Here is a 45,616-nt window from a genome sequence, read left to right on the forward strand (position 1 = left end):
GGGGGGGGGGGGCGGGGGGGGGGGGCGCCCCCCCCCGGCCCCCCCCCCCCGCCCACGACGAGATCAGGGGCGCCAGGTGGCGGCGACGGCGAGGAAGGCGTCGTTGGCCTCGACCTCGCCGATGCTCACACGCAGGCCGTCGCCCGCGAACGGGCGCACCAGGACGCCGGCGGCGGTGGCTTCGGCGGCGCGGTCCACGGTGTCCTCGCCGAGCGGGAGCCACACGAAGTTGGCGTGCGTCTCGGGCAGGTCCCAGCCCTGCTCGCGCAGGGCGGCGACGACGCGCTCACGCTCGGCGACGAGCGCGTCGACCCGCTCGCGCAGCTCGTGCTGGGCCACGGGCTCGAGGGAGGCCAGCGCCGCGCGCTGGGCGACGTGGTTGACGCCGAACGGGGTGGAGACCGCGCGGATCCCCGCGGCGAGGCGCGGCTCGGCGACGGCGTAGCCCACGCGCAGGCCCGCCAGCCCGTACGCCTTGGACAGCGTGCGCAGCAGGACGACGTTCGGGTGCCGCCGGAGCAGGTCGACACCCTCGGGCGCCTGCGGGTCGCGCACGAACTCGAGGTACGCCTCGTCCACGATCACCAGCACGTCGCGGGGCACGGCGGCGAGGAGCTCCTCGAGCTCGTCCGCGTGCACCACGGGCCCGGTGGGGTTGTTCGGCGTGCAGACCATGACCACGCGCGTGCGCGGCGTGACGGCGGCGGCCATCGCCGGCAGGTCGAGCCGGCCGTCCGCGCGGACCGGCACCGTCACCGCGACGCCGCCCGCGACGGCGACGACGATCGGGTAGGCCTCGAACGAGCGCCACGGGAACACGACCTCGTCGCCGTGCTCGACGACGGCCTGCAGCACGTGCGCCAGCACGGCCACCGAGCCGTTGCCCACGACGACCTGGTCCGCCCGGACGCCGACGTGCGCCGCCAGCGCCTCGACCAGCTCGGTCGCGTACATGTCGGGGTAGCGGTTGGTCTCCTCGGCCGCGCGCGTGATGGCCTCGAGGACGGACGGCAGCGGCGGGTACGGGTTCTCGTTCGACGACAGCTTCCACAGCTGCGCGCCCTCCGCGGGCCGCGCGCCCGGCACGTACGCGGGCAGCGCGGCGACGGCGGCGCGCAGGGGGACGGTCGAGGCGGGAGCGACGTGCGGGTCAGCGGGGGTGGTCACAGCGATCAAGGATGCCACCCGCGTGGGGTGGCCGAGGTAGTCGCTCCCGCCGCGCGGTAGTACCGCCCTCGCCGAGGTAGTACCTCGCGAAGACCCGTACTACCTCGGCAGGTCTCGCACTATCTCGGCGCGATCCGTACTACCTCGCGAGGGTGGGTACTACCTCGGCGGGGTCGCGCACCAGGCCGGCGAAGAACCGGGCGATCGCGTCGGCCGCCGACACCTCGACGGCCTCCTCGACGTCCGGGCTGTAGTTGGTGTTCGTGTTGATGTCGTACGGCACGGTGCGCCCGTCGACCGTCTCGAAGAACTCGACGCCGGCGATCTCGATCCCCTGCTCCGCGAGCAGGCGCTCGAGCCGGGCGACGAGGGGGTGCTCGGCCGTGATCTCCGGCCGCAGGGCGAACAGGGGCGGCGGGGCGACGCCGTCGGCACCCGGCAGCGCGCACGCCTCCGCCGGGCACAGCTCGAACCCCGTCGAGGTGTCCACCCGGACGGCGTAGTGGAACCGGCCGCCGACGAACTCCGCCCGCGTGACGAACGGCTCCGGCGCGACGAGCAGCTCCTGCAGCAGCCACACGCCGTCCACCGGGTCCTCGAGGAGCCCGGCGTCCAGCGCGGCGCCGAAGGACCCGACGTCGTCGAACCGCTGCACCCCGAGCCCCTTGCCGCCGCGGTTGTGCTTGGTGATGAACGGTGCGCCGAACCGTTCGGCCGCCGCCCGCAGGGCCGCGCGGTCCGTGACCGCGGTCGTGCGCGGCACGTCGAGCCCGGCCGCGCGCAGCAGGCTGTACTGGCGCACCTTGCTCACCTCGAGCGCGGCCGCCCGCGTCCCGTTCACGACCCGGCGCCCCGCCGACTCCGCGCGGGACAGCACCGCCTGCGCGGCCTCCGGCGCGTGCGGGACGCCGCGGGTGTGCGCGGACGCGCTGAGCCGGGACCAGTGCACCGCCCGGGGCGGCGCCTCGGCGAGGTCCAGCGTGACGTCGCCCAGGTGCCAGGGCTCCAGGGGCACGCCGGCGCGCTCGAAGGCCCGCTCGAACGGCGGCAGCCAGTCGGGGTTGTCGTGCAGGACGAGGACGGACGGCTCGCTCACCCGGCGAGCCTACGCGCGGGCGCCCGCGGCGAGCAGCCCAGGCCCTGTGCCGAGCAGCCCGGGGACCCTCGCACCGAGCGTCGTGCCCGGCCCTGGCCGCCGTGACGTGCCACGATGACGGGATGAACTTCATCGTCCGCACCCTCGTCACGGCCGTGGCGCTGTGGCTGAGCGACCTGATCTTCACCAACCTCGAGATCCTGCCCCCGTACGACGGCGACAACGTGCTGGAGTACGTCCTGGCGGTGCTCGGCGTGGCGCTGGTGTTCACCCTCATCAGCAGCTTCGTGAAGCCGATCGTCAGCATCATCTCGATCCCGTTGCTCATCCTCACGCTGGGGCTCTTCTACCTGGTCATCAACGCCTTCGTGCTCTGGCTCACCACGTGGATCACGGACCAGGGGTGGTTCGGCGACTGGGGTGTCGACGTCACGGGAGGGTTCTGGTGGTTCGTCTGGATCGCCCTCATCCTCGCCGTCCTGCAGGCGATCATCGGCGCGTTCGCGCCGAAGAAGGGCTGATCGCGCGGCCCTGCGCACCTCAGTGCCATGTCGCCCCCGTCGGGTTCCCCGGCGGGGGCGACGTCGTCCCGGGCACCGTCCCGAGCGTCCCCGGGCCTGGTCCTGGGCCTGGGCCGGGGGCCAGCACCACGGGCGGTGCCGGGTCCACGCGCCGCGCCGTGAAGAACCGCGTGCGTGCCCGCGTGCCCCCGAGCAGCTGGTCGAGGCGCGCCGTCACCCCCGTGACGCGCACGTTCCCGGTCCGTTCGGCGGCGGCCAGCGTGCGCAGGTGGGTCGGCATGGCGTGCGCCAGGGCGATGCTGCCGGCCGCCGCGACGTCGGCCGGGTCGGACGAGTCCTGCAGCCGGCGCCCGACGGTGACGCGGTCCACGGTGGCGGGCCCCTCCCGGAGGGACCGGCCGTCCACGTTCTCGACCAGGCTCTCCTCGTTCTCCACGTGCAGCACCGGCACCCCCGCCGGGAGGTCGAACGTGGCGGTCGGCGCCCCCGCGGTCACCACCCCGCCGACCGGGTGCCGCGCACGGAACCCCGGCGACGCCGCGAGCGCCGCCGCGGAGATCCCGCCGAGGCTGTGCCCCACCAGCAGCACCGGCTCGTCCGGGGCCGCGCCCGCCGCGTCGAGGGCCTGCTCCACGGCCACGGACACGTCCGCCGTCTCGTGGGCCATGAGGCTCAGGTCGGTCGCCGCGTCGAACGGGTTCGCCGCCGACAGGAAGCGCTGGGTGCCGGGGATCAGCACGGTCCACGACGTGCTCCCGTCCGCGTGCACGACCTCCTCCACCGCGAGCGTGCCCGCCGGGACGCCGGCCGCGGGCCGGTCGACGACGCCGCTGCCCTGGGGGTAGAGGTCCGCGGTGCGGGCCAGCGCCTCCGCCACGGTCCCCGCGGGGCGGTCGGCCCATGCCGGACGCGGGCCGGCGAGGTCGTCGTCGCCCAGGGCCACCACCTGCGGCACGGCCGCCGGCAGCAGCGCGGCCACGACGTCGGACAGCGAGGCCGCGCCCCGGGTGACGGGGTCGAGCCCGGCCGGGCCCTCCGCGATCACGCGCCGCAGGTCCTGCCAGGTCGGCGGACGGGTGACGCCGAGGCCCGCCGCGAGACCCGCGACCGCCTCGTCCGACAGCGGGGCCAGCACGGGCCAGAGGTGAGCCAGGCGCCCGTCCGGGCCCGACGTCACGGGGGCCGTCGGCGGCTCGGGAGCGGGCGACGCGGGTGGCGGCGCCGCCGTCGCGCCCGGGGACGGCGTGCGCCCGCCCGTCGACGCACCGCGGACGGCGGCGGCCCCGGAGGTGACGCCGAGCACCGGCAGCGCGCGCCACCCGAGCCACGCCCCCGCCACCCCTGCGAGCAGCGTGACCGCCCCCTCGGCGGCCCGCTGCGCCGTGTTCTCCGCGTCCCGGTACAGGCCGGCGGCGAACCGTAGGCGGCGGGCGCTCCGTTCGGCCTCCTGGGTGCGCGCGGTCAGCCTGGCGCTCGCCTCGTCCAGCAGGGCGGCGGCCGCCTCGCGGCGCGCGGCCGCCACGACGTCGGGCGCGGCGGGAACGGGCACGGAGGGCGCGACGACCGGGTCGGGGGCCCAGACCGCGCCCCGCAGGGTCCCCGACCCGCCGAGGCACCGGTGGGACGCCCGGCGCAGCCGCTCCGCCGCCGCGTCGAGCAGCACGGCCGCCCCCTCGACGGCCTCCGCGTCGACGCGCGAGACGCCGCGCCCTCCGGCGACGGCCAGCGTCTCCTCGGGCGGCAGCCCGCGCGTCACCGGGCCAGCATCCCTGCGGCGTCGTCGAGGAGGCGGAGGTCGGCGTCGAGGCCGGCGAGCAGGGCGGCGACGTCGTCCCGGAACCGGTCGGCCGCCGTCGACTCCCAGGCCACCGCGAGGCTGCGCCGCGCGCTCGCGGCGGCGTCGTCGACGTCCCACCGCGCCGCGAGGGCCTGGTCGCGGGCGGCGCTCGGGAACGGGGACGGCGGGGCGGGTGAGGTCATGCCCGCGACGCTAGGCCGCGAGCCCGCGGCCGCTCCCCGTCCCGACGCGACCTGTGGACGGCCTGCACCTGGGGACAGGCTCCGTGCCGCACCGCTTCGCGGCCGCGTCCGGCGACGCCGACCTCGGCGTTGTGAGCGCGATTTCGGGGGCTTTCCGTGGCCTGAATGTCCCCGAAATCGCGCTCACAACGGCCGGCCGGGCCCGTGGGAGAATGTGGGCCGTGACCTCCCCCGCGCCGCAGACCTCGCCGACAGAGTCCACAGCCGTCCCGACCCGCGTCAGCCTCGCCGGCGTCACCCCGCCGATCGCCCTCGGACCGCTCGACGGCCGCTACCGCGCCGCCGTCGCGCCGCTGGTGGACCACCTCAGCGAGGCGGCGCTCAACCGGGCGCGCATCCACGTCGAGGTCGAGTGGCTGGTCACGCTGTGCAACGGCACGCAGGCCGCCCCGGGCGCGGTCGTCCCCGGCGCCCCCACGCTCACGGACGCCGAGATCGCCTACCTGCGGCAGATCCCCGCGACGTTCGGCGCGGACGAGATCGCCGAGCTGGCCGCGATCGAGCGCGAGACCGTGCACGACGTCAAGGCCGTCGAGTACTTCATCAAGCGCCGCATCGCCGCCGCGCCCGAGGTGCTGGGCACCACGAACCTGCCCGCCGCGAGCGAGCTCGTGCACTTCGCGTGCACGTCCGAGGACATCAACAACCTGTCGTACGCGCTCATGGTGCAGGGCGGGGTGCGCGACGTCTGGCTGCCCGCCGCGACCGCGCTGACCGACCAGCTGGCCGACATGGCCCGCGAGCACGCCGAGGTGCCGATGCTGAGCCGCACCCACGGGCAGCCGGCCACGCCGACCACGATGGGCAAGGAGCTCGCCGTCCTCGCGCACCGCCTGCGCCGCCAGCTGCGCCGGGTCGAGGGCGCCGAGTACCTGGGCAAGCTCAACGGCGCGACCGGCACCTACGGCGCGCACTCCGTCGCCGTCCCCGGTGCCGACTGGCCGGCCGTGTCGAAGGCTTTCGTCGAGCACCTCGGCCTGGTCTGGAACCCGCTGACCACGCAGATCGAGTCGCACGACTGGCAGGCGGAGGTCTATGCCGACGTCGCCCGCTTCAACCGCATCCTGCACAACCTCGCGACCGACGTGTGGACGTACATCTCGCTCGGCTTCTTCACGCAGATCCCGGTGGCGGGCGCGACCGGCTCGTCGACGATGCCGCACAAGGTCAACCCGATCCGGTTCGAGAACGCCGAGGCGAACCTCGAGATCTCGTGCTCGCTGCTCGACACGCTGTCGGCCACCCTGGTGACGTCCCGCCTGCAGCGCGACCTCACCGACTCCACCACGCAGCGCAACATCGGCCCGGCGTTCGGCCACTCGCTGCTCGCCATCGACAACGTGCGCCGCGGCCTCAAGGCGCTCAACGTCAACGTCGCGCTCATGGCCGACGACCTCGACCACAACTGGGAGGTGCTCGGCGAGCCCGTCCAGTCGGCGATGCGCGCCGCCTCCGTCGCGGGCGTCGAGGGCATGGAGAACCCGTACGAGCGCCTCAAGGAGCTCACGCGCGGCCAGCGGGTCGACGCGGCACGGATGCGCGAGTTCGTCGCCGGTCTCGGCCTGCCCGACGACGTCGCGGCGCGCCTCGCGGACCTCACGCCCGCGTCGTACACCGGCATCGCCGCGCGACTGGTCGAGGACTACCTCGCCTGAGGGGCCCGAGCAGGCCCACCCGAAGCGTTTAGGGCGCACCGCTCCGCGCCGTCGCGCTCCTAGCGTGGCTCCGTCCGCACCCACGACGCGACGGAGCCTCGCATGCGTACCGCACCACGCCCTCGACCGAACGCCCGGGTCGCAGCCCTCACCGCGGCAGCCCTCGTGGGCGGCGGCGGCCTCGCCGCCGGCGCCGTCGGCCTCGCCACGTCGGCGGCCGGCGCGACGACGGCCTGCGAGGTGGACTACGTCGTGACGAGCTCGTGGACGGGCGGGTTCCAGGCCGACGTCACGCTGACCAACCTGGGCGACGCCCGCACCGGCTGGGAGGTCGCCTGGCAGCAGGCCGACGGGGCCTCGGTCTCCCAGGTCTGGAACGGGCGGCTCACGCAGGACGGCGCGCAGGTCCGCGTGTCCGACGTCGGTTGGAACGGCACGCTGGCGACGGGCGCGACGGCGTCGTTCGGGCTGATCGGCACCTCCTCGGGGGCGGCCACGGTGCCGGCGGGCTTCAGCCTCGACGGCGTCGACTGCACGGGCGCCGTCCCGACGACGGACCCGTCGGACCCGCCCACGGAGCCGACCGACCCGCCCACCGAGCAGCCCGGCGGGCCCGGTGACGCCGCGTTCTTCGTGGACGAGGGCACGCAGGCGTGGGAGGCCTGGCAGGCGGCGTCCGGCACCGACCGCGCGCTGCTGGAGAAGATCGCGACCACGCCGCAGGCGTTCTGGGTCACGGACGCCGACCCCGCCGAGGCGAGCGCGGGCGTGGCCGACTACACGGGCCGGGCCGCGGCGGCGGGCGCGACGCCGCTGCTGGCGGTGTACGCGATCCCGGGCCGCGACTGCGGCTCGCACTCGGGCGGCGGCACGGACGAGGCCGCGTACCGCGCGTGGGTCGCGCAGGTCGCGGACGCGATGGTCGGCGAGCCGTGGGTCGTGCTGGAGCCGGACGCGCTCCCCCAGCTGGGCGCCTGCGACGGCCAGGGCGACCGTGCCGGCATGCTGGCCGACGCCGCCCGCATCCTCGACGAGGCCGGCGCCCGCGTGTATCTCGACGTCGGCCACTCGGCCTGGCTGCCCGCCGGCGAGGCGGCGTCCCGCCTGCAGCAGGTGGGGCTGGAGCACGTCGCGGGCTTCGCGCTCAACGTGTCGAACTACCGCACCACGGACGAGTCGCGCGCCTACGGCGAAGAGGTCTCCGCCCTGCTCGGCGGCGTCCCGTTCGTGGTGGACACCTCGCGCAACGGCAACGGGTCGAACGGCGAGTGGTGCAACCCGCGCGGCCGCGCGCTGGGCGAGCGCCCGGCCGCCGTCGACGACGGCACCGCCCTCGACGCCCTGCTGTGGGTCAAGCTGCCGGGCGAGAGCGACGGCGCCTGCAACGGCGGCCCGGCCGCCGGCGCGTGGTGGCAGGAGATCGCGCTGGAGCTCGCCCGCAACGCGAGCTGGTAGCCGCGCCGCCCGTCGCCGAACAGGCGGTTGCTCCCGCAATGAGGCCCTAGACGGCGCCCATTCCGGGACCAACCGCCTGTTCGACGTCGCGGCGGAGCCGAGCGCGCACCTCCGCGAGCTCGTCGATCCGGTTCACGACCCAGCGCACGGCGCACGTCGCCCCGAGCGCGAACGCCAGCAGGCCGAGGACGTTGCCGAGATCCACGGTGCTCGGGTCGAGCGAGCCGGACCAGAAGAACTCCGACCGGCCCAGCACGACGGCGGTCACCACCCCTGCCAGCACCGGCACGGCCTGGCGCGTCCGGGCCAGGAGGATCCCCGTGCCGCCGACCAGAGCGAGCAGGACGACGACGGCCTGCATCGACCACGTCGTCGCGCCCACGCTCGACCACCAGGGCGCCCCGAAGCGCGTCGTGTCGGCGACCGTCGCCGCCAGGTAGCCGCCGACGGCGAGCGCCATCGCCGCCGCGGTCGCGGCGCCCCGCCGCCAGCCGCCCGCCGTGACGCGCCCGCGCTCGTCCTCGGCGACCACCAGGGCGTGGGCGGCGATCCCGACCGCCCACCCGGTCTCCAGGTAGGCGGCGTGCACGTGACCGGTGGCGACGAGCGCCACGACCGTCACGGTCGCGGCTACGGCGGCGGTCGCCGCCAGCGCCCGACCCGTCCGTCCTGCTCCCGCGAGGAGCACGACGACCGCCAGGGCCCAGATCGCCCACGGCACCACCATCGGCACCGTCGGCAGCACGGGCGGTGCGCCGTCCTGGACGGCCAGGGACGTGCCGAACCCCAGCGCCCTCGTGGCCGGGACCGCGAGGAGCGCGGGCAGCACGACGGACAGCACCCCCGTGGCGGCGCGGCGGTCGGAGGCCGTGGCGCCGAGCGGCGCGAGCACCCACTCCCGTGCGGCCGCGCGCAGCAGGTCGAGGACGTCCCCGCGCGCGGGCCGGGACTGCCCGGGCGCGGCGGCGTCGAGCAGGTGGCCCAGCATCTCGGGGCCGTGCGCGCGCCGGTACGCGAACGGGAACAGCCGCAGCAGCCGCCGGTAGTCGCGCACCAGCGCGGGGACGACGGCGCCGGCCTCGGTCGGCTCGGCGCTCATGCCAGCACCTCCCCGAACCCGCCGGGGGCGGTCCGGCCCGCACCCGAGGCCCGGGCGCGCCGCGCCGCGAGCCGCTCCAGCGCCCGTCGTGCCTGCGCCTCGGCCCGCCGCGCCTCGGCGTCGAGCCGTGCGCCCCCCTCGGCGGTCAGCCGGTAGTACCGCCGCAGCCGGGAGTCGACCACCTCCTCGTGGTCCACCTCGACCAGCCCGGCGGCGACGAGCCGGTCGATCGCGCCGTAGAGGGTGCCGGCGCGCAACGTGACGCGACCGTCGGAGCTCTCCTCGACGTCCTTGGAGATCCCGTACCCGTGCGCGGGCCCCTGGGCGAGCGCGGACAGGACGAGGAACGCGGGTTCTTGCAGCGGTCTGCTGCTGGGCTTCGATGCCATGCCGAGGACCATACTCTTGTCACGAAGGTATGCAACCCTCGCCACGCAGGTCGCCGAACAGGCGGTTGACACCTTGATGGGCCTCCGAGGACGCCCATTCCGCGACCAACCGCCTGGTCGGCATCGCGCCGGGGTCAGCGCGCCATGGCCTGCTGGCCCAGGACGGCGAGCAGCGCGAGCTTCTCCTCGGCCTCGGAGCGCGGCGGCGCGGTGAGCACCAGCAGCGCCTGGGTCTGGTCCTCGGTGAACAGCACCTGGCAGTCCAGCTCGACCGGCCCGACCTGCGGGTGCAGGAGCGTCTTGTGGTCGGAGAACCGCTGGTGCACCTCGTGCCGGTCCCACAGCTCGGCGAACTCGGGGCTGAGCGCTCGCAGCTCGCGGACCAGCTCGCCGGCGCGCGAGCGCGGCCCGAGCATCCCGTGCGCCACGCGCAACGTGGAGACGAGGGAGCGGCCCTGCCGGTCGCGATCGTCCTCGGGGTACAGCAGCCGCTCGGAGGGGTCGGTGAACCACCGGTAGACGTCGCTGCGCGCCCACCCCGTCAGCGCCGACCGGTCGCCCAGCAGCGCGACGGCGAGGTCGTTGGCCACGAGCGTCTCACCGAGCGCGGAGAGCACGAGGGCGGGAGTGTCGGACAGCCGGTCGAGCACGCGCAGCAGCGCGGGCGACACGTGCGAGGACATCGTCACCCGGTCCGGCGTCCCCCGGCCGGCCACGCGGAACAGGTAGTCGCGCTCGTCGTCGGTGAGCCGGAGCGCCCGCGCCAGCGACCCGAGCATCTGCTCGCTGGGCTGCGGGCCGCGCTGCTGCTCGAGCCGCGTGTAGTAGTCGGCCGACATGGCGGCGAGCGCCGCGACCTCCTCCCGCCGCAACCCCGCGGTGCGACGTCGCGCCCCCACGGGCAGGCCGACGTCGGCGGGCTGCACCGCCTCGCGACGGCGGCGGAGGAACTCGGCGAGCGCAGGGCGGTCCATGTGCTCATCGTCCGCCGCGGGCGTCAGCACGGCCAGGCCGCAGCCAGGGACCGCCGGTCCCCCGACGACCGCTCCTCTCCCGCCCGCACGCCGCGCCGCGCAGGGTGGTGGGCATGGACATCACCCGTTCGACCGTCTTCGTCCCCGGCGCGACCAGCGGCATCGGCCTCGCGCTCGCCCTCCGGCTCCAGGCCCGCGGCAGCACCGTGATCGTGGGCGGCCGCCGCACCGCCCTCCTCGACGACATCGTCACCGCCCACCCCGGGATCGACGCCGTCCGCATCGACACCTCCGACACCGCGAGCATCGAGGCGGCCCGCGACGCGGTCCTGGAGCGCCACCCCGACCTGGACGCCGTCGTCGCGATGGCCGGGATCATGCAGGCCGAGGACTGGACCTCCGACGACTTCCTCGCCACCGCGGAACGCGCCGTCACGACCAACCTGCTCGGCCCGATCCGCCTGGCCGCCGCGTTCCTGCCGCACCTGCGCGCCCACGCCGAGGCGGGCGCGGGCGCGGGCGCCGCGTTCGTCACGGTGTCGTCGGGGCTGGCGCACGTGCCGCTCGCCGTGACGCCCACGTACAACGCGACCAAGGCCGCGATCCACCGGCTCAGCGAGGGCATCCGGCTGCAGCTCGAGCCGGCGGGCGTGCAGGTGATCGAGATCGTGCCGCCCGCGGTCCGGACGACCCTCATGCCGGGGCAGGAGGACAGCCCGATCGCCATGCCGCTGGACGAGTTCGCGGACGAGACGGTGGAGCTCCTCGCGACCCGGCCCGACGCCCACGAGATCCTCGTCGAGGGCGTGAAGCTCCTTCGTTTCGCCGAGACGTCGGGGGCCTACGACGCGACGGTCGCTCGGCTCAACGCCACGGACCCGCACGCGGCCTGATCGCCGGACCTACCGGCGCAGGTACGGCGCGTACACGAAGCCCTGCTTGCCGTTGACGTAGACCTTGACCCAGTTGCCCGACCGGGGCCAGATCTTCTTGACCGCCTTGCCCTTGCTCAGCGAGTCGAGGACCTTGGCGCTCGTGCTGGGCTTGGCGCGCAGCCGCAGGCCGTTCACCTCCGAGTACCGGGTCCCCAGCGACGTCAGGCCGGGCGAGACGTACGACGAGTGCATCCAGCCGGTGGTGCCGTCGCGCGTGACCTTGCGCCACACGCCGGAGCTCGCTCCCGGCTTGGCGGTCATCACGCGGTTGACCCGGACCTCGCGAACCACCCGGTAGTTGGTGCCCGGGCCGGACCTCAGGTTGACCTTGGTGGTCGTGTAGTAGGTGCAGGACTTCGGCACGACCCGCGCGTTGGCCCACGCGGCGCCCGCGGTGAGCGACGCGCCGTGGTTCTTCATCCACGGCAGCGGGTCCGTGGTGCTGCCGGACCCCTTGTACGCGCCCTTCCAGATCTCCAGGTGCAGGTGCGGGGCGGTGGAGGTGCCGGAGCTGCCGACGTCGGCGATGTGCTGGCCGCGCTTCACGTACTTGCCGGCCTTCACGTACTTGTCGCCGTCGATGACGTGGCCGTACACGGCGAAGACCTTGCCCCCGTCCGCGTTGGAGCGCACGACGACGACCTGGCCGAAGCCGGGGGCCGACCCCGCCTTGATCACGGTGCCCGGCGCGACCGACTTGATCTTGGTGCCCTTCTTGGCGCTCATGTCCTGGCCGAGGTGGTAGGTGGAGGCCGACTTGATCGGCATGCACCGCGGCCCGTAGTACGAGGAGAGCCCGTAGCTCTTGTCGGGGAGCGGCCGGACGGCGGCCGTCGCGGCCCCCGCCCCGGCGACCCCGGTCGTGAAGGCCACGGCTGCGGCGACCCCCAGGGTGACTCCGGTCGTGATGATGCGACGCACGGTGCGCATGGTGGTGCCCTCTCCGTGTCAGGGTCCGGGGCTTCGTTGCCCAGCGGCACGGTAAGCACAGGGTGGGGGGTGGCGCGCGCCGGGTGAGATCCACGACACTTGTCTTCACAGGTACTCGAGAGCATGAAACTCCCTTACTCATGTCTGACCCTCGGAGGACTGCGATGACGCACCCTGTCCCGACCGGCCGCGCCGACACCCCGAACCTCGGACGCCGCGGCTTCCTCTCCCTCGCGACGGCGGGGGTGGCCGGCTCGGCACTGTCCGTGACCGTCGGCTCGATGACGCCCGCCGGGGCCTCGGAGACGACCGCTGAGACCGCTGCCACCACCACTGCCGGCACCACCGCCCGCAAGCGCGAGCTGCGCGCGATGTGGATCTCGTCGGTCGTCAACATCGACTGGCCGTCGCGCACCGGCCTCAGCGCGGACGAGCTCAAGGCCGAGTACCTGCACTGGCTCGACGTCGCCGCGCAGATGAACCTCAACGCCGTCTTCGTCCAGGTCCGGCCGACGGCGGACGCGTTCTGGCCCAGCCCGTACGAGCCCTGGTCGCAGTACCTCACCGGCACGCAGGGCGGCGACCCGGGCTTCGACCCGCTCGCGTTCGTCGTGGCGGAGACGCACGCGCGCAACCTCGAGCTGCACACCTGGTACAACCCGTACCGCGTGTCGATGCAGACGGATCCCTCGAAGCTCGTGCCCGAGCACCCCGCCCGGCAGCACCCCGACTGGGTGTGGCCGTACGGCGGCAAGCTCTACTTCGACCCGGGCCTGCCGGAGGCCCGCGAGCACATCTACGCCGCTATCCTGCACAGCGTCGAGCACTACGACATCGACGGTGTGCACTTCGACGACTACTTCTACCCGTACCCCGTGACCGGGCAGACCCTGCCGGACGCCGACACCTACGCCGAGCACGGCGCCGGGTTCGACACGGTGGAGGACTGGCGGCGGCACAACGTCGACGAGTTCGTCCGGACGATCTCCGAGCGGATCAAACAGCTCAAGCCGTGGGTCAAGTTCGGGATCAGCCCGTTCGGCATCTGGCGCAACGCCTCGACCGACCCGCGGGGCTCGGAGACCGGCGGCTCGCAGAGCTACGACCTCCAGTTCGCCGACACCCGCAAGTGGGTGCTCGAGGGCTGGCTCGACTACATCAACCCGCAGATCTACTGGCAGGTCGGGCTCGCCGTCGCGGACTACGCGAAGCTCGTGCCGTGGTGGGCCGAGGTCGCGGCGACGTCCGGCACCCACCTCTACATCGGGGAGGCGCTCTACAAGGTGACGTCGGGGGTGTTCACCGACCCGGCGGAGCTGAGCAACCACCTCACGTTCTGCGCGGAGGTCACCGCGCAGGGTACGCCGGTGCACGGCAACGTGTACTTCTCGGCGGTGCACGTGCCGCAGGACCCGCAGGGCTCGATGTCGCGGGTCCACGCGGACCACTACAGCCACCCCGCGCTGGTCCCGACGATGCCGCACCTGCCGGGCACGCGCGTCCGGCCGCCCGTACTCACGCACGCCCGCCCCGGCGACGACGGCGTCGAGCTGCGCTGGGTGGACGCCGCGCCGCACCGGCGTCGCGCGACGTCGTTCGCGATCTACCGTGCCGCTGGAAAGGGTGCGCGGGTGGACATCGACGACGCCACGCAGCTGCTCGGCACGGTCCGCTCCGACGGCGGCGTGCTGCACGAGTTCACCGACGCGACGGCGGTGGCCGGCGAGCGCTACGCCTACGCCGTCACGGCCCTCGACCGGCTGTGGAACGAGTCCCGTCCCAGCCGCACCCGGTCCGCCTGACGCTCAGCGGTCGCAGTCGAGCGACCGGAGGTCGACGGCGTCGGCCATCGCCTCCTACCCGGCGTCGTTTCGAGTGCAGGTTGTCGCCGACGTCGTAGGCAGGGAGGAGGCTGCGCGGGTTCCCGGGGTCGCGGGTGACGGCGTCGAAGTCGACGCCGGCGTCGCACTCGCCGCTGGTGCGGATCCACTCGTTGACCCCGGCGCGCACCTCTTCCTTCGCCTCGTCGTAGCAGAAGGAGTCCTCGAGCAGGACGCCGGCCTCGACGTCGGGCTCGGCGAGCACGTCGCGGTCGAGCTGTGCCCGTCCGTCATCGAGTCGCCGAGTAGGGCGAGCATGTCCACGCGCTCTCGCGCGTCCACCTGGCCGCGTGGCGGACCACCTTGTCGACCCAGCCGAGGACGAGAGGTGCGGGGAGCCCGACTGGGACGAGCCCAACTGAGACGAGCCCGAGCCGGTCGAGGCTCCGGACATCGACTCGGAATCTCCTGCTCGCGAGGTCGGCGCCGGCGCAGGCCGGCGCGCGAACGGGAGACGACACGTGGTTCGGGGAATTTGCCTTCTAAGGGACTTCGCGTGAGAACGAAACGGCAATCGGCACGGCCGACCCGAGGGAGCGGCACAGCTCTGCGATGAATCCCGCCGCCCAGCCAATCTCCTCGGCGGCCCAGTTCGCAATCGTTCCAACGGCTTGTACCTCGTGGCGCACGGGGCCGTGCCACAGTTCGTCGATCAGTGGCGGCGGCGCGGTCGGAATCGAGTTTCGCGCAGTCAAGGACTCGACCTGCAATACGGATTGATCAAGCGAGCGAATAGCATCGAAAATCTGCGGCGCCGACGCGGAGAGGTCAAAATCGGCGCCGCACTGAATCGTGATCGAGACCCGCACACGTGACTCCTGTGAGGTCGTCGAAAACCAATCCGCGGTATTGAGATGCGGTATTGCCTCGGATGCCGCCACGTGCCCTACCGGCACGATCATCTGCACAGCGTGAAGGTGGTCGAGGAATCCGAGGCGGCCAGTCACGTCGAGGGCGCACCGCACAAAGGGTTGCGTTGGCAACACGCCTTCAGGTCCATGGTTCGACAGCGCCGCGTGGAACCATATGGTTGGTGAGTCGCCTTCGATGGATTCGTCACCATAGCCTGCTTCGAGAACGTGCCACAGGCCGGGGGATCCCACAGCGCGTGAGGAGCCATCAGCGTTGGTTGCTAGCGCACGGTCCTCAAGCCAGCCCATCGACTCGGACCGAAGCAGAAACAGCCCCTCGGGATCGACATCCCCATCCGCTGCGTCCGGATATAGGCGGAGCAAGCCGTAGAGTGCGCAGAACAGCGTCGTGCTGCTCTGTGCACTCTCACCCTCATCGTGCACGACGCCTGGAGACCACATCAGGGCACGCGGCAGTTCGGCTCGCCCTGAATCGTCTTGGTCTCAGGGGTGTCGACTTGACCCTGCACGTCGACGCTCACCCGCGTTCGCCAAGAGGTAGCAGCAGTCGACTTGCAAGCGATGTGGACGATTGCGGTCCTGCCCTTGCCGCCGCCCTGCTTGACGATAGGCGCTACGCAGTCCTTTCGCTCCCAGTACCCTTCGGTGTTGCTTTGATTGTGGTACCACTCGTAGAGGCAGGTCGTGACCCGTGCTTTGCTGGCTGTGCAGGTACCCTTCTTCCAGCTACCCTTGCCGTGCACGGCATACTCGTTCGAGAGTTTCGAGACGTGAGGAATCTGTGCGTATGTCTTCGGGGTGCAACCAACTGCCCTCGCGCTGATCTCGCCGTCCGAGTCGGAAGGTTCCTCGCCAGACGCCGAGGCAGCGGGGTCGAGGAGGTTTCCATCTTCGTCGACATAGACGTCGTCATCCGAAGGCGCGTCGGTTGCGATGCCAGGCTCGGCATCGTCCGGCAGCACGAAGGCAACGGCGTCGTCTTGCCCGGAAACAGCCCGGCTTTCGGCCGTGGCAGAGAGGCTTGCAGTCATCGACCCAACGAGGACAAGCGCGCCCAGCGCGCATGCGGTCTTGCCAATCTTCATGTGTCTCTCTTTTCTTGCTGCTCAGATGGTTGCTCGAGACAAGCGTGCCACAGCAGGCCCACCAGAGTCGTCGCTGGCGCCGGTCAGCCGTCCAGGAAGATACCGTTTCCGGGGCCCACGGGCAGGTCGAGGAAGAAGAACACGCTGAGGATCGCGGCCCACACCAGCCAGAAGCAGACGGTGAACGGCAGCAGCCGCGCCATCACGGTGCCGAGGCCGGCGCTCGGCTCCCACCGCCGCAGGTAGGCGAGCAGCACGATCATGTACGGGTTGAGCGGCGTGATGATCTGCGTCGCGGAGTCGCCGACGCGGAACGCGGCCTGCACGAACGCCGGCTCGTACCCGATGAGGGCGAACATCGGCACGAAGACGGCGGCCATGAGCGTCCACAGCGCCGAGCCCGAGATGATGAACAGGTTGAGCACCGACGCCACGACGAGGAACCCGAGGATCGCGCCGTAGCCGGTGAGCCCGATCGACTCGAGCGCGGTCGCGCCGGACACGGCGATCCACTGCCCGACGCCGGACCAGTTGAACAGCGCGATGAACTGGCCGAGCACGAACGCCAGCACGACGAACCCGATCATGTCCTTCAGCGCCTGCCCGAACATGGTCGGCACGTCCTCGATGCGGCGCACCGTGCCGACCGCGCGGCCGTAGACGATCGCCGGCACCAGGAACATCGTGAAGACGATGAACACGATCGAGCTGAGCAGCGGCGACTCGGGCAGGAACCCGCCGTCGTCGTTGCGCCAGGGCGACGCCGGGACGAGCACGGCGGCCACCATCACCGCCGCGACGCCGAGCGCCACGACGAGGGCGTTCCGCAGCCCGCGGCGCTCGTCCGCCGTCGTGGCCGCCGAGGTGCCCGCGAGCGGGTCGTCGCCGTCGGCGACCTGGTCGAGGGGCACCCCCTGGCGCCGGATGCGCGGCTCGAGCACGCGGTCGATGAGGAAGCCCGCGAGCAGGGCCAGGAGGATCGACGAGACCGCGTTGAAGAACCAGTTCGACAGCGGGTTCACGGGCGAGCCCGGGTCGGGCAGGATCTCCGCGACCGAGCTGGTGATGCCGGCGAAGAGCGCGTCGAGGCTCGTGACGAGGATGTTCGTGGAGTACCCGGCGCCGGCCGCGGCGAACCCGCCGAGCAGGCCCGCGACCGGGTGCCGGCCGGCGGCCCGGAACACCATCGCGGCGAGCGGCGGGATGATGATGAACGCGGTGTCCGACATGATGCTGCCCAGCACGCCGACGAACCCGACCGCGTACGCCAGCGCCCAGCGCGGCGCGGACCCGAACGCGTAGCGCACCGCGGCGCCGAGCAGCCCCGACTTCTCCGCCACGCCGACCGCCATGAGGATGGGCAGCACGGTCACCAGCGGCGGGAAGCCGAGGAAGTTCTCCCCGAGGTTCTCGGTGAGCCAGGTCATCCCCTCGGCCGTGAACAGCCCCTTGACCTCGACGACCTCGTCGCTGCCCGGCATCTGCACCGTGACGCCCGCGAGCGCCATCGCGGTGGACGCCAGCGCGATGACGCCGAACAGGACGAGGAACAGCGTGAACGGCTCGGGCAGCTTGTTGCCGACCCGTTCCACCACCGCCAGGAAGCGGTCGGTGCGGGATCGGGTGTCGAGGGTGCTGGTCACGCGCGTTCTCCCCGGGTCGGCCCGCCGCCGCGGGCGTGTCCGCCCGACCGTAATAGCCCCGGTCACCCGTTGCGAGGGCTTCGTCCGCATCGTGAGATTGGCGGCGTTCGTGCCGTGAGGGGCACGGGTGTCCCTACGATGCCTGACATGACGGCTTCCACTCCCCCCGCACGGCCGAGCGCCGCGTACCTCGACCACCTGGTCGCGGAGACCGAGCAGCGGCGCAGGTCCACCCCCGCACCGGACGTCGCCCCGTCCACCCTGCCCGAGGCGTCCACGGCCGCGGTGGAGCGTGCCGCGCAGGAGCTCGAACCCGAGCTGCGCGAGATCGTCGAGCGCCTGCACGCCGACCCGGAGCCCGCGTTCGAGGAGCACCGCAGCGCGGCGACGCTCGTCGAGGTGCTGGCCCGGCACGGCGTCGAGGCCGAGCTCGGGGTGCACGGGGTCGAGACGGCGTTCCGGGCCGAGCTGGGCTCCGGCGACGGACCGACCGTGGCGATCTGCGCGGAGTACGACGCGCTGCCCGTCATCGGGCACGCCTGCGGGCACAACGTCATCGCCGCGGCGGGCGTCGGGGCGTTCCTCGCGCTCCAGGGGGCCATGACCTCGGACGATGCCCCCGCGGGCCGCGTGGTGCTGCTCGGCACGCCCGCCGAGGAGGGGCACTCCGGCAAGGAGGTGCTCGCGCGGGCGGGGGCGTTCGACGACGTGGACGCGGCGATCATGGTGCACCCGTTCGGGCTCGACGTCGCCGACCAGGTGTGGCTGGGCCGACGCCTGCTCACCTGGACGTTCACCGGCCGGCCGGCCCACGCGTCGGCGCAGCCGTTCATGGGCCGCAACGCGCTCGACGCCGCGACCCTCGCCTACCAGGGCATCGGCCTGCTGCGGCAGCAGCTGCCGCCGGTGGACCGCGTGCACGCGACGATCGTCGAGGGCGGCACCCGGCCCAGCGTCATCACCGAGCGGGCCGTCATGCGCCTGTACGCGCGCTCGAAGTACCCGGACACGCTGCGCGACCTGTCGTCCCGCCTCGACGACGTCGCGCGCGGCGCGGCCCTGATGACGGGCACCCAGGTGGAGATCGAGTGGGACGACGGCGCGCTGCCGAGCCTGCCGGTGCGCACCAACTCCGCGCTGACCGAGCGCTGGGTGGCCGCGCAGCGGCGCCGCGGCCGCGACCCGCTGCCGGCCGGCATCGTGCCCGAGACGATCGCCGCGTCCACGGACTTCGGCAACGTGTCGTTCCGGGTGCCGGGGATGCACCCGCTCGTGCAGGTCTCCACCCCCGAGGTGGCGCTGCACACCGCCGAGTTCGCCGCCGCGGCGGCGGGGCCGGCGGCCGTCTCCGCCGCCGTCGACGGCGCGTTCGGCCTGGCCGTCACCGCCCTGGAGTACCTCGCCGACGACGCGCTGCGCGCCGCGGTGCACGACGAGTTCGAGGCCCAGGGCGGCCCGCTCGACGTGCCGCACTACTTCGACTGACCCGGGCGTCCGACCGGACGAGAACGCGGTCGGGCCCGCCGGGACCGAGGTCCCGACGGGCCCGACCGCGTGCTCCGCGCGGCTCAGCGGCTCCCGACGGTGAACCGCAGGGTGTCGGTGAACTCCCGGCCCCGGTGGTCGGTGGCCGTCACCGTCGCGGCGTGCGTGCCCGCCTCCAGGTCCGCCGGCACGGGCAGGCGCCACAGGTGCGGGTTCGACCGGGTGACGCTGCCGCTGGTGAGCAGGTTGCGCGTCGCGGCCTGCGGGTCGGAGAACTCCCACCCCGACCGCAGGGACTCGCCCTCCATCGGCTGCGTGTGCTCGGCCTCGACCGCGGGGCCGCCGTCGATGGACACCTCGACGTGCGCGGCGGACGAGCCGGCGAAGAAGTTGGCGGTCAGCCAGCTGTCGCCCGCGAGGTCCTCGGCGCTCACCAGGCGCGGGTCGCCCAGCGCCGGGGCGTCGCCCTCCTTGCCGCCGTCGCGCCACGCGAGCGCGTCGCCGGCCCAGTCCCGCCAGTGCGGGGTGTTCACGCCGAGCGCGAGCTGGAGGTCGTCCCGCTCGCCGCGCACGGTGTACCGCTCCGAGAACCGGTTGCCGTCCAGCTCCATGGTGAGGACGCCGGGCCGCGCCCCGTCGCCCATGTACGCGAACGGCAGGCCGTGCTCGTCGAGCCCGCCCGAGTACCAGTCGCCCGAGACCGCGCCGGCCACGAGCTGGGTGTGCTCGAGCTCCGGGACGCCGGCCTCGGCCCACTCCGCGCGGGTGTCGCCCGGGAGCAGGTTCTCCACCATGTGGGTGTGGCCGCCCACGGTGACGGCGTTGCGGCCGCGCAGCACGTCGTACAGCTCGGGGGCGTTGTCCACGATGACCATGCGGTGGTCGACGATCGGCGCGTGCGTGGCGACGACCACGAGCTTGTTCCGCGGCACCTCGGCGAGGTCCGCCTCGAGCCAGGCGAGCTGCTGGTCGTCGATCTTCTCCCAGTACCCGCCGTACGTGCCCTCCGGCGTGGCGCCCTTGTAGACGATGCTGTCGAGGACGACGACGTGCGCCTGCCCGACGTCGTAGGAGAAGTACCCCGGGCCGACCTCCTGGCGGAACGTGTCCAGGGAGCGCGAGTCGTCGGCCGCGTCGAAGTCCATGTCGTGGTTGCCGGGGGCCATGCGGACGGGGCCGTTGGCGGCGGCGTAGATGTCCTTGAGCTCGGGGTAGAGGCTCAGGTCGTCGCCGACGTTGTCGCCGAGCAGCAGGATGCCGCAGCTCGCGTAGTCGTCGCGGGCCATGAGGTCCGCGACCGCCCCGTCCCGGGCGTAGCCGACCTGGGTGAGGTCGTACGTCTGCGTGTCGGCCGCGACCGGGCAGCTCTGCTTCGCCTTGCCCGTCGCCTTCGACTTCCCGAGCGGGAAGTTGACCGCCTGCGGCAGCGGCCCGGTGGGCTCGAGCCCGCCGTACTTCAGGTCGGGAGAGCCCTCGGGCGAGTGGTTGTAGCTGAACTGGGCGATGGCGTTCTCGTCCACCGGCACCTGGTAGCCCGCGGGCTGGGTGACGAAGACGGTCATGTCGTCGAGCACGGGGAGGCTGTAGCGGCCCTTGCCGTCGGTGGTGACGACGTCGCGGCCGTTGGACACCTGCACGCCGGCGACGCCCTTCTCGCGCCGGTCCTGCGTGGAGTCCTCGTCCTTGTCGTGGAACACGGTGCCGGTGAGCACCTCGGGGTCGGCGGCCTCGCCGCGCACAACCTCGACGTGGCCGGTGTACACGCCTGCCTCGGCGCGCTGGGCGGCCGCGGCGGCCCTCACCTCGGACGGGTCGGGCGACGGCGCGGCGGCGGCACCTGGCGCCACGAGGACCAGCCCGACGAGCGAGGCGGTGCCGGCGACGGCACAGGCCTGGCGGATGCTGCGGGGGTTCATGTACTTCCTCCGGGGTCTGAGAGAGCGGATCGAGTACACGCCCTCGTCAGGGCGCTGCGGCATGCCGACGACGACGCTAGGCGGCCGAGGCAACCGTCCGGTGACGCCGAGGCACCGGGCAGCCGAACGCCAGACGGGACCCGGCCAACTCCCAGCGAACGCGGCCCGCCCGTTACCCGTCGGACACCAGCGCCGAACACGCCCGTCATGCGCGCTCCCTACCGTCGGGCGCACCGGGACCGCGCGGACGTCGGACGCCCGCCCGACGACGACCGGCCCACCCACCACGAGGAGCGCACATGCACGACGGACGAGACGCTGCCGAGACCCTCGCCGCCGGCCTCGGCCGGCGCCGCTTCCTGCAGGCCGCGGCCGGCGTGGGTGCGGGGGCCGCGCTGACGGTGGGGGCCGCGGTGCCCGCCGCCGCCACCTCGGGCGGCACGACCGCCGCGGGCAGCGCCGCCGCCGGACGAGGCGGCGCGGGCAGCTACGGCGGCATCCTCCAGCCGGGCCGGGGCCGGATCCGCGGGGACCACTACCTGCGCTCCGACGTCGACGACGTGCTGTGGGGCTACGTCCCGTCCGTGCACGCGACGGCCGTGACGCGCGTGCGCTCGGGCCGCACGATCACGATCGACTCCGTGTCGCACGAGGGGATCCTCGAGGACCAGGGGCGCGACCCCGTCGCGTGGTTCGGCGAGCGGGGCGTCCGCCGCCGCGAGGTGCTGGACGACGCCGTCGCCATCGCCGGCGGCTACGACCGCACCCCGCGCGACTTCGACAAGGACGGCCCGCACGTCATCACCGGCCCCGTGCACGTCGACGGCGCCGAGCCCGGCGACGTGCTGAAGATCGAGACGCTGGACGTCGCCCCGCGCGTCCCGTACGGCGTGATCTCCTCGCGGCACGGCAAGGGCGCCCTGGCCCTGACCGGCGCGGGCGCGCCGGCCGGCATCTCGCTCGACGAGGTGATGCCGCCCGTCGCGACGGACGGCCGCGGCACCGGCATCCCGACCGAGTACGGCAACGTGTCGGTGCTCGCGAAGATCCAGGGGAACAAGGCGGTCATCGGCTCCGGCCGCTCGCGCGTGTCGTTCCCGCTGCGGTACTTCTTCGGCACGATGGGCGTCGCGTTCTCGGAGAACACCGGGCTCACGGCCCCCGAGGCGAACTCGATCCCGCCCACCCTCGGCGGCGGCAACATCGACATCAGCCGCCTGGGCGCGGGCTCCACGTTCTACCTGCCCGTGCGCGCACCGGGCGCGCTGTTCTACGTGGGCGACCCGCACATGGCGATGGGCGACGGCGAGGTGGCGCTCACCGCGATGGAGGGCTCCCTGCGCGGCACGTTCCGGCTCACCGTGTGCAAGCCGGGCTCGGGCGACGCGCCCTCCGTCGCGTACTCCTACCCCTTCGCCGAGACGGCCGACGCCTGGATCCCCATCGGGCTGTCCGACCCGGACGGCGCCGTCGGCGGCAACGGCTCCGACCTCGACGTGGCGATGCGGCGCGCCGTCGTCAACGCGCTCGACTTCCTCGAGCACGACCAGGGCCTGGACCGCGCCATCGCGTACGCGTACCTGTCCGCGGCGGCCGACTTCGCCGTCTCGCAGGTGGTCGACCGCACGGTGGGCGTGCACGGCCTGGTGCGCAAGGCGGACTTCCGAGGCTAGGCACGCCCGGGTCATTGCCGTCCGGCACGGCGCCACCTTCAACGGGCGGCGCCGTGCCGGACGGCCCTGTGACCGGTCGCCGGAGGGCGAGCCACTCGCGACAAGGTGGCATTCCGGCTCGGCAACGTAGTTCTGCGGCTCATCCCCGCTCGCGCAGGGAGCACTAGCGGACGCCGCCGCTGCCGTACTGGCGCCGCGGCTCATCCCCGCTCGCGCGGGGAGCACAAGATCGACACCCACGGCCTGATCGCTACCGCGGGCTCATCCCCGCTCGCGCGGGGAACACGTCTTCACGTCGATGGCGTCGCCGGACCCGTGGGGCTCATCCCCGCTCGCGCGGGGAACACGACGCCGCCACTGAGGCGCAGATGCGCGCCTACGGCTCATCCCCGCTCGCGCGGGGGAACACCAACGCAGCGCTGACGACCGAGAATCAGAACAGGGCTCATCCCCGCTCGCGCGGGGGACACACCCACTGTCCGGCCACCTGATACGCCGGCACCGGCTCATCCCCGCTCGCGCGGGGAACACGACCTGCAGAGCGCACTGGGCCGCGTGGACGGCGGCTCATCCCCGCTCGGGCGGGGAACACCCCGGGTTCATCGGCGAGCGGTACTTGAAGTGCGGCTCATCCCCGCTCGCGCGGGGAACACCCGATCCCACCGACCGTGATGCGCGCGGCTAGGGGCTCATCCCCGCTCGCGCGGGGAACACCTCCATGAGGAGCGTGGCCGCGGCATGGCGGGCGGCTCATCCCCGCTCGCGCGGGGAACACTTGGTGCCGCACGGCAGGCGTAGGAACGTCGGGGGCTCATCCCCGCTCGCGCGGGGAACAACCACTTCGCCGGGTGGTAGGTCAGGTGCCACAGCTCGGGCTGATCCCCGTTCGCGCGGGGAACACCTCGTGCGTGACGGGCGCCGCCGGTTCGGGTCGGGCTCATCCCCGCTCGCGCGGGGAACTGCGTCCAGTTCCGCAGCGCGAGGGGGATGTCGGGCTCATCCCCGCTCGCGCGGGGAACACGCCGTCGGCTTCGAGCCGTGGCGACTGAGGTTGGGCTCATCCCCGCTCGCGCGGGGAACACACGACGTGGCGGGACGATGTCGCGCGCGAGACGGGCTCATCCCCGCTCGCGCGGAGAACACGCGCCAGGCGATCGTGGGGCCGGGCTGGACGCGGGGCTCATCCCCGCTCGCGCGGGGAACACAGGGGACGGCCTACCCCCCGGCGTGCGGGGCGGGCTCATCCCCGCTCGCGCGGGGAACACCGCTGCAGTCCGCGGCGGGGGATCGGGTGCGCGGGCTCATCCCCGCTCGCGCGGGGAACACACCCACTACGACGGCGGCCCGGTGCCCCTCGTGGGCTCATCCCCGCTCGCGCGGGGAACTCTCTCCGGTGCGCGTCCTCGTCTACGACCGGTTCGGCTCATCCCCGCTCGCGCGGGGAACACGTACACCCTCAGCTCGTAGCCGGTCGGGTTGATGGGCTCATCCCCGCTCGCGCAAGGAACACCGCACGGGCCTGGCGAAGTCCGCGGACGAGGCGGGCTCATCCCCGCTCGCGCGGGGAACACGCGGTCGCTTCGGCACTGAGTGCTCCTCTCACGGGCTCATCCCCGCTCGCGCGGGGAACACCTCCGAACAGGTCACGCCAGGTCTGGTCGGTGAAGGGCTCATCCCCGCTCGCGCGGGGAACACATCGACAAGGCGCTCGGGCGCACCCGCGAGCAGGGCTCATCCCCGCTCGCGCGGGGAACACCACGCCACCCGGGACATCCTGGCCGTTGGGAAGGGCTCATCCCCGCTCGCGCGGGGAACACCAGGAGCGCCTCACCGGACCGCGGGTGCGCGTGGGCTCATCCCCGCTCGCGCGGGGAACACGGGCCCACCATGGCAGTCGTCGCGGCGTACAACGGCTCATCCCCGCTCGCGCGGGGAACACGCGGCTGCGATGGCGTCCAGGGCGCCGCGCACGGGCTCATCCCCACTCGCGCGGGGAACACTCCTGCACGGAGACGTCTGCCTCGCGGAGCGTCGGCTCATCCCCGCTCGCGCGGGGAACACCGGGCGAGCTCGTCGGCTACCCACCCGCGGAACGGCTCATCCCCGCTCGCGCGGGGAACACGACGACGCGCAGGCGCGCCTCAAGGTCATGTCGGGCTCATCCCCGCTCGCGCGGGGAACACTTCGCCTCGTCCAGGCTCATCGCGTCCCGGTCGGGCTCATCCCCGCTCGCGCGGGGAACACTCCGGGGCCCTGAACGTAACCGGCACGAAGCAGGGCTCATCCCCGCTCGCGCGGGGAACACCAGGTCGCCGCGACGCTGGCGACGGAGGACCCGGGCTCATCCCCGCTCGCGCGGGGAACACGCCTCCTTCGCGCGCTTGAGCACGAGGCCCTTGGGCTCATCCCCGCTCGCGCGGGGAACACCCTGACCTGCGGAGACATGTAATCGGACGGTCGGGCTCATCCCCGCTCGCGCGGGGAACACAATTACATCGGCAACGGCGCGTCGTTCTCGTGCGGCTCATCCCCGCTCGCGCGGGGAACACATGTGCTGCCTCGAGTCTGAGTGACAGGAGCCGGGCTCATCCCCGCTCGCGCGCGGAACACGTCTCGCAGACCGAGTACTCGGAGACGTACCAGGGCTCATCCCCGCTCGCGCGGGGAACACACTTGCTGACCAGCAAGGTTACCGAGGGCTCAGGCACCCGCGCTTCACTTCGACGCGCTCGGAGGTTCTAGACCCCCTCTTCTGGACCCTGCTGACCATGACGCTTCTCGACTGCGTTCTGAAAGCGACGGCGTCGTGCTGCGTGGCTCCAGTTGCGACGCCGGGAACCACCTGAGCCACGACTGTTTGTCTCAAGCCCCTCGTCCTCCAGGCCGCTCCCCGGACTGACCGGAGAACTCTCGGCCCCAGCCTCGAGGCGACGTGCCCTTGCCGTCTCCTTCGCCCGTCGGATCTCTCTAGACTCCGCAGTCTGTCGACGGATCAGCGTGATCCCCTCGACTTCAACCGTCTCCCATGCATGGTTATGACTGCGGAAGTCGAGTCGCTGCTCGCCCTGCCGCGCCCACACCATCAATGCCCGCCCGCGCCCGACGTCCTCGACGATCCGCAGCCATAGGTACTCACGCACTCGTGCAGGCAGATGCCCCACGTACACCCCGACCGACACCTCGAGGAGCCATCGGGTGAGAACGCCCCTCAGCCGCTCCGGCGTCACCGAGAGCACCACGACCACCATCAGAACGGCGCCGCCCGGTCTCCGTACCCGACACCGCCGGCGACCGACCCGCAGCGGCCGTCCCACAAGCTGACGACGTCGGCCCATTCGTCCTCGCCGGCCTCGTCCCCGACCAGCAACTGGCGCACGTCCTTGACGCACCGCTCCAGGAGCCGCGCACGGTACATCCTGTCCCGCATGTCACGGCGCACGTGTCCACCCACGTCACTCGGGTCGGCAGCCGCCGCGTCGAATGCCGCAGGAATGGCCAGTTCTGCCTTGTACAGGTCCGCGACGTCATACACGAACGACCGCTCGTGCCCGGAGTGCACGAAACCGAGCCCAGGCGAGCACCCGAGAGCGACGATGACGGCATGAGCCACCCGTACAGGCAGCTCGTGGCAGCGGAGAGCGCCTGATTCACGACGTCGGACGAGTCGAAGGCATCCGGTCGGTACTGCCGTCCCGTCCATGTCACGCCGGTCCGCTCGGCCTCGTCTCGGTACGCACGCCGTACCCGGGCACCCTCGCGGCCACGGAGCTGCTGCATGGTCAGCCCGCCGACGTCCTCACCGGGAAACCGCATCTCGTACATCGCACGGGCCACCGCTAGGCGCGCGTGGCGGTTCGTGACCCTCGCCGCCTGCGCCTCGAGAAGCCTGGACGATGTCGAGAGCGACCGCCCGTGCGCGTAGTAGCGCACACCTCGTTCGCCGACCCACACGACGGTCGAACCACTCTCGGCAAGAAGCACCATCGCCTGGTGCGTGACGTTCGTCCCCGGGCCGAGCAGTAGTGCACCCAGGGCCGCCGCGGGGACATGGATGGTGCCCTGCTCATCGGTCGCCGTGATCGCCGAGGCGTCCCGAGAGACGATGCACCGCTCGAGGTAGAGGAACGTCAGCCGATCCTGGGCACGCAACAGCTCCGCGACCTGGGCCGGACGTGCGCCCGGGATCGGCGTAGTCATGCCGATGCTGCCAAGGTCAGAAGGCCGCAGCCGTAACCCTTGGCCGGGCCCACACCATGCGTCATCGCAGCTCGCAGAGCATCGGGGTCCACGACGGTCAGCACACCGTCGAAGGTCGCCTTGGCGATCGTCACTGTGCGCCCACTGCGCGGGAACCGATCGACCCGTCTGTCGTGCACCACGAGGTCACGGGCGTCGTCGCGTCCTCGGACATCGAATCCCCACCCTGCGGTTCGCGTCAGCAGCCAGTCGAGCTGTTGCGCCACGGTGACATGGGCGTACCGCTTCCCCTCCCTCGTGTGCGTCGGGTTGGCCGTGAGGCGGAAAGCCCACTCCTGCCCCGCCGCGAGCCGCTCGAGCAACGGCTCGTAGGACCGCACCGCCCACGTGCTCTGCGTCGTCGGCCATCCCGCTTGTTCCACGACGTGCGCGAAGTCGGGCGCGGGCGCGCTGACGACGTACACCCAGGTGCGCGGCCCGTCCCGGTCGACCCGCCACAGGACACGACCCCGCTCCTCATCGCTCTGCGGAAAGGATGCCAGGACGGCAGCGTGCATCGCCTGCGGCGATCCGAGAAGCTTGCGGGCACCGCGCCGGGCCGGGTTGATCTGGATTCTGGAGAGGTACATCACGCACCCCCCACCAGGGCCATCGGGTCGTGCCACCCCGCCCGAGGTCGCCCGTCTTGGTTGCTGACGGTCGTCGTCACCGTGCACACGGTGCGCACACCCCACTCGCGTCTGCTGGGGTCGAAGCTCACCGGCTCGTCCGATTGGTTCATCGTCCGCAGCGACCCCGCTCTCTCGAGCTCGGTGGGTATCGCGGCCGCGTCCACCCGGACCTCGAGGTGCACGCTGGGACCCTGACGACGCCGGTACCAGGGGGCGGCGTGCCATGGCTCGGCGTGGAGCGCCTCCCACACCCCGTCCTCCCGCACCCCCAGCGCCACCGGACCCGACGGTGGGAAGGCACGACGGCCGAGGTACAGCGGGAACACCGGGTGCCGCACGGCCTCGGCCAGCCCGGCGACGAGGCCGTCGTCGCCCTCGAGCGCAGCGACGAAGACCGCGTCCGCGAGGTAGTACCGGTGCGTCAGTGGGTAAGCCCGTCCACCGTCGGCGGCACGCGCGGTCTGGAAGTCGCGCTCGACGGTCCCCGGCTGGTCGACCCGGACGCCGAACCGCAGGTCGAGCAGGTCCTCCAACGGATCGGTCCGACGCAGGCCGCGGGCTGCGGCCAGCAGACCGACGACGCCGCTCTTGGTGGGGGTGTCATCGGTGCTGCGACGCGTGAAGCGCGACCCACTCCCCCACGCCTGCATCGGCCCAGCGAGGCGCAGGAGCAGCGTGCTCACTGCGCCCCCGCCGCGAGACGTTCCGTGACGAGCGCGCTCACCGCGGAGACGGTGTCGCCGAAGGAGGTGACCTCCCCCAGACCCGCGAGCTCAGATCTGGCGTCCCCCACCCCCACGACCCACGTCTGCACGGGCACCGACCCGTAGGCGTCCTGCAGGTCACCTGCGTAGCGGGACATCCGACGGGCCGACTCTGTGACCCGACCCGCCCCCGCGGCCGCGGCAACCGGCTCCTCGAACGCGCCGACGTAGCTCACCGACTGGTCGTCGCGCACGGAGACGACGACGGCGTCCGGGAGCGTGCGGTTCGCGAACGTGTTCTGCTTGCCGCTCGGCATCGACTTCGCGAACGCATCGAGGAAGATGGCGACGGCGCGTTCCGTCGCGGCGGAGTCCCCGATGTTGCGGGCCAGCAGGTCGACGTCGACGGTCGCGTAGCGGTAGAGCGTCGCAGAGTTGAACTCGACGGTTCCGATCATGCCTGCCCCGGCGTCCTCCTCGGCGTCGGCGGCCTTATGGTCGTCGACGGCGGTGAAGTAGTCGTACTCGGTGTCGACCGCGTGGGTGGACAGGGCGTGCGCCACCTGGCAGGACGCGTCGACGTTGAGGTCCGTGACGTCGGCGACCATGCGACCGAAGAGCGCGAGGTCGATCGAGTTCTTGCCCTTGATCAGTGCCTGGGCCTCCTTCTTGTCCGGCGCCTCACCGGACCGTGCTGCCGTGGCGGCCAGCCGCGCGAGGGCGTCCACCTGCTGCGCGGAGAGGAACACCAGGTAGCCGGCCTCAGCGGGCACGTCCTTCTTGCCCCGCGGCTCCTTCACCTTGATTCCCGCGGCACCCAGGACCGCGAGAGCCGCCGCAGAAGGGTCTGCCACCTCGCCGTCGACTTCGCCGATCCGCCCTGCGAGCAGCTCCACCACCCGCTTGGTGCGTACACCGAAGTCCGCCGGATCGACCCGGTCGCGGAACGCGAAGCGAGTGGCGCGCTTCCACGCCTGTGACGAGACACGCGCGCGGCGGACGCCGCCGTAGGTCGCGCTCTTCGGGCTGCCCGTGTCGTCCCGGTTGAGGTTGCTCGGCGGGACGGTCTGCAGGATGTGTACGTCGACGATGGTGCGGCTCACGAGTGCTCCTCTGTCATGGGGTCGTTCCGGGTCTCGGTGTCCTGGTGATAGAGCTGTCGCGCCCAACGGCGGCGCACGTCGTCCCGCCTGCTCGATGCCTGGATGTCGACGAGGTCATCGGCGAGCTGTCCGTAGTCCAGCCCGATGCCCGCTCCACGCAGCTGCGTGACCAGGCCCCGGAGGTGGTGGGCTGCCTCGGTCACGCCGGTCGCGGTGACGACCGCGTCGAACCGGCGACGCACGGGCGAGGTGCGTTCGCCGTCGGCCCCACCCTGGGCGCGCTCGAGGGCAGCGACCGCGTGCCCGAGCCCTGCCCCGGGGCGGTGCATCCCCTCGGGCCGCGACTGCTGATGGACCGCGTACAGGGTGAGCGCGACGTGCACGGCACGCTCCTGACGGGTGGGCTCGTCCCCACGCGGCTCCCCGGGCACACCGTCGACGGTGAGCCACCACAGGGCCGGGTCGCTGCCCGGTTCCTTGCCGACGCCCTTGCGCAGGTGGGCCAGTGCGGCGACCGTCCGCGACCGTTGCCGTCCTTCCTGCAGAAGCATCACTCGCCGAGCGACGCACCGGCCGGTGTCTCCAAGCCGACGGTTGTTCCTGCGCCCTTCCTCGGCGGCGCCGCCGGGCGCCTCTGTCGTCGTCATGCGACCTCCTCCGCGTCTTTCCCGTCACCCGCGTGGAAGGCGTACGGGAGCGCCTCCCGCACCCGTCGCCCGAACCATCGCTCCGCGACGCCGACGTCACGGAAACGTCCACCCGCCGCCCGACCGACCAGGGCTGCCGGTCCCGCGGCGGCCACGACGTCATCGGCCACCTCACGCACCACGGAACGCACGGCGCGCTGCCAGGCGGCGCGGCGCTCGGACGGGTCGTTGCCCCTGCGCAGCGTGGCGACCCACGTCCGGAACACCCTGTCGAGTCCCGCATACCCTTGCTCGCGAGCGCGGCTCGCGGCCACCTGCGCTGCATCGGGGTCGCCGCCGGACGCCAGCATGACGTCCTGTGCGAACAGCCCCAACGCATAGACGGCAGCATCCGAGGCACCGACCGCGTTCTTGGCGGCGTCCGCCAGGTCTGGGCGGTCGGGGTCGAAGAGCTCGACGGGCAGGTCGAGCTCGTCAGCGAGCAGCTCGTCGTAGACGGACTCGTTGGAGCCGTACTCCATCCCGACGCCACGGACGCGGACCAGCCCGGAGCCGACATGCCGTCGTCCCTCGAGCTCTTCGAGCCACGACAGCACCCCGGGCCGGAGCCGGCGCGCCGGCTCCGCCCGCGGCCTGGCGCCCTTGTCGTGGACGAGCAGCGCGGGCAGCCCTCGCCAGAGCGCCCGGTCGGGCCGATGCTTGAGCGGCATGTACGTGTCCGCTCGGAACTTGCGGGTCTGCGGCTCGGAGTATCGCCACGCCGTCATCGGTTCGACCTGTTGCCGGTTCTGCGGGGTCGCGCGGTCACCCTGCGCATTGATGCATCCCGTGACCCGGTCGCCCTGGCCGACCAACCGGATCCGCCGCGCCGGCCAGGTGTAGAGGTCCACCGGTCCCGTGGGCTGCCGGTCGTGCTCGCCGTCCCAGTCCTCGGGTTCCGGGCCGAGCGGCGCGCGCTCCCACACCGGACGGTCATCGTCGGACGGGGTCAGTCCGGCGGGCGTCGGGGCGACGAGGTTGAGCAGCAGGGTCTCGCGGAGGGTGTCGCCCACCGCGTACAGACCGCCGAGCTGCCCCGCCCACCCCGTGCCGATGCCGTACCCCTTGCCGCCCTTGACCCGCCGGTCACCGACAGCGCCACTGTGGATCCCGGACACGTCGTACGCGTGCGCATGCACCAGCCAGCGGGCCGCCTCCGCGAAGGTCGCCGTCTCGAGGTCGTCGCCCAGCCGGGTCGACAGGAAGGCTTCGGACGCCGAGTCGTGACGACCGTCGCAGACGATCCGACTCAGTCCGAACACCTCGTCCTTCGCCGTCCGCAGGTCCGCCACCTGCATGAACGGGTGCACGGGGTGCTGCAGCCAGAACCGGTCGTGCCAGTCGTCCAGGTAGGAGTCGACGTCGGCGACCGTCGTCTTCCACTCGTCCCGTATCTCCACCCACTCGTCGGCGGTGAGCGGCCCGTTCGTCGCCCGGTGCAGCACCGCGAGGAGCACGCGCAGCAGTGCGAACGACTGCGTGGGCAGCTCGCAGGCGAGCTGCTCCAGCTCGTGCGCCCGCCGGAATACGTCGCGCAGGGAGAGCTCCACGACCGTGCCCGCATCGAGCACCGGGATCCACGGTTCGTCGACGAGCGAGAATCGGGGTTCATCCATCGGTCAGGACTCCTCTGGTGTCAGGTCTGTGGGGTGGCCGGGTTCGTCGTCACTCACGCCGCGGCCTACCCACCCGTAGGCCGAGGTCCTCGTCGTAGACGACCTCGCAGCCGGCGAGGTAGGCCCTCCCGCCGTCGTCGAGCGGGAGCACCAGCTGCCCGGCAAGGTCGGGCGAGTCCTGCCAGGCGTCGACGACGTTCTCCTCGAGCTGGTCCAGGACTTGGTCTCCCAGCTCGCCGGCCGCGAGCCAAGCGGGAAGGCGGACGGCCGTGCCGGCCAAGGCGCGTCGCTTCGCGACGGGCGGGACCTCTCGCATCTCCAGCAGCTCGCCATCGACACCCGCGCCCCGCCTGCCGGGCAGACGCCACTGGCCTCCGGCGTCGCGCTGGACGACGAGCACCTCGAACGCGTCGTCGGCATCGCGAACCTGGGCGCGGCCCTGCGCCTCGGCCTCGCCGATGCTCCCGTCGAGCCATCCGATCAGACCGACCCGATCCTCCGCAGGAGGCCCCAGCAGAAAAGTCCGCGCTCGGATCTCACGAACGAGGCGCTCGCTCTGGGCCTTGTGGTGCGCCTCCTCCATCGCCGACCGCCACTCGTCCGGACCGAGGGGTTGCATGCCGTAGGCGGCATGCACCAGCGGCGCGATGTCCTGCGGCAACCGGATCCCCTGTCCCGACGTCGTCCGAGCGAGGACCTGAGCTGCCGCCCGAAGCAGAAGGTAGGGCCCGTAGACCTGACTGCAGCCTCTCGGGAACGTGGGCGGCTGGGCGCCCCAGTCGTCGACTCCGACGACGACCGCCCGCGGCTCACGTGTTCGCGACGGGCGATGGTCGGCGGGACGGTCGTGCCGGTGCAGTCGCCCGACACGCTGGAGCAGGAGGTCCGTCGGTGCGAGGTCGGTGATCAGCAGGTCGAAGTCCACGTCGAGGCTCTGCTCCATCACCTGAGTCGCGACGACGACGAGACGCTCCGGTCGCGCACCCCGACCCGAGGTTGGAGGCGGGCCCAGGCGCTCGACGAGCCACTGTTCACGAAGCTTGCGGTCCTTCGCGAGGAAGCGTGAGTGCAGCAGCACCACGTCCGGTCCGAACACCTCCCTCAGGTCGCGAAAGGTCTCCTGGGCGCGTGTGACGGTGTTGCGGACCACCAGGGCGCAGCCGCCGTCCCGGAGCGCGTCGTGCAGCACCCGGGCCACGTCGTCGTCCGCAGCCGTCTCGATCACGACACGCCTGGACCGCGACGGACCGATGACGTCCTCGCCGACGGCGACCCCGTCGGTCAGTGCGGTCACGCGGGACGACGCCGTCGGCCTGTCGACGGCGGACCGTGTCAACGGTATGGACGGTGGTACCTCGGCGGTCACCGGTCGCGGTCGCCCTCGACGCCTGTCACGACGTCCAGGGCCCGTCCCCGTCGCGCGTCCGCGCCGATACGCGTCAACGAGTCGGTCACGCAGCTTGGGCGGCAGAGTGGCCGACAGCGCCACCACAGGCACCCGGTAAGCGCCCAACCACTCCAGCGCCCGCTCCAGGTAGACGTTCGTGTAAGCATCGAACGAGTGCACCTCGTCGAGCACCACCACCTTGCGAGCAAGCGCCAGATGACGCAGTGCCACGTGTCTGGACTGCAGAGCCCCGAAGAGCACCTGGTCGATCGTGCCCACCACGAAGTCGGCGAGGACCCCCTTGCGCCTGCCGGTCATCCACGCGTCCACATATACGGCACCGCCACCGCGCTCGTCCCGGCCGAGGTCCCCGGTTCGCGTGCGGCCCCGAGGGACCCTGGAGAAGTCCGGGTTGAGCCACGCCTTGCCATGGGCGAGGTAGACGGAGCGACGCGCACCACCGCCGCTGTCAGGCACGACGGGTCGCTCGACGTCCGGTGCGCCCTGCCCAGGTGCTCGCGCGAGCCACCGCATCACCCGCGCGAACATCGCGTCGCTCGTCGCCTGCGTGGGCAGCGCGACCAAGAGGCCGCCCGCGCCCGACCGCGCCGCGAGGATCTCCGCGGCCGCCAGTGCCGCCTCTGTCTTTCCCTCACCCATCGGCGCCTCGATCACGAGGATGCCCTCGGCGTCCATAGTGCGTGCCGCCTCGACCGCGGCGGCCTGGACGGGCCTCACCGTCGCGCCCTCGGGCAGGTCGAAGCGAGCCTGCAGGATCTCCGCGGCACCGGCCTCGACGCCCGTCGCACCCCACGGACGGGGGAGGTCGACGACGGCCCACGCCTCCTCGAGCCGCTCCCGGTCCTCGCCGGTCGGCTGCGGAAGGAAGTCAGCGCCCTCAACCCCCGCCAAAGGAAACAGATCCTGGTTGGAAGCGAGCCAGTCAGCGACGACGACAAGACCCAGCAGGAGCGCGAGAACACTCCGCGGCAGTCGATGCCACACGGTCGTCACCAAGTAGCGGTCCGCACCGACGTGCTGCGCCATGTGTTCAAGCAGGTCGTCCTGCACCACACGCCAGGGGCCGTCGCCGAGCAACTCCGGGTTCCGTCGCCCCCGGTTGAGCTCGTGCCGCGCAGGAGGGATGCCGTGATGCCCACCGACGACCGACCCCAGGCCGCTCGCAGCTTCGAGCGGCCAGCCGTGCCGCAACTCAAGCCATCGCTCGAGCACGATCTGACCGGCGAGGCCGTGCGGCAGGTCCCTCCGCTCCGGCAGTGTGTGCGGCATCGGCAGCCCTGCACGAACCATCTGGTCCCGGAGGCGGTCGACCTGGACGGCGAAGGCAGGGGTCGCCTTCCCGATGTCGTGCACGCCGGCCACGAGAACCAACAGCGTCCGTCCTGCGTCGTCGCCTCCACACGCGCGCGCGATCTGACGCCGCAGGGAGACGGGGAGCCACCGGTCCCAGAGCCGGCCAGCTACCGCCGCCGCATCCTGTAGATGTCGCCACAGCGGTAGCCAGCCCTCGACCTCGAGCGACCCTTGAGGCCAGCTCTTGGCCCAGACACACCGCGCAACTCTCGTCAGCGGCGGCGTCATCCCACAAGAGTGCCAAAGGCACTCGTGTCAAAGCACCACTTTCCGTCCGACTTCACCCGGCCGCCTGGGGTCCTCCTCCCCCGGCGGGCGCGCGTCAAGACAACATCCCCTCGGGGCGTGCGACCTGTGCGGATCGGCACCCGGCTGGCAAGATCGATCCCATGCACGAGCGCGCGGGGAAGCCGGCCCAGGACATCGACCTCATCGACGTCGACAAGGTGGTGGGGGCGTACTACGACCTCGTGCCCGACGTCGCGGACCCGGCGCAGCAGGTGGTGTTCGGCACGTCCGGGCACCGCGGCTCCAGCCTGGACACGGCATTCAACGAGGCGCACATCGCGGCGGTCACGCAGGCGATCGTCGAGTACCGGGCGTCGCAGGGCACGGACGGCCCGCTGTTCATCGGCCGGGACACGCACGCACTGTCCCTGCCGGCGTGGCAGACGGCGCTGGAGGTGCTGGCCGCGGCGGGCGTGACGGTGATGGTGGACGCGCGCGACTCGTTCACCCCCACGCCCGCCGTGTCCCAGTCGATCCTCATCCACAACGGCGCGACGACGGGCGACGGCGTGCGCACGCAGGGCCCCGGGCTCGCGGACGGGATCGTCGTCACCCCGTCGCACAACCCGCCGCGCGACGGCGGCTTCAAGTACAACCCCCCGCACGGCGGGCCCGCCGGGTCGGAGGCGACCGGCTGGATCGCGGACCGCGCCAACGAGATCCTCCGCACCGGCGGCCTCGCCTCGGTGCGGAGGGTGTCGCTCGAGGACGCGCTCGCCGCCGGCACGACGCACAAGCACGACTTCCTCACCACGTACGTCGACGACCTGCCGAACGTCGTCGACGTCGAGGCGATCCGCTCGGCCGGCGTCCGTATCGGCGCCGACCCGCTGGGCGGGGCGTCCGTGGAGTACTGGGGCGCGATCGGCGAGCGGTACGACCTCGACCTCACCGTGGTGAACCCGCAGGTCGACCCCCGGTGGTCGTTCATGACCCTCGACTGGGACGGCAAGATCCGCATGGACTGCAGCTCCCCGTACGCGATGGCGTCGCTGGTCGAGAAGATGGCGGGAGACGCGCCGTTCGACGTCGCGACCGGCAACGACGCGGACTCCGACCGGCACGGCATCGTCACCCCGGACGCCGGGCTGATGAACCCGAACCACTACCTGGCGGTCGCGATCGAGTACCTGTACGGCGGGGCGCGCCCGGGCTGGCCGGAGGGCACGGCCGTCGGCAAGACCCTCGTGTCGTCGGCGCTGATCGACCGGGTCGTGGCCGGCCTCGGCCGCACCCTGGTCGAGGTGCCGGTGGGCTTCAAGTGGTTCGTGCCCGGGCTGCTGACCGGGGAGGTCGGCTTCGGGGGCGAGGAGTCCGCGGGGGCGTCGTTCCTGCGTCGCGACGGGCGGGTCTGGTCCACCGACAAGGACGGCCTGCTGCTGGCGCTGCTCGCCTCCGAGATCATCGCGACGACCGGGCGGACGCCGTCCGAGCACCACGCCGACCTGGTCGCCCGCCACGGCGAGTCCTGGTACGCCCGCGTGGACGCCCCGGCGTCGCGCGACCAGAAGGCGCGCCTCGCGGCCCTCTCCCCCGACGCGGTCACCTCCACGACCCTCGCCGGCCAGGACATCACCGCGACGCTCACCGAGGCGCCGGGCAACGGCGCGAAGATCGGCGGCCTCAAGGTCACCACCGAGGACGCGTGGTTCGCGGCCCGCCCGTCCGGCACGGAGGACGTGTACAAGATCTACGCCGAGTCGTTCGTCTCGGCCGACCACCTCGCGCAGGTGCAGGACGCCGCCAAGGAGCTGGTCGACGGCGCGCTCGGCGACGCCTGACCGCTCACTCCCCGCGCTGCTCCGCGCCAGCGGCCGCGAAGGCGGCGGCCCTCTCCCGGAGCAGCGCGGCGAGCTCGGGCGAGTCCAGCACCTCGAACGGCCAGCGCAGCCACAGGAGCCCGCCGGCGAGCACCTCGAGCCGGACGTCGGCGATCCGCCAGTGCGTGGCCGCCTCGCCCGAGGGGAGCGTCACCGCGGTGAAGTCCGCGGCGAAGCCACCCATGTAGGCCTGGACCTGGTCGATCGGGGCGTGCACGAGGATTGTGGCCTCGTGGGTGCGCGGCGGCGCGCCGAGCAGGCCTGACAGGAAGGCCGTGGCGTCGCCTCCCGGGACCGGCCGCGGGTCGAACCGCACCCCCGTCGGCTCCGCCCGGGTGATCCGGTCGACGCGCAGGGCCCGCCAGCCACGGTCGACGTCCCGGCAGACGAGGTACCAGCGCGTCCCGCGCGGGACGAGCGCGACCGGCTCGACGCGGGCGAGCAGGTCCTGGCCCGCGTCGGGGCCGCCGGTCGCCATGTGCCGCAGCCGCACGCGCTCGGTGTCGCGGCACGCGAGCGCCAGCACCCCGAGGACGCCCGCGTCGAGCGGGGCGGGGTAGGCGCCGGGGGCGGCGCGGGTGCTCTGGGAGGGCGCGACGGACGAGCGCAGCGCGCGGACCCGGGGCCGCGCCCCGCGCGGCATGACCTGCTCGATCTTCGCGAGGGCGGTCAGGGCCAGCTCCCCACCGCCCGCGGACCCCGAGGCCGCCGAGGAGGCGAGCGCGGCCGCGGTCGCGAGCGCCTCGTCGGGGGTGAGGACGAGGGGCGGCAGGTCGTCGCCGGTGGACAGCCGGTAACCCCCGTCGGTGCCCCGCCGGCCCTCGATCCGGTAGCCGAGGCGCCGCAGCCGGTCGACGTCGCGGCGCAGCGTCCGCCCGTCGGTGCCGAGCCGGTCCGCGAGCTCGCGTCCCGGCCAGGAGCGGCGCGTCTGGAGCAGCTCGAGGAGGCGCAGGGCGCGCTCCGTGGGTGACGTCTCCGGCACGGGGACCACCGCTCTCGAGGGGACTGACGGCTTGTGGACACGATATGTCCTCAAGCGGACGGAGCATGGGTTCGTCAGCCCGCCGGGTCCCCCGGCCCGTCCCCCAGGAGCAGCGATGACCATCCTCGTGACCGGAGCGACCGGCGCCGTCGGCCGCCACCTCGTGCCCACCCTGCTGGAGCGCGGCGCCGCCGTGCGCGCCCTCACCCGCAAGCCGGCGGACGCCGCCCTGCCGGAGGCGGTCGACGTCGTCGGCGGCGACCTGTCCGACGCCTCGTCCCTGGGGCCGGAGGTGTTCGACGGCGTCGACCGGGCGTTCGTCTTCCCCGCACCGGGCGTCGAGGCGTTCGTCGAGGCCGCCGTGGCGGCGGGGGTGCACCGCCTCACCGTCCTGTCCTCCCTGGCGGTCGCCGAGGAGTTCCCCCGGGACCGGGGGTCCGCCAGCCAGGTGCACCACGGCGCGGTCGAGGCGGCCGTCACCGCGCGCACCGACGCCTGGACCATCCTGCGGCCCGGCACCTTCGCCACCAACCTGCTCGCCTGGGCGTGGCAGATCCGCTCGGGCGCGCCGATCCGGGCGCCGTATCTGGACTCGGCCCAGGCGCCGGTCCACGAGGACGACGTCGCGGAGGCCGCGGCCGTCGCGCTGCTCGGGGACGACCTCGTGGGCGAGGCGATCCCGCTCACGGGGCCCGCGGCGCTCACCCGCCGGGAGCAGGTCCGGACGATCGGGGACGCGCTCGGGCGGGAGATCCCGCTCGTCGAGATCAGCGCGGAGGAGTTCCGTGCCGAGACGGCCGGCTACGTCCCCGAGGCGGTGACGGCGATGCTGCTCGCCTACTGGAGCGACACCGTGGCGACGCCCGACGTGCCGCGCCCGGTCACGCCGGTCACCGGCCGGCCCGGCCGCACGCTCGCGCAGTGGGCGGGCGACCACCGCATCGACCTCGGCGGCTGACGCCCGCCGGCCGCTGGCTCACTCGCAGCCGACGCCGTCCCCGTCCCCGTCGAGCCGCGACGAGTAGCCCGGGTCGCCCCGGCGCACGGGAGCCGCCCCCGCGGCGCGCGCCTCGGCGCAGCTCGCGAACGGCTCCGTCCCCGCCGGACCGGCCGCCGCGTCGTCGTCCGCGACGACCTCCGGGGCCACGCCTCCGGACGGCAGCGGCTCGTCCGGGCACCGGGACAGCTCGCGCGCGATCGCGTCGTGCTCCGCCTGGGTGACCCACAGGGCGTACGCCTGCTTCACGGCCACCTGCCGGGCCACGTACTGGCAGCGGAACGCCTTGGACGGCGGCAGCCACGTCGCGGCGTCGCCGTCGCCCTTGCCCGAGTTGGTCGGGCCGTCGACGGCGAGCAGGTTGAGCGGGTCGTTGGCGAGCTGTCGGCGCGCCTCGCCGTCGAGCTGCTGGGCGCCCTTCTGCCACGCGTCGGACAGCGCGACCACGTGGTCGATCTGCACCGCGGTCGACGTCGCCTGCCCGCGCAGGAAGTCGATCCGCGTGCCGGTGTACGGGTCGGCCAGCACGCCGCTCAGCACGATGCAGTCGTGCGTGCCCGGGTCGGTGACGGTGCGGGTCAGGTCGCGCGCCAGGATGTCGTTGCGCGTGTCGCAGCCGTTGTGGTCGACGTCGGCCCACGCGGGGCCGAACTGGTCGCGCGAGTACCCCGTCTTGGGTGCGCGGCCCTTCACCGCCAGCGTCTCGAGCGCCGCGACGGCGGTGCCGGCCGCCGGGGGCGCGGGCCGCTCGGACTCGTCACGACCGGTCTGGGCGGCAGGTGGCTCCGCTCCGGCGAGGCCGGACGACGACGGCTCCAGCCCGCCCGCGCACGCACCGAGCAGGAGCGCGACGGAGGCTCCCAGCGCCGCGATGCCGCCGCGCCGGGTGGTGGTCCCCGCCCTCACCGGGCGGGGTGCGCGAGCAGGTCGGCGTACTCGGGGTGCCGCTGCACGTAGGCCTTGATGAACGGGCACAGCGGCACGATCTTCTCCCCCGCCGCGCGTACCTGGTCGAGCGCGCCGGCGGCGAGCTGCGACCCGATCCCCTGCCCCTCGAAGTCGGGGTCCACCTCCGTGTGCGTGAAGACGACGACGGCCGAGCCCGCGTCGCCCCTCCGCTCGTAGTACGCGCCGCCGGCACGTCGTCCGTCGTCGAGCCGGGCGAGGAAGACCTGGTGGTCGCGGTCGTCGACCACGGTCACGGGGGTCGGGGAGTCGTTCATGGGGACATCCTCGCCGTCGATCCCGACATCTGTCGCATCCCCCGCCGTACGGTCCCGCGCGAGCACCTCAGCCGGGCTGCGACACCTTCGTCGGGGAGTCGGGCAGCAGGCGGTGCAGCAGCGGCTTGTTGACCCGCTCGGTGAAGAAGTCGATGAGCGGGCCGGCGAAGAAGGCCGTCATGACGGTGCCCACCCCGACCGGGCCGCCGAACAGGATCGCCAGCCCGACGAACAGGAGGTCCTGGACGACGCGCACCACGCGGTAGCGCACCCCGGTGCGGTCCACCACCATCGGGGCGATCGCGTCGTAGGGCGCCGTGCCGATGCCCGCCGTCATGTAGGCCGACGCCCCGGCGGTGAACAGCAGGATCCCGACCAGGAACAGCACGGCCTGCAGCAGGTGGCCAGGGGGGTCGGGCAGCACCGGGTCGAGCACGGCGCTGAACCACTGCACGAAGAAGCCGGTCATCACCATGTTGATGACGGTGCCCAGGCCGACGTACCGGCGCCCCCAGACGACGACGGGCACGAGGAGCACCGCGTTGACGGCGAGCTGGTAGGCCCCGAGGCCGACGCCGAGGTGTCCGCTCACGCCGATGTTCGCCGCCGTGAACGGGTCGACGCCGACGTGCGCGCCGAGCAGCACCGCGGAGCCGAGGGCCAGGACTGCCACACCGCCCAGGGCCCACAGCGCTCGGGGGACGAGGTGCGACGCCCCTGCGCGGGCCCGGGAGGTCATGCTCGGCACGCTAGAGGTTCGCGTGGCCCGGCGCGCGCCGAGGGCCCGGCGGCACCGCCGGCCGGTGTCGCTGCCGTCGCCGGCCCGCAGTGGGAGAATCCGGCAGTGACCGAGCCTGTTCCCGAGCTCCCCGACGCGGCGTCGAGGACCCCGGCCCGCAATCCCTACCTCGACGTCCTGCGCGTGCCCGGCGCCGCCCGCTTCTCGGTCGCGGGCATGGTCGCCCGGCTCCCGATGTCGATGGTCGGCATCGGCACGGTCCTCATGGTGCAGGCCCTGTACGGCTCGTACGCGATGGCGGGCCGGGTGTCGGCGGTGCTCGTGGTGGCCCAGGCGCTGGTGGCCCCGCAGATCGCCCGGCTCGTGGACCGGTCCGGCCAGTCCCGCGTGATGACGCCGATGCTGGTCGCCACGACGGTGGGGCTCCTGGGGCTCGTGGTCGCGGCGAGCCTGGGCGCCCCGGAATGGGTGCTGTGGGTGTGCGCCGCCGTGGGCGGGGCGAGCCAGGGCTCGTACGGGTCGCTCGCGCGGGCCCGCTGGTCGCACGTGCTCCCCGAGGCGCGGCGGGTGCACACCGCCTACTCGCTCGAGTCGGCCCTCGACGAGCTGGTGTTCATCGTCGGCCCGGTACTGGCGACGACGCTCGCGACGACCGTGATCCCGTCCGGCGGGCTGCTGGTGGCGGCCGTCGTGGGCGGCGCGGGCGCCGCCTGGTTCCTCACGCAGCGCCGCACCGAGCCGCCCGCCCGCGGCGCGGCGGTGCCCGCGGGCGGCGAGCGCGTCGGAACGGTGGCGCACCCCGACGTCGCCCGGCTCGAGCGGCGCTCGGCGATCCGCATGCCGGGGATGCCGGTGCTCGCCGTCGTCTTCGTCGGCATGGGCGTGATGTTCGGGTCCAGCGACGTCGCCACGGTGGCGTTCGCGGAGGAGCAGGGCGTCAAGGGGCTCGCCGGGCTGGTGCTCGCGTGCTTCGCCCTGGGGTCGCTGGTGTCGGGGCTGGCCTATGGCGCGCGGCACTGGGTGTCCCCGCTGTCGACCCGGTTCACCATCACCGCCTGCGGGATCGCCGTCGGCGTCTCCCTGTTCTTCTTCGTGCAGAACCTCGCCGTCCTGGCCGCCGTGATGTTCGTGGCCGGGTTCGCCATCGCGCCGACCCTCATCAACGGCAACGCCCTGGTGCAGGCGCTCGTCGCGCCCCACCAGCTCACCGAGGGCCTCACCTGGGTGGGGACGTCGCTGGGCGTGGGCGTCTCGCTCGGCTCGTGGCTGGCCGGGGTCGCCGTGGACGCCGTCGACTCGCACGCCGGGTTCCTCGTCACGATGTCCGGCGGCTGGGCCTGCGCGATCCTCGCGCTGGTCGCCCTCCCCGGCATGCGGCGTCGTCGCCCCTACGCCGACGCCGCCTGAGCCGGCCCGCCGTGCTCAGGGCACGGAGCTCAGGGTTCGGGGTGGTGCGCGTCGTAGCGCCAGAACCGCGGCTGCAGGCGGACGACCAGCCACAGCACCGCGACGCACGCCAGCCCGCCCACGACAGCCGCCCACCCCTCGCCGAACCAGGTGGCCTCGGCGCCGAGCACCATCTCCCCGAGCCGCGGCCCGCCCGCGACCACCACGATGAACACGCCCTGCAGGCGCCCGCGCATGTGGTCGGGCGTCGCGGTCTGCAGGATCGACTGGCGGAACACCGACGAGATCGCGTCCGAGCCGCCCGCGAGGAGCAGCGCCACGCCCGCGAGCACGACGGCGCCCCACAGCACGCCGTCGGGCGCGTCGGGCCCGACGGCGACGAGCACCGCACCGAAGGCGGCGACGCTCAGGCCCCACGCCGTGATGGCCCACACGATGACCCGTCCCTGCCACCGCACGCGCACCAGCGCGCCGGAGAACACGCTCGCGAGGATGCCGCCGACGGCGAACCCGGCGGCGAGCAGGCCCGTCGTCGTCTCGCCGCCGCCGAGGTAGAGCGCGCCCGCCGCGGGCCACAGCACCCGCGGGAACGCGAGCACCATCGCGGCCAGGTCGACCACGAACGTCGTGCGCACGTTCGGCCGGGTCGCGAGGTAGCGCAGCCCGTCCAGCACCGAGCTCAGCCCGACGACGCGCCGTCGGGCGGGTGCGCCCGCGACCGCGCCGGCCGCGCCGTCGTCGGCGCCCGTCAGCTCGGGCGGCACGGCGGGCAGCCGCCACACCGCCCACAGCGCGGCGGTGAACAGCAGCACGTCGAGGGTGTACGCCCACGCGTACCCGAGCCGGGCCACGAGGAGCGCACCCACGAGCGGGCCGCACGTGAGGGCCACGTTGAACGACAGCGTCTGCAACGCGTTCGCCGCCGGCATGAGCCGCGGCTCGAGCAGGCGCGGCACGATCGAGGTCCGCGCGGGGTTGTTGATCGCGAACGCCGCGGACTGCAGCGCCACCAGCCCGTACAGCAGGTTCACCGACCCGACGTCGAGCCAGGCCTGCGCCGCGATGCCCGCCGTCACCAGCCACAGCACGGTCGACGCGAGCAGCGAGACGCGACGCCGGTCGTAGTGGTCCACCAGGGCGCCGCCGTACAGGCCGAGCGCGACCAGCGGGACCAGCGCCGCGATGCCCAGCGTGCCGACGGCGAGCGTCGAGCCCGTCAGCGCGTACACCTGCAGGCCGACCGCGACGACGGTGACCTGCGTGCCGATGTTCGAGACGCCGAGGCCCCACCACAGGCGACGGAACGCCGGGGAGACGCGCAGCGGTGTGAGATCGGCGATCAGTCTGGGCACGGTGTCCCAGGGTAGGCGTGTTCCGCGGGCAGCCCCGGGCGGGTCTGCCGACCCTCTTCTCGAGTCGGTGATCATCCTCCCGGGGCCGCCACGCGTACCCCCGCGACGCCGGCAGTCGTGGACGCAGCCCGGCCCCCTGCGCCGTGCTGCGCCCACGCCGGCCCCAGCCGGGGCGGAGCTGCCACGGGACACTCCCCAGTGATCCCCCGTGACAGCGCCGCCCCGTCCGGAGCCGGTACCGGCTCCGGTGGGGTCAGCGGGTCGTGACCGCGAGCGCCTCCTTCCGACGGCGCAGCACCAGCGCGGTGCCCGTGAGCATCAGCAGCAGCGACAGCCCCAGCAGCCGCAGGTCACCGCCTGTCGTCGGCAGGGACTCCATCGCACCGGTGCTGCCGGAGGCCTCGGCCCCGGCAGCCGACGCGGCGCCGTTCGTCCCGCTCCCGGCCCCGGCCGTCCAGCTCACGCCGTCCGTGCCGGATGCTGCGGAGATCGGACCGCCCGCCGTGCCGGTCCAGCCGTCGCCCGTGGCGTCGTTCCCACCGTCGGTGCTCCCGTCACCGGGGACCGTGCCATCACCAGGGCCGGTGCCGTCACCCGGGCCCGTGCCATCACCAGGGCCGGTGCCGTCACCGGGGTCCGTGCCATCGCCCGGGTCGGTGCCGTCGCCCGGGTCCGTGCCATCGCCCGGGTCGGTGCCGTCACCAGGGTCCGTGCCATCGCCCGGGTCGGTGCCGTCACCAGGGTCGGTGCCGTCACCCGGATCGGTGCCGTCACCCGGATCGGTCGCGGCGGTGCCGTCCTCCAGGAGGTCGTCCAGGAGTCCGTCCTCCGCGACCACGCTGTCGACCAGACCGCCGAGGTCGCCCTCGAGCAGCTCGTTGGCCGTGTCGTTGACGTCCTCGACGAGGTGCTCGACGAGCTCGTCGGTCACGCCGTCCTGCGGCTCATCAGCACCGACGACGTCATCCACCACGCCGTCCTCACCGACGAGACCGTCGACAACACCCTCGACCAGGTCATCCGTGCCGAGCAGGTCGTCCACCACACCCGTGGCATCCACGACATCACCGAGCACCGGGTCCAGACCCTGGTCCTCCAGCACGTCGTCCACCAGACCGTCCTCGGCCGTGAGGTCGTCGATCACCGCACCGAGGTCACCCTCGGTCAGGTCACCGACGATCTGCTCCAGGTCGTCGAGCACGTGCTCCACGGCCTGATCCGTCACACCGTCCTGCGGCTCGTCAGCGCCCACGACGTCATCCACCACGCCGTCCTCACCGACCAGCCCGTCAACCACGCCCTGCACCAGCGAACCGGTACCCAGCGTGTCGTCGACCGTGCCCGTCAGGCCCGAGACCTGACCGACCACGTCATCCACCGCGGAGTCGACGCCGCCGTCCTCCAGCACGTCGTCGACCACACCGTCCTCGGCGAGCACGCCCTCCAGAACACCGGGCAGATCACCAGCCGTCAGCGAACCGACCACCGAGTCGACGTCGTCCAGCACGGCCTCCACGAGACCGTCGGTCACGCCGTCCTGCGGCTCATCAGCGCCCACGACGTCATCCACCACGCCGTCCTCACCGACCAGCCCGTCAACCAGGCCCTGTACCGACGAACCGGTGCCGAGCAGGTCGTCCAGCACGCCCGTGGTGTCCACGACGTCACCGAGCACCGGGTCCAGACCCTGGTCCTCGAGCAGGTCGTCCACCAGGCCGCCCTCTGCGGTCACGCCGTCGAGCACACCGTTGAGGTCAGCGGCCGCGAGCGAGGCGAGCACGCCGTTCACGTCCTCGACGACGTGTGCGACGAGACCGTCGGTGACACCGTCCTCCGGCTCGTCGGCACCCACGACGTCATCCACCACGCCGTCCTCACCGACCAGCCCGTCAACGGTGTCCTGCACCAGCGACCCGGTACCGAGCAGGTCGTCCAGGGCCCCGGTCACGCCGGAGACGGCGTTCACCACGTCGTCCACCGCCGTGTCGATGCCCGAGACCCCGGGAACCTGGCCGGGCTGCGTCGGAACCGCACCCAGCAGATTCGCCAGGGCGAAGACAGGCTCGGTCACGGCACCCACGGTGTCCTGCACCGTCGAACCCGTGCCGAGCGTGCCGTCGACAGCCTGGGTCAGTCCGTCGACCGTGTCCGAGACGGTGTCCACGACGCCGCCAAGGTCGGTCACGTCACCCAGCCCCGGAAGGCCAGGCAGCTCACCGTCCGGCAGCTCACCGCCGGGAAGACCCGGCAGCTCA

General features: G+C 73.1%; 35 protein-coding genes, 2 pseudogenes and 1 CRISPR repeat array. Of the genes and pseudogenes, 10 read left to right on the forward strand and 27 right to left on the reverse strand.

Annotated elements, in window-relative coordinates; translation table 11 throughout:
* Positions 1-63 precede the first annotated feature (63 nt).
* Together hisC and ACH436_RS20380 are read right to left on the reverse strand one after the other, a co-directional pair.
* A complete protein-coding gene (hisC, locus tag ACH436_RS20375; protein ID WP_430562037.1) occupies positions 64-1,167 on the reverse strand; it encodes a histidinol-phosphate transaminase in 1,104 nt (367 codons plus the stop codon).
* 139 nt (positions 1,168-1,306) lie between these two features.
* Positions 1,307-2,263 (reverse strand): RimK family alpha-L-glutamate ligase, encoded by a 957-nt coding sequence (locus ACH436_RS20380; protein ID WP_430562038.1) that lies wholly within the window; start codon positions 2,261-2,263, stop codon positions 1,307-1,309.
* A 122-nt stretch (positions 2,264-2,385) separates the two neighbouring features.
* Between ACH436_RS20380 and ACH436_RS20385 the strand changes: the two genes are divergently transcribed.
* Positions 2,386-2,784, forward strand: coding sequence for a phage holin family protein (locus ACH436_RS20385; protein WP_430562039.1), 399 nt, complete (start codon positions 2,386-2,388; stop codon positions 2,782-2,784).
* Between the two features lie 19 nt (positions 2,785-2,803).
* On the opposite strand, the gene ACH436_RS20390 is transcribed toward ACH436_RS20385, so the two are convergent.
* Both ACH436_RS20390 and ACH436_RS20395 read right to left on the reverse strand, forming a co-directional pair.
* Positions 2,804-4,540, reverse strand: a complete 1,737-nt coding sequence (locus ACH436_RS20390; RefSeq protein WP_430562040.1) for a hypothetical protein — start codon at positions 4,538-4,540, stop codon at positions 2,804-2,806.
* A complete protein-coding gene (locus ACH436_RS20395) occupies positions 4,537-4,764 on the reverse strand; it encodes a hypothetical protein (RefSeq protein WP_430562041.1) in 228 nt (75 codons plus the stop codon). Before ACH436_RS20395 ends, ACH436_RS20390 begins: the two co-directional genes overlap by 4 nt.
* Positions 4,765-4,976: 212 nt before the next feature.
* On the opposite strand from ACH436_RS20395, the gene purB reads away from it, so the two are divergent.
* Both purB and ACH436_RS20405 read left to right on the forward strand, forming a co-directional pair.
* Entirely contained in the window at positions 4,977-6,479 is a 1,503-nt protein-coding gene (gene purB / locus ACH436_RS20400) for an adenylosuccinate lyase (protein ID WP_430562042.1), read from the forward strand.
* 102 nt (positions 6,480-6,581) lie between these two features.
* Positions 6,582-7,934: a glycoside hydrolase family 6 protein gene (locus tag ACH436_RS20405; protein WP_430562043.1), complete on the forward strand. Its 1,353-nt coding sequence runs from the start codon at positions 6,582-6,584 to the stop codon at positions 7,932-7,934.
* A gap of 46 nt (positions 7,935-7,980) precedes the next feature.
* Here the strand turns inward: ACH436_RS20405 and ACH436_RS20410 are convergent, their stop codons facing one another.
* From ACH436_RS20410 to ACH436_RS20420, 3 genes are all read right to left on the reverse strand, one after another.
* Positions 7,981-9,033, reverse strand: coding sequence for a hypothetical protein (locus ACH436_RS20410; RefSeq protein WP_430562044.1), 1,053 nt, complete (start codon positions 9,031-9,033; stop codon positions 7,981-7,983).
* Positions 9,030-9,422, reverse strand: coding sequence for a PadR family transcriptional regulator (locus tag ACH436_RS20415; protein WP_430562045.1), 393 nt, complete (start codon positions 9,420-9,422; stop codon positions 9,030-9,032). The genes ACH436_RS20410 and ACH436_RS20415 overlap by 4 nt, the downstream gene beginning before the upstream one ends.
* A gap of 134 nt (positions 9,423-9,556) precedes the next feature.
* Positions 9,557-10,396 carry a helix-turn-helix transcriptional regulator gene (locus tag ACH436_RS20420; RefSeq protein ID WP_430562046.1) on the reverse strand — a complete coding sequence of 280 codons (840 nt, stop codon included), beginning with the start codon at positions 10,394-10,396 and terminating at the stop codon, positions 9,557-9,559.
* A 113-nt stretch (positions 10,397-10,509) separates the two neighbouring features.
* Between ACH436_RS20420 and ACH436_RS20425 the strand changes: the two genes are divergently transcribed.
* Complete coding sequence (locus ACH436_RS20425; protein WP_430562047.1) at positions 10,510-11,289, forward strand: SDR family oxidoreductase; 780 nt, start codon at positions 10,510-10,512, stop codon at positions 11,287-11,289.
* Positions 11,290-11,298: 9 nt separating this feature from the next.
* Here ACH436_RS20425 and ACH436_RS20430 read toward each other — a convergent pair whose 3' ends face one another.
* Positions 11,299-12,252, reverse strand: coding sequence for a peptidoglycan DD-metalloendopeptidase family protein (locus ACH436_RS20430; RefSeq protein WP_430562048.1), 954 nt, complete (start codon positions 12,250-12,252; stop codon positions 11,299-11,301).
* A 173-nt stretch (positions 12,253-12,425) separates the two neighbouring features.
* Between ACH436_RS20430 and ACH436_RS20435 the strand changes: the two genes are divergently transcribed.
* Positions 12,426-14,063 (forward strand): glycoside hydrolase family 10 protein, encoded by a 1,638-nt coding sequence (locus ACH436_RS20435; RefSeq protein WP_430562049.1) that lies wholly within the window; start codon positions 12,426-12,428, stop codon positions 14,061-14,063.
* A 560-nt stretch (positions 14,064-14,623) separates the two neighbouring features.
* Here the strand turns inward: ACH436_RS20435 and ACH436_RS20440 are convergent.
* From ACH436_RS20440 to ACH436_RS20450, 3 genes are all read right to left on the reverse strand, one after another.
* Positions 14,624-15,436, reverse strand: coding sequence for a hypothetical protein (locus tag ACH436_RS20440; RefSeq protein ID WP_430562050.1), 813 nt, complete (start codon positions 15,434-15,436; stop codon positions 14,624-14,626).
* 17 nt (positions 15,437-15,453) lie between these two features.
* On the reverse strand, positions 15,454-16,098 hold the full coding sequence (locus tag ACH436_RS20445; RefSeq protein WP_430562051.1) for a hypothetical protein: 645 nt from the start codon (positions 16,096-16,098) through the stop codon (positions 15,454-15,456).
* An 83-nt stretch (positions 16,099-16,181) separates the two neighbouring features.
* A complete protein-coding gene (locus ACH436_RS20450; protein WP_430562052.1) occupies positions 16,182-17,741 on the reverse strand; it encodes an AbgT family transporter in 1,560 nt (519 codons plus the stop codon).
* A 138-nt stretch (positions 17,742-17,879) separates the two neighbouring features.
* Here ACH436_RS20450 and ACH436_RS20455 point away from each other — a divergent pair, with 138 nt between their 5' ends.
* Entirely contained in the window at positions 17,880-19,226 is a 1,347-nt protein-coding gene (locus ACH436_RS20455; RefSeq protein WP_430562053.1) for a M20 family metallopeptidase, read from the forward strand.
* A gap of 83 nt (positions 19,227-19,309) precedes the next feature.
* Here the strand turns inward: ACH436_RS20455 and ACH436_RS20460 are convergent, their stop codons facing one another.
* Positions 19,310-21,142, reverse strand: a complete 1,833-nt coding sequence (locus tag ACH436_RS20460; protein WP_430562054.1) for a calcineurin-like phosphoesterase C-terminal domain-containing protein — start codon at positions 21,140-21,142, stop codon at positions 19,310-19,312.
* 299 nt (positions 21,143-21,441) lie between these two features.
* Here ACH436_RS20460 and ACH436_RS20465 point away from each other — a divergent pair, with 299 nt between their 5' ends.
* The gene (locus tag ACH436_RS20465; RefSeq protein ID WP_430562055.1) at positions 21,442-22,815 is read left to right on the forward strand and encodes an acetamidase/formamidase family protein; all 1,374 of its coding nucleotides are present in this window, start codon (positions 21,442-21,444) and stop codon (positions 22,813-22,815) included.
* Between the two features lie 136 nt (positions 22,816-22,951).
* A CRISPR array of direct repeats spans positions 22,952-25,486; the repeat unit is 28 nt; unit sequence GGCTCATCCCCGCTCGCGCGGGGAACAC.
* A gap of 67 nt (positions 25,487-25,553) precedes the next feature.
* Here ACH436_RS20465 and cas2e read toward each other — a convergent pair.
* The 9 genes and pseudogenes from cas2e to cas3 all read right to left on the reverse strand — a co-directional run bounded on the left by cas2e (position 25,554) and on the right by cas3 (position 34,781).
* A complete protein-coding gene (gene cas2e / locus ACH436_RS20470; protein WP_430562056.1) occupies positions 25,554-26,150 on the reverse strand; it encodes a type I-E CRISPR-associated endoribonuclease Cas2e in 597 nt (198 codons plus the stop codon).
* A complete protein-coding gene (locus ACH436_RS20475; RefSeq protein WP_430562083.1) occupies positions 26,063-26,347 on the reverse strand; it encodes a hypothetical protein in 285 nt (94 codons plus the stop codon). The genes cas2e and ACH436_RS20475 overlap by 88 nt, the downstream gene beginning before the upstream one ends.
* A 134-nt stretch (positions 26,348-26,481) precedes the next feature.
* Positions 26,482-27,012: pseudogene (locus ACH436_RS20480) on the reverse strand (CRISPR-associated endonuclease Cas1); the annotation flags it as partial.
* Positions 27,009-27,641: a type I-E CRISPR-associated protein Cas6/Cse3/CasE gene (gene cas6e, locus ACH436_RS20485; RefSeq protein WP_430562081.1), complete on the reverse strand. Its 633-nt coding sequence runs from the start codon at positions 27,639-27,641 to the stop codon at positions 27,009-27,011. The pseudogene ACH436_RS20480 and the gene cas6e, both read right to left, overlap by 4 nt.
* The gene (gene cas5e / locus ACH436_RS20490; protein ID WP_430562057.1) at positions 27,641-28,366 is read right to left on the reverse strand and encodes a type I-E CRISPR-associated protein Cas5/CasD; all 726 of its coding nucleotides are present in this window, start codon (positions 28,364-28,366) and stop codon (positions 27,641-27,643) included. Before cas5e ends, cas6e begins: the two co-directional genes overlap by 1 nt.
* Entirely contained in the window at positions 28,363-29,490 is a 1,128-nt protein-coding gene (cas7e, locus tag ACH436_RS20495) for a type I-E CRISPR-associated protein Cas7/Cse4/CasC (protein WP_430562058.1), read from the reverse strand. Before cas7e ends, cas5e begins: the two co-directional genes overlap by 4 nt.
* Positions 29,487-30,137 carry a type I-E CRISPR-associated protein Cse2/CasB gene (gene casB / locus ACH436_RS20500; RefSeq protein WP_430562059.1) on the reverse strand — a complete coding sequence of 217 codons (651 nt, stop codon included), beginning with the start codon at positions 30,135-30,137 and terminating at the stop codon, positions 29,487-29,489. The genes cas7e and casB overlap by 4 nt, the downstream gene beginning before the upstream one ends.
* The gene (gene casA / locus ACH436_RS20505) at positions 30,134-31,792 is read right to left on the reverse strand and encodes a type I-E CRISPR-associated protein Cse1/CasA (protein WP_430562060.1); all 1,659 of its coding nucleotides are present in this window, start codon (positions 31,790-31,792) and stop codon (positions 30,134-30,136) included. The genes casB and casA overlap by 4 nt, the downstream gene beginning before the upstream one ends.
* A gap of 49 nt (positions 31,793-31,841) precedes the next feature.
* On the reverse strand, positions 31,842-34,781 hold the full coding sequence (cas3, locus tag ACH436_RS20510) for a CRISPR-associated helicase Cas3' (protein WP_430562061.1): 2,940 nt from the start codon (positions 34,779-34,781) through the stop codon (positions 31,842-31,844).
* 161 nt (positions 34,782-34,942) lie between these two features.
* Here cas3 and pgm point away from each other — a divergent pair, with 161 nt between their 5' ends.
* A complete protein-coding gene (pgm, locus tag ACH436_RS20515) occupies positions 34,943-36,622 on the forward strand; it encodes a phosphoglucomutase (alpha-D-glucose-1,6-bisphosphate-dependent) (protein ID WP_430562062.1) in 1,680 nt (559 codons plus the stop codon).
* Positions 36,623-36,626: 4 nt separating this feature from the next.
* Here pgm and ACH436_RS20520 read toward each other — a convergent pair whose 3' ends face one another.
* A complete protein-coding gene (locus ACH436_RS20520; RefSeq protein WP_430562063.1) occupies positions 36,627-37,643 on the reverse strand; it encodes a helix-turn-helix transcriptional regulator in 1,017 nt (338 codons plus the stop codon).
* A 115-nt stretch (positions 37,644-37,758) separates the two neighbouring features.
* Here ACH436_RS20520 and ACH436_RS20525 point away from each other — a divergent pair, with 115 nt between their 5' ends.
* Positions 37,759-38,601, forward strand: a complete 843-nt coding sequence (locus ACH436_RS20525) for an SDR family oxidoreductase (protein WP_430562064.1) — start codon at positions 37,759-37,761, stop codon at positions 38,599-38,601.
* Between the two features lie 18 nt (positions 38,602-38,619).
* Here the strand turns inward: ACH436_RS20525 and ACH436_RS20530 are convergent, their stop codons facing one another.
* The 3 genes from ACH436_RS20530 to ACH436_RS20540 form a co-directional block, all read right to left on the reverse strand.
* Positions 38,620-39,546 carry a DUF1524 domain-containing protein gene (locus tag ACH436_RS20530; RefSeq protein ID WP_430562065.1) on the reverse strand — a complete coding sequence of 309 codons (927 nt, stop codon included), beginning with the start codon at positions 39,544-39,546 and terminating at the stop codon, positions 38,620-38,622.
* A complete protein-coding gene (locus ACH436_RS20535) occupies positions 39,543-39,863 on the reverse strand; it encodes a GNAT family N-acetyltransferase (protein WP_430562066.1) in 321 nt (106 codons plus the stop codon). The genes ACH436_RS20530 and ACH436_RS20535 overlap by 4 nt, the downstream gene beginning before the upstream one ends.
* A 67-nt stretch (positions 39,864-39,930) precedes the next feature.
* Entirely contained in the window at positions 39,931-40,602 is a 672-nt protein-coding gene (locus ACH436_RS20540; protein WP_430562067.1) for a YitT family protein, read from the reverse strand.
* 105 nt (positions 40,603-40,707) lie between these two features.
* Here ACH436_RS20540 and ACH436_RS20545 point away from each other — a divergent pair, with 105 nt between their 5' ends.
* Positions 40,708-42,009 (forward strand): MFS transporter, encoded by a 1,302-nt coding sequence (locus ACH436_RS20545; protein ID WP_430562068.1) that lies wholly within the window; start codon positions 40,708-40,710, stop codon positions 42,007-42,009.
* A gap of 29 nt (positions 42,010-42,038) precedes the next feature.
* On the opposite strand, the gene ACH436_RS20550 is transcribed toward ACH436_RS20545, so the two are convergent.
* Positions 42,039-43,361: an MFS transporter gene (locus ACH436_RS20550; RefSeq protein WP_430562069.1), complete on the reverse strand. Its 1,323-nt coding sequence runs from the start codon at positions 43,359-43,361 to the stop codon at positions 42,039-42,041.
* A 253-nt stretch (positions 43,362-43,614) separates the two neighbouring features.
* A pseudogene (locus ACH436_RS20555) lies at positions 43,615-45,616 on the reverse strand (hypothetical protein); the annotation flags it as partial.

This window comes from Isoptericola sp. NPDC019693 (assembly GCF_044389085.1).
Lineage (GTDB): Bacteria > Actinomycetota > Actinomycetes > Actinomycetales > Cellulomonadaceae > Isoptericola.

What these genes read in the sequence shown, in the direction of transcription:
- ACH436_RS20425 (WP_430562047.1), top strand. Translation starts at nt 10,510, where the DNA reads ATGGACATCACCCGTTCGACCGTCTTCGTCCCCGGCGCGACCAGCGGC.
- ACH436_RS20435 (WP_430562049.1), top strand. Translation starts at nt 12,426, where the DNA reads ATGACGCACCCTGTCCCGACCGGCCGCGCCGACACCCCGAACCTCGGA.
- ACH436_RS20405 (WP_430562043.1), top strand. Translation starts at nt 6,582, where the DNA reads ATGCGTACCGCACCACGCCCTCGACCGAACGCCCGGGTCGCAGCCCTC.
- pgm (WP_430562062.1), top strand. Translation starts at nt 34,943, where the DNA reads ATGCACGAGCGCGCGGGGAAGCCGGCCCAGGACATCGACCTCATCGAC.
- casB (WP_430562059.1), bottom strand. Translation starts at nt 30,137, where the DNA reads ATGACGACGACAGAGGCGCCCGGCGGCGCCGCCGAGGAAGGGCGCAGG.
- ACH436_RS20395 (WP_430562041.1), bottom strand. Translation starts at nt 4,764, where the DNA reads ATGACCTCACCCGCCCCGCCGTCCCCGTTCCCGAGCGCCGCCCGCGAC.
- ACH436_RS20540 (WP_430562067.1), bottom strand. Translation starts at nt 40,602, where the DNA reads ATGACCTCCCGGGCCCGCGCAGGGGCGTCGCACCTCGTCCCCCGAGCG.
- ACH436_RS20455 (WP_430562053.1), top strand. Translation starts at nt 17,880, where the DNA reads ATGCCTGACATGACGGCTTCCACTCCCCCCGCACGGCCGAGCGCCGCG.
- ACH436_RS20420 (WP_430562046.1), bottom strand. Translation starts at nt 10,396, where the DNA reads ATGGACCGCCCTGCGCTCGCCGAGTTCCTCCGCCGCCGTCGCGAGGCG.
- ACH436_RS20465 (WP_430562055.1), top strand. Translation starts at nt 21,442, where the DNA reads ATGCACGACGGACGAGACGCTGCCGAGACCCTCGCCGCCGGCCTCGGC.
- ACH436_RS20415 (WP_430562045.1), bottom strand. Translation starts at nt 9,422, where the DNA reads ATGGCATCGAAGCCCAGCAGCAGACCGCTGCAAGAACCCGCGTTCCTC.
- purB (WP_430562042.1), top strand. Translation starts at nt 4,977, where the DNA reads ATGTGGGCCGTGACCTCCCCCGCGCCGCAGACCTCGCCGACAGAGTCC.
- cas2e (WP_430562056.1), bottom strand. Translation starts at nt 26,150, where the DNA reads ATGGGCCGACGTCGTCAGCTTGTGGGACGGCCGCTGCGGGTCGGTCGC.
- cas3 (WP_430562061.1), bottom strand. Translation starts at nt 34,781, where the DNA reads ATGACGCCGCCGCTGACGAGAGTTGCGCGGTGTGTCTGGGCCAAGAGC.
- casA (WP_430562060.1), bottom strand. Translation starts at nt 31,792, where the DNA reads ATGGATGAACCCCGATTCTCGCTCGTCGACGAACCGTGGATCCCGGTG.
- ACH436_RS20385 (WP_430562039.1), top strand. Translation starts at nt 2,386, where the DNA reads ATGAACTTCATCGTCCGCACCCTCGTCACGGCCGTGGCGCTGTGGCTG.
- ACH436_RS20445 (WP_430562051.1), bottom strand. Translation starts at nt 16,098, where the DNA reads ATGAAGATTGGCAAGACCGCATGCGCGCTGGGCGCGCTTGTCCTCGTT.
- ACH436_RS20410 (WP_430562044.1), bottom strand. Translation starts at nt 9,033, where the DNA reads ATGAGCGCCGAGCCGACCGAGGCCGGCGCCGTCGTCCCCGCGCTGGTG.
- cas6e (WP_430562081.1), bottom strand. Translation starts at nt 27,641, where the DNA reads ATGTACCTCTCCAGAATCCAGATCAACCCGGCCCGGCGCGGTGCCCGC.
- ACH436_RS20525 (WP_430562064.1), top strand. Translation starts at nt 37,759, where the DNA reads ATGACCATCCTCGTGACCGGAGCGACCGGCGCCGTCGGCCGCCACCTC.
- ACH436_RS20535 (WP_430562066.1), bottom strand. Translation starts at nt 39,863, where the DNA reads ATGAACGACTCCCCGACCCCCGTGACCGTGGTCGACGACCGCGACCAC.
- ACH436_RS20460 (WP_430562054.1), bottom strand. Translation starts at nt 21,142, where the DNA reads ATGAACCCCCGCAGCATCCGCCAGGCCTGTGCCGTCGCCGGCACCGCC.